The sequence below is a fragment of the Aureibaculum koreense genome, from assembly GCF_034296135.1.
Lineage (GTDB): Bacteria > Bacteroidota > Bacteroidia > Flavobacteriales > Flavobacteriaceae > Aureibaculum.
Map to the genome: position 1 here is coordinate 115,344 of NZ_JAXKVV010000001.1, position 57,671 is coordinate 173,014.

At 33.5% G+C, this 57,671-nt stretch carries 52 protein-coding genes and 1 pseudogene (2 of these 53 cut by a window edge); 35 read left to right on the top strand and 18 right to left on the bottom strand.

The window, feature by feature from the left end:
* From UMM65_RS00575 to UMM65_RS00595, 5 genes are all read left to right on the top strand, one after another.
* A protein-coding gene (locus UMM65_RS00575) for an NAD(P)H-dependent oxidoreductase (protein ID WP_321974502.1) crosses the window boundary here: on the top strand, window positions 1–200 show its 3' portion. The gene continues 433 nt to the left of window position 1, outside the view; the window shows 200 of its 633 coding nt (coding positions 434–633); the start codon falls outside the window, past its left edge; its stop codon occupies window positions 198–200.
* 154 nt (window positions 201–354) lie between these two features.
* The gene (locus tag UMM65_RS00580) at window positions 355–1,806 is read left to right on the top strand and encodes an aminoacyl-histidine dipeptidase (RefSeq protein WP_321974503.1); all 1,452 of its coding nucleotides are present in this window, start codon (window positions 355–357) and stop codon (window positions 1,804–1,806) included.
* 237 nt (window positions 1,807–2,043) lie between these two features.
* Entirely contained in the window at window positions 2,044–3,474 is a 1,431-nt protein-coding gene (locus tag UMM65_RS00585; protein ID WP_321974504.1) for a hypothetical protein, read from the top strand.
* Between the two features lie 325 nt (window positions 3,475–3,799).
* Window positions 3,800–4,333, top strand: a complete 534-nt coding sequence (locus UMM65_RS00590) for a toxin-antitoxin system YwqK family antitoxin (RefSeq protein WP_321974505.1) — start codon at window positions 3,800–3,802, stop codon at window positions 4,331–4,333.
* A gap of 126 nt (window positions 4,334–4,459) precedes the next feature.
* Window positions 4,460–5,719, top strand: coding sequence for an MFS transporter (locus tag UMM65_RS00595; protein WP_321974506.1), 1,260 nt, complete (start codon window positions 4,460–4,462; stop codon window positions 5,717–5,719).
* Between the two features lie 214 nt (window positions 5,720–5,933).
* Here UMM65_RS00595 and UMM65_RS00600 read toward each other — a convergent pair whose 3' ends face one another.
* The 3 genes from UMM65_RS00600 to UMM65_RS00610 all read right to left on the bottom strand — a co-directional run bounded on the left by UMM65_RS00600 (window position 5,934) and on the right by UMM65_RS00610 (window position 11,880).
* Window positions 5,934–8,792 carry an alpha/beta hydrolase family protein gene (locus tag UMM65_RS00600; RefSeq protein WP_321974507.1) on the bottom strand — a complete coding sequence of 953 codons (2,859 nt, stop codon included), beginning with the start codon at window positions 8,790–8,792 and terminating at the stop codon, window positions 5,934–5,936.
* A 92-nt stretch (window positions 8,793–8,884) separates the two neighbouring features.
* Window positions 8,885–10,330: a glyceraldehyde-3-phosphate dehydrogenase gene (locus UMM65_RS00605; RefSeq protein WP_321974508.1), complete on the bottom strand. Its 1,446-nt coding sequence runs from the start codon at window positions 10,328–10,330 to the stop codon at window positions 8,885–8,887.
* A gap of 110 nt (window positions 10,331–10,440) precedes the next feature.
* Entirely contained in the window at window positions 10,441–11,880 is a 1,440-nt protein-coding gene (locus tag UMM65_RS00610; RefSeq protein WP_321974509.1) for a S1C family serine protease, read from the bottom strand.
* Window positions 11,881–12,078: 198 nt separating this feature from the next.
* Here UMM65_RS00610 and dapF point away from each other — a divergent pair, with 198 nt between their 5' ends.
* From dapF to UMM65_RS00635, 5 genes are all read left to right on the top strand, one after another.
* On the top strand, window positions 12,079–12,861 hold the full coding sequence (gene dapF, locus UMM65_RS00615) for a diaminopimelate epimerase (protein ID WP_321974510.1): 783 nt from the start codon (window positions 12,079–12,081) through the stop codon (window positions 12,859–12,861).
* 7 nt (window positions 12,862–12,868) lie between these two features.
* Window positions 12,869–13,393 carry a GNAT family N-acetyltransferase gene (locus UMM65_RS00620; RefSeq protein WP_321974511.1) on the top strand — a complete coding sequence of 175 codons (525 nt, stop codon included), beginning with the start codon at window positions 12,869–12,871 and terminating at the stop codon, window positions 13,391–13,393.
* Window positions 13,390–14,424: an endolytic transglycosylase MltG gene (gene mltG / locus UMM65_RS00625; RefSeq protein ID WP_321974512.1), complete on the top strand. Its 1,035-nt coding sequence runs from the start codon at window positions 13,390–13,392 to the stop codon at window positions 14,422–14,424. Before UMM65_RS00620 ends, mltG begins: the two co-directional genes overlap by 4 nt.
* A gap of 39 nt (window positions 14,425–14,463) precedes the next feature.
* Window positions 14,464–15,468 (top strand): DUF2279 domain-containing protein, encoded by a 1,005-nt coding sequence (locus UMM65_RS00630; protein WP_321974513.1) that lies wholly within the window; start codon window positions 14,464–14,466, stop codon window positions 15,466–15,468.
* A gap of 103 nt (window positions 15,469–15,571) precedes the next feature.
* Window positions 15,572–16,201 carry a peptidoglycan-binding protein LysM gene (locus tag UMM65_RS00635; RefSeq protein WP_321974514.1) on the top strand — a complete coding sequence of 210 codons (630 nt, stop codon included), beginning with the start codon at window positions 15,572–15,574 and terminating at the stop codon, window positions 16,199–16,201.
* Window positions 16,202–16,255: 54 nt separating this feature from the next.
* Here UMM65_RS00635 and UMM65_RS00640 read toward each other — a convergent pair whose 3' ends face one another.
* Genes UMM65_RS00640 through dnaA form a run of 3 tightly spaced genes read right to left on the bottom strand, consistent with a single transcriptional unit; the run spans window position 16,256 to window position 18,861 of the window.
* Window positions 16,256–16,972, bottom strand: coding sequence for an SAM-dependent methyltransferase (locus UMM65_RS00640; RefSeq protein ID WP_321974515.1), 717 nt, complete (start codon window positions 16,970–16,972; stop codon window positions 16,256–16,258).
* The gene (locus UMM65_RS00645; RefSeq protein WP_321974516.1) at window positions 16,959–17,423 is read right to left on the bottom strand and encodes a low molecular weight protein-tyrosine-phosphatase; all 465 of its coding nucleotides are present in this window, start codon (window positions 17,421–17,423) and stop codon (window positions 16,959–16,961) included. Before UMM65_RS00645 ends, UMM65_RS00640 begins: the two co-directional genes overlap by 14 nt.
* Window positions 17,424–17,433: 10 nt before the next feature.
* On the bottom strand, window positions 17,434–18,861 hold the full coding sequence (dnaA, locus tag UMM65_RS00650) for a chromosomal replication initiator protein DnaA (protein WP_321974517.1): 1,428 nt from the start codon (window positions 18,859–18,861) through the stop codon (window positions 17,434–17,436).
* Window positions 18,862–19,027: 166 nt separating this feature from the next.
* On the opposite strand from dnaA, the gene UMM65_RS00655 reads away from it, so the two are divergent.
* Complete coding sequence (locus tag UMM65_RS00655) at window positions 19,028–19,432, top strand: acyl-CoA thioesterase (protein WP_321974518.1); 405 nt, start codon at window positions 19,028–19,030, stop codon at window positions 19,430–19,432.
* Between the two features lie 822 nt (window positions 19,433–20,254).
* On the opposite strand, the gene UMM65_RS00660 is transcribed toward UMM65_RS00655, so the two are convergent.
* Together UMM65_RS00660 and ribD are read right to left on the bottom strand one after the other, a co-directional pair.
* Window positions 20,255–20,863 carry an IMPACT family protein gene (locus UMM65_RS00660; RefSeq protein WP_321974519.1) on the bottom strand — a complete coding sequence of 203 codons (609 nt, stop codon included), beginning with the start codon at window positions 20,861–20,863 and terminating at the stop codon, window positions 20,255–20,257.
* A gap of 44 nt (window positions 20,864–20,907) precedes the next feature.
* Window positions 20,908–21,960, bottom strand: coding sequence for a bifunctional diaminohydroxyphosphoribosylaminopyrimidine deaminase/5-amino-6-(5-phosphoribosylamino)uracil reductase RibD (ribD, locus tag UMM65_RS00665; RefSeq protein WP_321974520.1), 1,053 nt, complete (start codon window positions 21,958–21,960; stop codon window positions 20,908–20,910).
* Between the two features lie 27 nt (window positions 21,961–21,987).
* Between ribD and UMM65_RS00670 the strand changes: the two genes are divergently transcribed.
* From UMM65_RS00670 to UMM65_RS00730, 13 genes are all read left to right on the top strand, one after another.
* Entirely contained in the window at window positions 21,988–22,464 is a 477-nt protein-coding gene (locus UMM65_RS00670) for a GNAT family N-acetyltransferase (RefSeq protein ID WP_321974521.1), read from the top strand.
* A 2-nt stretch (window positions 22,465–22,466) separates the two neighbouring features.
* Complete coding sequence (prmC, locus tag UMM65_RS00675; protein ID WP_321974522.1) at window positions 22,467–23,336, top strand: peptide chain release factor N(5)-glutamine methyltransferase; 870 nt, start codon at window positions 22,467–22,469, stop codon at window positions 23,334–23,336.
* Between the two features lie 31 nt (window positions 23,337–23,367).
* Window positions 23,368–24,426 (top strand): AI-2E family transporter, encoded by a 1,059-nt coding sequence (locus UMM65_RS00680; protein WP_321974523.1) that lies wholly within the window; start codon window positions 23,368–23,370, stop codon window positions 24,424–24,426.
* A 28-nt stretch (window positions 24,427–24,454) separates the two neighbouring features.
* Window positions 24,455–26,095 carry an alpha-glucan family phosphorylase gene (glgP, locus tag UMM65_RS00685; RefSeq protein ID WP_321974524.1) on the top strand — a complete coding sequence of 547 codons (1,641 nt, stop codon included), beginning with the start codon at window positions 24,455–24,457 and terminating at the stop codon, window positions 26,093–26,095.
* Between the two features lie 101 nt (window positions 26,096–26,196).
* On the top strand, window positions 26,197–26,883 hold the full coding sequence (trmD, locus tag UMM65_RS00690; protein ID WP_321974525.1) for a tRNA (guanosine(37)-N1)-methyltransferase TrmD: 687 nt from the start codon (window positions 26,197–26,199) through the stop codon (window positions 26,881–26,883).
* A gap of 113 nt (window positions 26,884–26,996) precedes the next feature.
* Entirely contained in the window at window positions 26,997–27,347 is a 351-nt protein-coding gene (gene rplS / locus UMM65_RS00695) for a 50S ribosomal protein L19 (protein ID WP_321974526.1), read from the top strand.
* Between the two features lie 729 nt (window positions 27,348–28,076).
* Window positions 28,077–28,640: a DUF4256 domain-containing protein gene (locus UMM65_RS00700; protein ID WP_321974527.1), complete on the top strand. Its 564-nt coding sequence runs from the start codon at window positions 28,077–28,079 to the stop codon at window positions 28,638–28,640.
* Window positions 28,641–29,290: 650 nt separating this feature from the next.
* Window positions 29,291–31,516 (top strand): NADP-dependent isocitrate dehydrogenase, encoded by a 2,226-nt coding sequence (locus UMM65_RS00705; protein WP_321974528.1) that lies wholly within the window; start codon window positions 29,291–29,293, stop codon window positions 31,514–31,516.
* An 82-nt stretch (window positions 31,517–31,598) separates the two neighbouring features.
* Window positions 31,599–33,974 carry a TonB-dependent receptor gene (locus tag UMM65_RS00710; protein ID WP_321974529.1) on the top strand — a complete coding sequence of 792 codons (2,376 nt, stop codon included), beginning with the start codon at window positions 31,599–31,601 and terminating at the stop codon, window positions 33,972–33,974.
* A 5-nt stretch (window positions 33,975–33,979) separates the two neighbouring features.
* Window positions 33,980–34,792: a DUF4249 domain-containing protein gene (locus tag UMM65_RS00715; RefSeq protein ID WP_321974530.1), complete on the top strand. Its 813-nt coding sequence runs from the start codon at window positions 33,980–33,982 to the stop codon at window positions 34,790–34,792.
* A gap of 58 nt (window positions 34,793–34,850) precedes the next feature.
* Window positions 34,851–35,669: an N-acetylmuramic acid 6-phosphate etherase gene (gene murQ, locus UMM65_RS00720; protein ID WP_321974531.1), complete on the top strand. Its 819-nt coding sequence runs from the start codon at window positions 34,851–34,853 to the stop codon at window positions 35,667–35,669.
* Window positions 35,659–35,901: a DUF6095 family protein gene (locus UMM65_RS00725; protein ID WP_321974532.1), complete on the top strand. Its 243-nt coding sequence runs from the start codon at window positions 35,659–35,661 to the stop codon at window positions 35,899–35,901. The genes murQ and UMM65_RS00725 overlap by 11 nt, the downstream gene beginning before the upstream one ends.
* Window positions 35,888–36,946, top strand: coding sequence for an ATP-grasp domain-containing protein (locus UMM65_RS00730; RefSeq protein ID WP_321974534.1), 1,059 nt, complete (start codon window positions 35,888–35,890; stop codon window positions 36,944–36,946). Before UMM65_RS00725 ends, UMM65_RS00730 begins: the two co-directional genes overlap by 14 nt.
* A gap of 12 nt (window positions 36,947–36,958) precedes the next feature.
* Here the strand turns inward: UMM65_RS00730 and UMM65_RS00735 are convergent, their stop codons facing one another.
* The 4 genes from UMM65_RS00735 to UMM65_RS00750 all read right to left on the bottom strand — a co-directional run bounded on the left by UMM65_RS00735 (window position 36,959) and on the right by UMM65_RS00750 (window position 40,996).
* Window positions 36,959–37,453: a DinB family protein gene (locus tag UMM65_RS00735; protein WP_321974535.1), complete on the bottom strand. Its 495-nt coding sequence runs from the start codon at window positions 37,451–37,453 to the stop codon at window positions 36,959–36,961.
* 96 nt (window positions 37,454–37,549) lie between these two features.
* Window positions 37,550–38,158 (bottom strand): LysE family translocator, encoded by a 609-nt coding sequence (locus UMM65_RS00740; RefSeq protein ID WP_321974536.1) that lies wholly within the window; start codon window positions 38,156–38,158, stop codon window positions 37,550–37,552.
* A gap of 1 nt (window position 38,159) precedes the next feature.
* On the bottom strand, window positions 38,160–39,617 hold the full coding sequence (locus UMM65_RS00745; RefSeq protein ID WP_321974537.1) for a lipopolysaccharide biosynthesis protein: 1,458 nt from the start codon (window positions 39,615–39,617) through the stop codon (window positions 38,160–38,162).
* 2 nt (window positions 39,618–39,619) lie between these two features.
* The gene (locus UMM65_RS00750) at window positions 39,620–40,996 is read right to left on the bottom strand and encodes an MATE family efflux transporter (RefSeq protein WP_321974538.1); all 1,377 of its coding nucleotides are present in this window, start codon (window positions 40,994–40,996) and stop codon (window positions 39,620–39,622) included.
* A 113-nt stretch (window positions 40,997–41,109) separates the two neighbouring features.
* Between UMM65_RS00750 and UMM65_RS00755 the strand changes: the two genes are divergently transcribed.
* On the top strand, window positions 41,110–41,904 hold the full coding sequence (locus UMM65_RS00755) for a tryptophan-rich sensory protein (protein WP_321974539.1): 795 nt from the start codon (window positions 41,110–41,112) through the stop codon (window positions 41,902–41,904).
* A gap of 23 nt (window positions 41,905–41,927) precedes the next feature.
* Here the strand turns inward: UMM65_RS00755 and UMM65_RS00760 are convergent, their stop codons facing one another.
* Together UMM65_RS00760 and UMM65_RS00765 are read right to left on the bottom strand one after the other, a co-directional pair.
* Window positions 41,928–42,257 carry a hypothetical protein gene (locus tag UMM65_RS00760; protein WP_321974540.1) on the bottom strand — a complete coding sequence of 110 codons (330 nt, stop codon included), beginning with the start codon at window positions 42,255–42,257 and terminating at the stop codon, window positions 41,928–41,930.
* 16 nt (window positions 42,258–42,273) lie between these two features.
* Window positions 42,274–42,975 (bottom strand): flavodoxin family protein, encoded by a 702-nt coding sequence (locus UMM65_RS00765; RefSeq protein WP_321974541.1) that lies wholly within the window; start codon window positions 42,973–42,975, stop codon window positions 42,274–42,276.
* A 204-nt stretch (window positions 42,976–43,179) separates the two neighbouring features.
* Between UMM65_RS00765 and UMM65_RS00770 the strand changes: the two genes are divergently transcribed.
* Window positions 43,180–43,641, top strand: coding sequence for a CAP domain-containing protein (locus UMM65_RS00770; protein WP_321974542.1), 462 nt, complete (start codon window positions 43,180–43,182; stop codon window positions 43,639–43,641).
* A gap of 161 nt (window positions 43,642–43,802) precedes the next feature.
* Here the strand turns inward: UMM65_RS00770 and dnaK are convergent, their stop codons facing one another.
* Window positions 43,803–45,716: a molecular chaperone DnaK gene (gene dnaK / locus UMM65_RS00775; protein WP_321974543.1), complete on the bottom strand. Its 1,914-nt coding sequence runs from the start codon at window positions 45,714–45,716 to the stop codon at window positions 43,803–43,805.
* A gap of 399 nt (window positions 45,717–46,115) precedes the next feature.
* Between dnaK and UMM65_RS00780 the strand changes: the two genes are divergently transcribed.
* Entirely contained in the window at window positions 46,116–47,540 is a 1,425-nt protein-coding gene (locus UMM65_RS00780) for an L-serine ammonia-lyase (RefSeq protein ID WP_321974544.1), read from the top strand.
* 85 nt (window positions 47,541–47,625) lie between these two features.
* Window positions 47,626–49,143: a glycoside hydrolase family 10 protein gene (locus UMM65_RS00785; RefSeq protein WP_321974545.1), complete on the top strand. Its 1,518-nt coding sequence runs from the start codon at window positions 47,626–47,628 to the stop codon at window positions 49,141–49,143.
* 226 nt (window positions 49,144–49,369) lie between these two features.
* Here the strand turns inward: UMM65_RS00785 and yaaA are convergent, their stop codons facing one another.
* Entirely contained in the window at window positions 49,370–50,128 is a 759-nt protein-coding gene (gene yaaA, locus UMM65_RS00790) for a peroxide stress protein YaaA (protein WP_321974546.1), read from the bottom strand.
* 257 nt (window positions 50,129–50,385) lie between these two features.
* On the opposite strand from yaaA, the gene UMM65_RS00795 reads away from it, so the two are divergent.
* The 5 genes and pseudogenes from UMM65_RS00795 to tnpA all read left to right on the top strand — a co-directional run bounded on the left by UMM65_RS00795 (window position 50,386) and on the right by tnpA (window position 54,066).
* Window positions 50,386–50,916 (top strand): SH3 domain-containing protein, encoded by a 531-nt coding sequence (locus UMM65_RS00795; RefSeq protein ID WP_321974547.1) that lies wholly within the window; start codon window positions 50,386–50,388, stop codon window positions 50,914–50,916.
* 298 nt (window positions 50,917–51,214) lie between these two features.
* Window positions 51,215–51,745, top strand: coding sequence for a hypothetical protein (locus tag UMM65_RS00800; protein ID WP_321974548.1), 531 nt, complete (start codon window positions 51,215–51,217; stop codon window positions 51,743–51,745).
* Between the two features lie 79 nt (window positions 51,746–51,824).
* Entirely contained in the window at window positions 51,825–52,271 is a 447-nt protein-coding gene (locus UMM65_RS00805; RefSeq protein WP_321974549.1) for a hypothetical protein, read from the top strand.
* 163 nt (window positions 52,272–52,434) lie between these two features.
* A complete protein-coding gene (locus UMM65_RS00810; RefSeq protein ID WP_321974550.1) occupies window positions 52,435–52,848 on the top strand; it encodes a hypothetical protein in 414 nt (137 codons plus the stop codon).
* 759 nt (window positions 52,849–53,607) lie between these two features.
* Window positions 53,608–54,066, top strand: a pseudogene (gene tnpA / locus UMM65_RS00815) (IS200/IS605 family transposase).
* Window positions 54,067–54,269: 203 nt separating this feature from the next.
* Here tnpA and UMM65_RS00820 read toward each other — a convergent pair.
* Window positions 54,270–55,295: an RluA family pseudouridine synthase gene (locus tag UMM65_RS00820; protein WP_321974551.1), complete on the bottom strand. Its 1,026-nt coding sequence runs from the start codon at window positions 55,293–55,295 to the stop codon at window positions 54,270–54,272.
* 10 nt (window positions 55,296–55,305) lie between these two features.
* Window positions 55,306–55,863 carry a PASTA domain-containing protein gene (locus UMM65_RS00825; protein WP_321974552.1) on the bottom strand — a complete coding sequence of 186 codons (558 nt, stop codon included), beginning with the start codon at window positions 55,861–55,863 and terminating at the stop codon, window positions 55,306–55,308.
* 97 nt (window positions 55,864–55,960) lie between these two features.
* Between UMM65_RS00825 and UMM65_RS00830 the strand changes: the two genes are divergently transcribed.
* Both UMM65_RS00830 and UMM65_RS00835 read left to right on the top strand, forming a co-directional pair.
* Window positions 55,961–56,926: a D-alanine--D-alanine ligase gene (locus UMM65_RS00830; protein ID WP_321974553.1), complete on the top strand. Its 966-nt coding sequence runs from the start codon at window positions 55,961–55,963 to the stop codon at window positions 56,924–56,926.
* Between the two features lie 335 nt (window positions 56,927–57,261).
* A protein-coding gene (locus UMM65_RS00835; RefSeq protein ID WP_321974554.1) for a TIGR00266 family protein crosses the window boundary here: on the top strand, window positions 57,262–57,671 show its 5' portion. The gene runs 391 nt beyond the window's last position; only the first 410 of its 801 coding nucleotides appear in the window; the start codon lies at window positions 57,262–57,264; its stop codon lies beyond the right edge, outside the window.

Genomic DNA, 57,671 nt, shown 5'->3' on the forward strand with positions numbered 1-57,671 from the left:
CTGTATGTGCTTTGGAAAAAATTGACTCCTGCCCTATGGAAGGTTTTAATGCACAAAAATTTGATGAAATTTTAGAACTGAAAAAACAAAATTTAAAATCGGTTTTGGTGTTACCTGTTGGTTACAGGGCCGAGGACGATTTTATGAGTACTTTAAAAAAAGTGAGAAAACCTATTGAGGAAACGGTGATTAAAAGGTAAAGAGGTACGAGGTTAAAGGTACGAGAATTTTGATTGATTATTTTTGAATTTTAAAAAATATTGACAAATTTTGATCGATAACAAGTGTCCCCTTGAGGGGACTTTAGGGGTGTGCGTATACCACTGGAGTGAAATGTAATTAAACAACAACACTATGAACAAAGAAATAAGAAACCTAGAACCCAAAGCCATTTGGAATAACTTTGCGGACTTAAACGCGGTGCCTAGGGCCTCCAAAAAAGAAGAACGGGTTATTGAATTTATGGTGGATTTCGGTAAGAAATTAGACCTGCCAACAAAAGTTGACAAAGTAGGTAACGTTATCATTACAAAACCTGCAACCAAGGGAATGGAGAATAGAAAAACGGTGGTATTGCAGTCGCATTTGGATATGGTGCATCAAAAAAATAACGACACAAATTTTGATTTTGATACTCAAGGCATTGAAATGCTAATTGATGGTGACTGGGTGAAAGCCAAAGGCACAACTTTGGGTGCTGATAACGGATTGGGCGTTGCTACTATTATGAGTATTTTAGAAACCAAAGACATAGAACATCCCGCTCTTGAAGCACTATTCACCATTGACGAAGAAACTGGTATGACAGGAGCAATGGGATTAGAAGCAGGTTGGCTTAAAGGAGAAATTCTATTGAATTTAGATACCGAAGATGATGACGAAATTGGTGTAGGCTGTGCCGGAGGTATTGACATTACCGCAACTAAACCGTACAACCCAATTAGAACAGCTGAAAACGTTGAGGCATTAAAAATTACGGTTAAAGGGCTGCAAGGTGGCCATTCTGGAATGGATATCCACAAAGGCTTAGGCAATGCCAATAAAATCATGAACCGCGTGTTGTTTGACTTAAAAAAACTAGTGTCTATTGCTGAAATTGATGGTGGTGGATTGCGAAATGCCATTCCAAGAGAAAGTAATGCCATTGTAGTTACACAAAACAAAGAAGAGTTTTCAACTCAGTTTAACACCATTGCAGAGGCTATCATTTCCGAGTACAAGTCTATTGAAAAAGACCTTGAAATTACGTTTAAGAGTTGTGATAGACCTGCCCATGTGCTATCAAAACAAGAACAAGCTACTTTACTTAAAACTATTTACGCCATACACAACGGTGTTTTTAGAATGAGTCCAGATATTGCTGATTTGGTTGAAACTTCCAATAATGTGGCTCGTGTATTGGTAAAAGATGGTGAAATTAAAATCTTATGTCTAACGCGTAGTTCCGTAGAATCTGGTAAAGCAAATCTAGTAAATACCATTTCTTCGGTTTTTCAATTGGCACATTATTCGGTAAAAACTTCTGGGACGTATCCCGGATGGAAACCAAACCCTGATTCTGAAATTTTAAAGGTATTGGACAAGACCTATCAAGACCTATTTAAAGAAAAGGCTAATATTATGGCTTGCCATGCAGGACTGGAATGTGGTATTTTAGGTCAGAACTACCCCAGTATGGATATGATTTCTTTTGGTCCTACCATTAAAGGAGCCCACTCCCCTGACGAAAGAGCGAGTATAAGTTCTACACAAAAGTTTTGGAAATATGTGCAGGAGATTTTAAAGGAGATACCGGAAAAGAAGTAAAAAGATCTAGAACAGCCAATACTTGTTAATAAAAACGGCGGTTTAGTTGAAAAATCACTAAGTAGATTATAAACTTAATTACTTAACTTTGTGATTGTTGTCGCTATAAGAAGACTACCCTAAAATCCAAAATTTTTAGAAATTTAGCTTTTGCTTAGCGGAAACTTAAAACCATAACGGATATAAACGCAATACATTTATACAATTGTTGTCCGTAATATAAAAACCAAACCAAGTATGATATTCTCAACAGAATTTAAAATTACTAAAACAAAAGAGGATGATTGGTTTGACCCAATTTTATCCAATGACACTAAATTATTCATTGACCCTTTTTTAGTTTTTGATTCAGAACGCTCTGAATTTAATAAAACTCATCAAAATACAATAGACTTCTTCAATTTAGCCTTTAGTATTGCAACTAAATCAAAGCCAAACAAATCAGATTTAAGATATAGACAACTCTTAAGTATGATGACATTTCCAGAAGTAGAAGAAATTTGTTTAGGATATGCTTCCAGAGGAACTGGTGGCTCTGATTCTGGCGGTGGATTTTCAAAAATGATTGTGGATTCAGTATTTGACTCAATCCGAATGGGAATTACAAACCTTGACCACTTCGAAGAAATTGGTTTATTCAATGAGGGATTTGGTTGTGATAGAATTAGTGATATGACAGCAACTCTTCTCAAAAAAGAATTAATAGAATACACTCAAACAATTTGCAAAAGCCACTCGGTTACAACAGAGAAAATAAGAATTAATCAGTTTTTTTTCGATAATAAATTTACAAGATGGAAAGATAAAGTAGTTGAATTACCAATCAATCCCTATACTAAAAAAGCAGTCTTATTAGTTCCAAGAGAATTCTTAAGGGAATTACCAACTATCAGTGCAGATGAATTTTGGGATTATTGCTGGTCAAACAAGAATGAAGAAATAAGAGACCAATACAGTATTGAAGTTAAAAGACAAATCAAGAAATCAGATATTATAGAAGTTGCAAGACAAAATAGAGATTGGGTTAAAGAATATGAAGAACACAGAAACAAAACTGGTTCAAATCCTTACGATGTTGTAAAAGATCCTAAAGGTTATTACAAATGGGCAACTGAAACTGCTAAATACGCTAAAGAAAATGCGTATAATTTTATTATCGCTAAAAACCAAAAGGAATTTGACCAATTTGTACAAGAAGTAATTGAGCAATACGAACAATTTATAGAAAATAATTCAGGCTATAAATTACTTTGGGATGATAAAGGAACTAAACCAAAAAGTGAAGAAGCTTCTCAATTGATATTCACAGGAATTGTAAAGCATTATTGTAAAGCCAACAATATCGATTTAAATAGAGAAGTAAATTTAGGTAGAGGGCCTGTTGATTTTAAATTTTCATCAGGTTATGAAAATAGAGCTTTAATAGAAGTCAAACTTGCCAAAAACACAAAATTTTGGAATGGTTTAGATAAACAATTAATAAAATATTTAAAAGTTGAGGATATTAAAAAAGGCTTCTTCTTGGTTATCTGTTATACAGAAAACGACTTAAAAAAAGTAACTGATATTAATAAAGTAGCTGATAGGGTTGGAAAAAAGAACAATGTTAAATTAACAGTTGTAGTAATAGATGCTACGAGCGACAAACCTTCAGCTTCTAAATTATAAATACTACGTACAACAAGGTAACCGTTGCACAAGCACCAAAAAACACCTATTGGACTAAATATTGACCGGTTTCAGATTGTTTTAACGGATGTTTTAATTTTTCCCACTACCCATTTCAACAGTTGCAAAGAGGTTGTACCCGCTTATTTTGCTCCATGTATGGTTAATATATCCAGTCAAATAGGTTGTAAACGATTTGGCATGAGTTACTCCAACCAAAGTTGCTAAGTGCTATTCAGCACTACGTTATCTCACTCTTTTTTGTATCTTCGTTCTTTAAGCAGAACTACCTTTAGGAGGTCAGAGTAAGTAATTTGACGGAAATATGAAAATACCATTATACATTCTAATTTTAGGTTGCCTTTTTAGTTGTAAATCGACTAAAATAGTTTCAGAATCAGAACAGAATTCTAAAAAAACGGAAATGGTATTTTATGAAAATGGATTATTAAAAAGTATTGGACAAATTGATTCTGACTTCTTATCAAAAGCTGCTCGAATTGGATTGTGGTCTGAATTTTATGAGAATGGGAAACTGAAGGAAACTGGAGAATACAAAACTGACTCTTATGTGAATTGCTGTATTGCTGGACCTTGTGACATAATTTATAGCTACAAAATTGGAGAGTGGAATTATTATCACGAAAACGGACAATTAAAAGCAAAAGGAATTTATATAATTGACAAAAAACAGATTGAAACTACCTGCGAAGGTGGAGATGAAATTAACATTGGATTTCTAAATGAGAATTGGAAATTCTATGACAAAAACGGAACTGAAATAAAGCCGACTGAAAAGCAAATACAAGAAATTGAAGAAAGCGGAAATGTAGACGAATTTGATGTAATGGGTGAATAAAAAACTATCCGGAACAATGAACTAATCTAAAAACCAAGGTTTTGTTTCAATTAATTTATCCTATTATTTGAGGCATAACTCAAGTCTTCTTCTTCCATTAACTAAATATACCTTACTTTTATAACCATGAACCCCAGAAAAGCACCTTGGTATTATTTATTACTACTTATTTTGGCTGGGGAGTCTGTATTTATACTGCCCTTTGTATTGGCACGGGTATTTAGACCTACGGTTTTAGATGCGTTTGCATTAACCAATGTAGAATTAGGGTTGTGTTACTCCGTCTATGGTATTGTTGCTCTAGTCTCCTACCCTTTTGGTGGGCCTTTAGCAGATAAGTTTGCTCCCCGAAAATTAATTGCTGTCGCCCTTTGGATGACCGCCTTAGGCGGTTTGGTGTATGCTAAATTTCCCAGTTATGGTGTACTTAAAATTTTATATGGTTATTGGGGTTTTACCACTATATTTTTATTTTGGGCACCCATGATAAAAGCAACACGCGTTTGGGGCGGAACCGCTTCACAAGGCAAAGCATTTGGTTTTTTAGACGGTGGTCGTGGTTTGGTTGGGGCTTTATTTGGAGCCATGGGAGTAGTTATTTTTTCACTATTTATTACTTCAACCATTGTCGAAGCTAGCGTAACCGAAAGTAGGGCTGCATTTAAATATGTAATTCTGACAACATCTGCAATAGTTGCTGTTGTAGGCATATTGGTATGGTTCTTTATGAAAATTGATAAAGATGCTGAAAAGGATATCCTATTGGATAAAATAAGTACATCTCAAATACGTGAAGTATTACGATTACCTTCGGTTTGGCTATTAATGATTATTATTTTATGTGCCTATGTAGGCTACAAACTAACCGATGTATTTTCGCTTTACGCCCAAGATGTACTATTGTACGACCAAGTAGATTCCGCCAAAGTAGGAACCTTTTTGTTGTTTATTCGTCCTGTTGTTGGTGTCGCCATTGGTATTTTAGCCGATCGTTCGCAAACTACCTATTGGTTATTGATCAGTTTTATAGTTTCATTTTTAGGGGCATTGTTATTTGCTACGGGTATTGTTTCAGGTTCGCAAACCGCTTTGTTTTTTATTTCCACATTAATTGTAGCTACTGGTGTTTACGCGGCACGTTCGCTTTATTTTGCGGTAATGCAAAGAGGACAAATTCCATTGGTACTTACGGGAACAGCAGTCGGTTTAATATCCTTAGTAGGATACACTCCAGATATTTTTGCGGGACCTGCAATGGGGTATTTATTGGATAATTCACCCGGAAAAACAGGACATCAACATGTATTTTGGATGTTGGCATTGTTTTCCTTTATTGGTGGTATTGCTGCTTGGTATTATTTTCGATTGTATAGAAAGAAAAATTAAGAGGCTTTTTTTAGTATTTCGACCCAAGAATATTAAACGAATATAATATCGGTTGGTGGCGTCTGTACGCAAGAAATAATGAATGAAGAAACGGAATTGCAAAGCGTCAGCTTTAAGCATGTAGTTTCGAGAATGAATGTTGCGAAGCAATTTCCTCGTACAGACTAGATTTTTTTGTTTCGTTTTTTCATCAATGGAAAAAATGAAAAAATAGTTAATTCTCCTCTAAATCATACCCAAAATCTTTTCCTTTTCTAACTGCAGGTAAACCCTCTGTCATCCATTTTGGTGCAGGAGCTCCTTTTAAATAATGGTCAAAAAATTGCATCATTCGTATGGAAAGATCTTGCCTGTTTTTATTTTTTCTCAAATTATGAGCTTCATTATTATATACCAATAACCAAACAGGTTTATTTAACCTACGCATGCCCATAAACATTTCTATTCCTTGGTAATAGGGTACCGCACCGTCGGCATCGTTGTGCATCATCAACAAAGGGGTTTCAATATTTGGAATACCAAATAAAGGTGAATTTTCTATATACAGATCAAACCCTTCCCAAAGGCTTTTACCAATTCTACTCTGCGTTTTTTCATATTGAAAGGCCCTGCTCAAACCACTTTGCCAACGAATTCCACCATAAGCCGAAGTCATATTACTTACCGGTGCACCCGCCATGGCCGCTTTAAATTTACTGGTTTTGGTAACGATATATGCTACTTGATAACCGCCCCAACTTTGACCTTGTATGGCAATATTATCTGAATCTATATAACCTAATTTTTCAACCGCTTCAATACCCGAAACAATACAATTATATGCACTTTGGCCCGGTTTCCCTTCTTGATAAACAATGTCCGGAACAAAAACCACGTAACCGTTGCTTACCAAATAACTCATATTTACCGTTGATGCACTTGGTCTCGGTGTATGGTAACTGTTTAAATTATCACTACGTTTTTCGTAGAAGTAACTTATCATTGGGTATTTTTTAGTGGCATCAAAGTTTTCGGGTTTGTAAATAATACCGTCTAATTTTGTACCGTCATACGCCGTCCAACTGAATTTTTCTGAAGTTCCCCATAAAAAATCTTTTTGTTGTGGATTGGCATCTGTAATCCGTTTTGATTTTTTACCATCAAAATAATGCAAATCTGGAAAAGTTTGAAAATTCTCTTTTTCGTAAAGTAATATATCAGTTTCTTTCGCTTTTCTAAATCCACTTAACAGCATATTATCTGGATTCAATATCTCCTGCTTTTTATAGTTTTTTGGATTTAGTCCTAAAAGTGTGCTTGTTTTATTTGTTTTATCAAAAGCTTCAATTAATAACTGCTTTTTAAAATAAGTAGCATTATTTCTATACTCAAAATCTAATCTTAAGGGTCGGTATTCAATATTTTTTGCACGTCCGTCTTTGGTAATATTTATTGGATTTTTATCGCTCGACAAATCAACTTTCCAAATATCAAATTGATCGTTTAACAAAGCTGCACCTTCTTTATCAAATCCGCCGAATCGATAAGAACCTGCAGCAGCAGGTATATCGTTTTCAACGTCATAAAAAGGAATACCTAAGTTCTGCGTTAAATTTCTTTTTTCGTTGCTGCTTAAGTTTAAAGACCACCAATGTTGACTTTCGCTATCAAAATAAACGGCAAAATTGCCGTCAGGTGATAAATTCGGACGGGCAGAAGTGCCTTCAAGAGCTAGTTCTTTTGAACCGGTCTCAGTGTTTACAATATAATAATCTGACAACCAAGGATATTCCCACGAACGCGAAACATCATAAGGACTAGATGTATGGCCCAACACATATTTTTGTTCCTTATCATCATCCAAAAGCACATAATCCAAAGTTTCATCATGCAAAGCAACAACGTTATCATTAGTAAGATTTACAAATGATAAATAAGCTTTGTCTTTTAAATCTTCCAATTTCGATTTTTGCTCGGGTTGAATCAATTTATCCTTATAATTCCACACATCAACTTCAGGAATTTCTTCTTTTAATAATGTGGTATCAATATTAAATGTTACCGTTGGCTTGGAGTAAAAATAAAGTCTTTTGGCATTTTCGGAAAAATAGGGTGTTTGGACTCCGCTTAATTCCCAATCCTTGCGTAAATTCTTGCCCAAGGTATCCGTAATCTGCTTTAAGTTATTGTTTGCCAGATAAAATAATTCATACTTTAAGGAGTCTTTACCTATAGAATCTTTAGCGGATAGATAGGCTAAATATTTCCCTTTTTTGTCAATAGCCAACCGATCATAAACATATCTGCCAGTGTCAATTACCTTTTCATTTCCATTCTGAAAATCATATTGAAATACACCAATATCACCTTTCTTTTTAGTTTTGGTCTTTGTAAAGTATAATGCTTGTGCTTCTTCTGCCAACTTAAAAGATTTGATATGGAAAATAGTATCGGAAATTTTATTTTTTAAATTATAAACCAACGCATAATCCGCTTCCAAAGCAGGATTTTTCTTTTTTACACTGTCTTTTTTCTTCTCATCAGTAGATGGTTTGAGACTATCTCTTTTGGTCTTAGCGGTATCTTTTTTGGTTCCTGCCTCCGCAGGAATGACATTTTTTAGATTCTTGAATTTTTCTATAACAATCCAGTCATCATATTTTTTAGGAACATCAAAACTTTTTACCCTTAATACACTATCAACAATCTTGTTTTGGTCAACATCATAAATAAAAAGCTTGTTTTTAGACATTTCGTCCTTTTTAACTTCTTTCTTTTTTTCTTTTCTAACCGTTTGATAATCGGGCTCTTGTAAAAAGAATATATAATTATTGTCATTAGATATCTTTGCTCCACGTCCATTATGAAATTTAGTGCTTTTACCAGTTTTTGCATTATAAATTTGCAAATAACCATCTCCCCTATTTGTAGCTGTGGCGACAGTAGTAACTACTAATTTACCATTGTCAGAAACTTGTGGATTTTCAATTCTTTTCCATAAATCGTAATCATCATGGGTAAGACTTCTTTTTTGTTGAGCAAAACTAAATGTAAAACTTAATAGAACAACCAGGAGGGTAATTTTTTGAAACATGATAGTGAGGGTTAATTAAAAGATAAAGATACAATTTTAATTAAAATTGTATCTTTTTTCAATTCGATCCTCTACCGCCTGACTTACAACTATTAATAATAGGTAAACCGTCTAACTTTAGAAATGTGTTTGGCCAATCTTATTACTTGATGACTGTACCCATATTCATTATCGTACCAAACATAAATTATTGCGGTTTTACCATCATCGGTTACAATGGTTGCATTGCTGTCAAAAATGGCAGGAGCTGAAGTACCCACAATATCCGAAGAGACTAATTCATTACTCAAAGAATATTGAATTTGCTCAACCAAATCACCTTCCAAGGCATATTTTTTCATTACGGAATTTAGGCTGGATTTACTGGTAGAATTATCCAACCGTAAATTTAAAATTGCCAACGAACCATTAGGAACCGGAACTCGAATAGCATTTGAAGATAATTTTCCTTCCAGTGATGGCAATGCTTTTGAAACTGCACTACCCGCTCCTGTTTCGGTAATAACCATATTTAATGCTGCAGCCCTTCCCCTACGGTATTTTTTGTGCATATTGTCAACTAAATTCTGGTCATTCGTGTAGGCATGAATGGTTTCTAAATGGCCACTAATAATGCCAAAACTGTCTTCCATAACTTTTAAAACAGGTGTTATGGCATTGGTAGTACAAGAAGCCGCTGAAAAAATAGAAACTTCATCCGGATCATAATCAAAATGATTAACACCGTGAACTATATTGGGTACACCTTTACCAGGAGCAGTTAGTAAAACCTTATCAGCCCCTTTACTGAGTAAATGACGGCTTAAGGATTCTTTATCTCTAAATGCCCCAGTATTATCTATAATTAGAGCATCGTTAATGCTATATTCAGTATAGTCTATATCTTCCGGATTATTGGCAGTAATCATATAAACCGTAGTGCCATTAATTATTAGAGCACTATTTTCAATATCGGCTTTTACTGTGCCGGGAAATTTTCCGTGTACGGAGTCATTTCTCAATAATGAAGCCCTTTTTTCTAAAATGGTTTCTGTAATTTCTCCACGGGTTACAATGGCACGCAAACGCATCTGTTTGCCCTTACCTGTTCTTACCATTAATTCCCTTGCCACAAGTCTTCCTATTCTACCAAATCCATACAGCACCACATCTTTTGGCTCAATACCATTGTCTTTTTCGGCTCCTTTTAATTTATTGCTCACAAAATCTACCACATCTTCCTCATCCTCGGCCAAATGAAATTCATAGGCCAATTTACCAATATCCAATTTTGCAGGTGGAAGATCAACTTCTTTAATTGCCCTTGAAATTTCAACAGCATCAAAAATAGAGATAGGCTTTTGCACAAACTCACTGGCATATTCTATTAAATTGAGAATTTCACTTACATTTCTGTTGATTAACTGATTTCTGAAAAGTACAAGCTCAATAGCGTCGTCATACCAAGAATCGCTGATTATTTTAATAAACTCAACGGCAGCTCTTCTTCTATCGGCTTGAAACGCTAATTCTGATTCGTAAGTTTGGTCTGATGACATGCTTTAAAATTTTATACAAAGTTAGTATTTCAAACGTTTTCGTAAAAGATTTAGTACAAAAAAACCGTCTCATTTTTGAGACGGTTTAAATAACTAAAACTTAAATAATATTAATTACTTACATATATTCTAGGATATTCCACATAACCTTCACTATTTAATATTTGCACAATTATCCATTCGCCTTTATTTTTTCTTAATATATCTTCAGCATCTTGCACATCATACACTTTCTCTTCAGCTAATTTTAAAATAATATTACCAGGCTTTACACCCTCTTCTAACAAGAATGGACTTTTAACACTTTTTAGCTGTAAACCATAATTTATGCGGTATTTAGCGGCCTCTTTTTTAGATATTTTTTCAAGATTACCTAGTAAATTTTTAGAAAAATCTAACTTATCTATGGTTTCTTTACCAAACTGATTACTGAGTTTTACTTCAAACTCCTTTTCTTTATCGTTTCTTAAAACGGTTACATTAACAACATCTCCAGGTCTTTTCGTACTTAAAAACCCTTTTAAATCAGAAAACTTATTAATCTTTATTTGGTCTATTTGTACGATAATATCATTCTTCTCTATTCCAGCCTTTATTGCCCCGCCATTTTTTGTAACATCAGCCACCAAAACACCCTGTGTTTGGTTCAAATCTAGTTCTTTTACAACTTTTGCATTTAATTCAGCTGGATTTATCCCCAAATATGCGGCACGAACATCTCCAAACTCCATTAAATCTTCAATAACCTTTTTAGCGATATTAGAAGGTACCGCAAAAGAATACCCAACATAAGATCCTGTTTGCGAGGTGATTGCGGTATTAATACCGACCAACTCACCTCTGACATTAACCAAAGCTCCACCGCTATTTCCCGGATTAACGGCAGCATCTGTCTGAATAAAAGACTCGATCATTCTACCACCTGAAATATTAATATTTCTCGCCTTTGCACTAACAATACCAGCGGTAACCGTTGAAGTTAAATTAAAAGGATTACCAACGGCCAACACCCATTCGCCTACTTTTACATTATCTGAATTAGCGAACGAAACAAAAGGAAGATCTTCTCCACTAATTTTTATTAAAGCAATATCCGTAGTTGGGTCAGCTCCAATCACTTCTGCGGGGTACGATCTCTGGTTGTTCAATGTAATTTCCAGTTCTTTTGCACCTCTAATTACGTGATTGTTTGTAATAATATATCCATCCGGGGAAATAATTACTCCCGAACCCGTTCCTATCGTAGTTTTTCCACCACCACCGGCATCAGCTCCATAGAAAAATTCGACTAGGGGGTTGGATCTTGAAACAGAAACATTTTTAACGTGTACTACCGCATGTACGGTTTCTTCGGCGGCCTTTGTAAAATCAGTGGCTTCAGCAGCGTAACTAGAACTCGGTATAGTATAATTGGCTTGAACTACTTTTGGCTGGTTAGCCGTTTCCGTATTGTTAATAATTTCGGTATTACCTATGACGTAAACATAAGTTCCTAAGGCTATTGCTCCGCCCAAAATTGAGGCAAAAACTAAACTTATTATTTTCTTCATTTTTATATTGTTTTATATTTAGATTCTTGTTTTATACAACATTCAAAATTAGTACCTTATTTTATATCAAATTTGACTTTAACTATACTTTAACGCCAATATTAACTGTACTTTAACAGCTTTATAATTGTCATTCCCGCAAAAGCAGGAAGTTGTCATTCCTGCGGAAGCAGGAAAAAAATTGATTACATTTGCCAAATGAATCAAATTTCATTTTATAAATATCAAGGTACGGGAAACGATTTCATTATGATTGATAATCGTCAACAAATATTTCCCAAAAACGATACCAAATTGATTGAACGACTTTGCGACCGAAAATTTGGCATAGGTGCAGATGGTTTAATACTCTTAGAACTGTCAAAATTGCAGGATTTCACCATGATATACTACAATGCCGATGGTAAGGAAGGTAGCATGTGCGGTAATGGCGGCAGATGTATTGTAGCATTTGCAAAGCATTTGACGATTGTTAACAAGAATACAACATTTGATGCTATTGACGGTTTGCACGAGGCTAAAATCAACGACGATGTTGTAAGTCTAAAAATGAAAGACGTAACTGATATTGAAGAATTTACGGATTATTTGTTTTTGGATACCGGTTCGCCGCACCATATTGCATTTGTAGAAGATATTGATAATTTTGATGTTTATAATAAAGGAAAAAAAATAAGATATGGTTCACCGTACCTAGAGAGTGGAACCAATGTAAATTTTGTTGAACAAAAAAACGAAAATACCTTTAAGGTTCGTACTTACGAGCGTGGTGTTGAAGATGAAACCTTAAGTTGTGGTACCGGGGTTACAGCGGTTGCCATTTCTGCCCATAAATCGAATAAAACTAACAGCACCAATATATTTTTGGAAACTTTAGGAGGTGTTTTGGAAGTTTCTTTTGATACCGATAATCATGTTTACAGAAATGTGTTTTTAAAAGGGAAAGCAACACAAGTATTTAAAGGGCAATTTGAAATATAAGGTATAAATGCAAGCATTATTCGGAAATAATACCCACTTAAGAGCTTTAGAACCTGAGGATCTTGATTTTTTATATGCCGTTGAAAATGATGCTTCTTTTTGGGAAGTGAGTAGTACTCAAACTCCATACTCTAAGAATATTTTAAAACGATACTTAGCAAATGCCCACCAAGATATTTATGAGGCTAAACAATTAAGGCTGGTTATTGCTGAAAATAAGTCGAATAAAACTGTTGGGTTAATTGACCTTTTCGATTTTAACCCACAGCACAAACGTGCCGGAATAGGAATTCTAATCTTAGAAAATGAACAGCAGAAAGGCTTTGCCTCTGAAGCATTGGAATTGTTGATAGATTATAGTTTTAACAAACTTAACTTACATCAATTATTTGCCAATATTACTACGGACAATAAAAAAAGCATAAAACTGTTTAAAAAACATAACTTCGTTAAAGTGGGCATTAAAAAAGAATGGATTTTTACCGAAGGTAATTTTAAAGATGAAGTTTTATTCCAATTACTAAATTCATGAATATTAAAAAGATAATACTGACCATAATTGCAATTGTCCTTATTGTTGGGGCTTTGATAGGGTACAAATTCTATGGAAAAATTTATGGCTCCAATGTAAAAGAAGATACCGCGGTTTATATTCCCACCGATGCTTCATTTGATGAAATTAAAGAAATAATAGAGCCTGTAGTTGATAATATTGACAGTTTTGTTTGGGTTGCCAACAAAAAGAATTATCCTAATGTAATTAAGGCCGGTAAATATGTTATTGAAAAAGGGATGAGCAATAATGCCCTTATCGATTTATTGCGAAGTGGAAAACAGACACCACTAACACTTACTTTTAACAATCAAGATACCTTAGAAAAACTTGCGGGTAGAATAGCAGCTCAAATAGAACCCGATTCGGTACAGGTTTTAAATGCCTTGACCGATAAGGAATTTCTAAGTAAAAATAATTTTAACAAAGCGAGTGCATTGGGCATATTTATTCCTAATTCCTATGAATTTTATTGGAATACCTCTGCCGAGAGTTTTAGAGACAGAATGTTAAAAGAATACAATCGATTTTGGAACGAGGATAGAATTGCCAAAGCCAAGAAACTAAATATGTCCAAAAACGATGTAACGACCTTAGCTTCTATCGTGCAAAAAGAAACCGCCAATGTAAATGAACGACCAACGGTGGCAGGGCTTTACCTAAACCGTTTAAAAGATGGTTGGGCATTACAAGCCGATCCAACGGTCATTTTTGCATTGAAACAAAAGCATGGTCAAGATTATGAGGTAAAACGTGTGTTAAATGCTGATCTTTTGATTGATTCGCCATATAATACCTACAAAAATACAGGCCTACCTCCTGCTCCAATTGCCATGCCGGATATTTCTTCAATTGACGCGGTATTGAATTCCGAAAAGCATGAGTATTATTATATGTGTGCCAATATTGAAGATATGCGTTCTCATAAATTTGCCAGAACGTTGGCTCAGCATAACGCCAATGCCAGAGAATATCAACAATGGTTGAATAAGCAAGGCGTAAATAGATAAATCTAATTACTTTTGTTGTCTATTTAAAGTATTTGGTTTTTGAAGTTATCTATAAATTTATTACTAAATGTCAGTTCAAGTGCTACGCCTATGGCGTGGTGTGCCGAGAACCGTCGTTTACAAGCAACTATCTTTAAACAATTATTAATTTTCGTTTTTCTTGTTTTTTTCAGTTTTTCAAACGTTGCACAACAAAAATCTTCTTTTTGGGAAAAATCCGATAGCTTAAATATTAAACGCAGAAATACGGTTTATATCACAGAAGCTGCTGCTGCAAGTCTAACTTTGGTGGGTATGCACCAATTGTGGTACGCCAATTACGATTCCTCCTCGTTCCATACAATTAATGACAGTAACGATTGGTTGCAAATGGATAAAGTAGGACATGCAATGGGAGCATATTATGTAGGAAAAGTGGGAATGGACTTATTAGATTGGGCAGGTGAGAGTAAAAAAAATCAATTAATCTATGGAGCAACTTTGGGCTTCGGGTTTTTAAGTGCCGTGGAAATTTTTGATGGATTTTCTAAAGAATGGGGATTTTCCCCGTCAGACATTTTAGCAAATGCTTCTGGTGCGGGACTCTTAATTGGGCAAGAATTATTATGGAACGAACAGCGAATTTTAATGAAATATTCGTTTCACACCACAAAATATGCTGAACAACGTCCTGAATTATTAGGGGAAAGCTTTTTAGAACAAACTTTAAAAGATTATAATGGTCAAACGTATTGGTTATCTGCCAATATATGGTCGTTTGCTAAAGAAAGTCGTTTTCCTAAATGGTTGAATGTAGCGGTAGGCTATGGTGCAGATGGTATGATTAGTGGAAGCGATGATTACCTTATACAGACCAGTCTCAATGTTAGACCAGAAAGAATCAGGCAATTTTATTTGAGTCTAGATGTAGATCTCACTAAAATAAAGACAGAATCAAAATTTATAAAAACACTCTTTTCAACTATTAATTTTATTAAAATTCCCGCCCCAACACTTGAAATTTCTTCCCAAGGAAAGGCTAAATTCCATCCTATGTATTTTTAATATGTTGATTTTCAATATTTTAAAAATTTATTCTATTTAAAATATTTGTTGTAAATTTGCCGACTGAATTGAAAATGCGTTTAACCCCTTTAATGCATCAACAATGAAAAAGAAAACTAGTAAACTATTCGTAGTATTAGTAACTGTTTTTACCATATATGGTTTTACCGATATGTATAAAATAGAAACTAAAACAGCAAAATACAACGTACCTAGTACAGATTATTTTGCAACAGTTCCACAAGAAAACAAACCTATTGACTTTTTTGACTCTCCAGTAACAGGTAAATCCTTTGTTGGTTTTAAAGAAGCATTGGCCTTTAAAGAATCGCAAGGTAAGTATGACAGAGTGAATACCTACGGTTATTTGGGAAAATACCAATTTGGTAAAGGCACTTTAAAGCGTTTTAAGATTTATGACACTGCCGAGTTTTTAAAAGATCCTGAATTACAAGAAGATGCTTTTTTAGCACTATGCTCCGTAAACAAATGGATTCTTAAAAGAGATATTAAAAGGTTTGTAGGTAAAAGGATTAACGGTGTTAAAATTACAGAGTCTGGTATTTTGGCAGCAGCCCACTTAGCAGGTGCCGGTAATGTAAAAATATACTTACGTAGTTACGGGCAAGAAAATTTTGAAGATGCCTATGGTAGCAGCATAAGCTATTATATAAAGAAATTTGCGGGCTATGACACTTCTTTTGTAGAAGCAAACAGACATCCTGTATTGTAATTAAAAAAACTACTGGTTATCAACTAAAATCCTCAATTTAATTATTGGGGATTTTTACATTTTATGAAGTATAAAAATTGCAGGTCGCTTATGTAAATTTAATTTTTGCTTTTTCCAATCAGCAATCGACAAAGTTTTAATGAATTCTGTGGGCAAAGTAATATCTACAGCTATACAGAGTTGTGTTTGGTCGGACAATGACTGCAATAAATCCTCAACTAACTTTTCGTTACGGTAAGGTGTCTCAATAAAGATTTGTGATTGGTCTTTGTCGAAAGACAATTTCTCCAACTGTTTGATGCTTTTCTTTCGTTCTGCTTTTTCTATCGGTAAATAGCCGTTAAACGCAAAATTTTGACCGTTTAAACCTGATGCCATCATTGCCATGACAATGGAAGATGGACCTACCAGAGGCACAACACTAATGTTTTTCTGATGAGCTAATTGAACAATTGAAGACCCAGGATCTGCAACGGCTGGTACACCAGCCTCCGACAGCAACCCCACATTAACACCATCCATACAAACATCTAAATAGTGTTGAATTTCCAAATCGTTAGTAAATTTATCAAGAAGATATATTGTTAAATTGGGTTGTGATTTTCTAGGTGAGATTTTTTTTATAAATCGTCTTGCTGACTTTTCGTTTTCAACGATATAATGATTGGTTCGCTCAATTATTTTTTTCACCGACATTGGTAAAACTTCTAACGGCTCGTTGTCGCCCAATGTGGTGGGGATTAAATATAACTTTCCTTTAGTATTGGCCATTGTTCAATTTATCTGCAATTATGGCACATGCCCTGTTTAGCATTTGATATACATTCTCAAAACCACGTTCGGTATCATGATAGGGGTCTGGAACATCAACATTTTCATTTGGAAAAACTTCGTTCAAAATCATTTTGACTTTAGCTCTGTCGTTTTCATTTCTTGCTAAACTCAAAACATCTTCCTTATTAAAAGCATCCATTACAAAAATCAAATCAAACTCGTCAAAATCTGACTGTTTAAATTTACGGCAACGTTGATCGGTAATATCTAGATTATATTTTTTTGCAACTGCAATTGAACGACTATCGGGCAATTTACCGATGTGGTAACCACCTGTTCCAGCAGAATCAATAAAAACTTTTTGAGAATCGACTTTCGATTTTAAAATACCTTCGGCTAATGGTGAACGACAGATATTGCCGAGGCAAACCATTAATATACGTGTCATTTTTGTGGGATTAAAATGATAGCTTTTTAGTTATGTCATCAACGTATTTTCTGAACTGCTTATCTGTTTCGGTAAGGTTATCAACAGTTTTACAGGCATGTAATACTGTGGCATGGTCTCTACTGCCAATTTGTGAACCAATACTGGCCAAAGACGCCTTGGTCATCCGTTTTGCAAAATACATAGCTAACTGACGTGCCTGTACTATATGACGTTTACGGGTTTTGGATTGTAATGTGGTTACATCCATTTCAAAGTATTTAGAAACTACTTTTTGAATATAATCTATAGAAACCTCACGTTTTGTATTTTTTACAAATTTGTCAACTATTTGTTTTGTTAGGGCCAACGTAAATTCTTTACGGTTAAAAGATGCTTGTGCTATCATAGAAATTAGCACACCTTCAAGCTCTCTAACGTTAGATTTTATATTTTTTGCTATATACTCAACTATATCGTCGGGCATCTCTACTCCGTCTCTAAATAGTTTTTTCTGTAATATCAATATTCTTGTTTCGTAATCGGGTGCCATCAATTCGGCAGATAAACCCCATTTAAAACGAGATAATAGACGCTGCTCAATATCCTGCATATCCACAGGTGCCTTATCTGATGTTAAAATTACCTGTTTTCCGTTTTGATGTAAATGGTTAAAAATATGGAAAAATACATCTTGTGTGCCTGATTTACCTGATAAAAATTGAACATCATCGACAATCAACACGTCGATCATCTGATAAAAATGGATAAAATCGTTGCGTGTATTTCCTTTTACGGAATCTATATACTGTTGTGTAAACTTTTCAGCGGAGATATACAGTACTGTTTTTTCCGGATATTTATCTTTAATATCAACTCCTATGGCGTGAGATAAATGCGTTTTGCCCAGACCTACCCCTCCATAAATCAGTAAAGGATTAAAAGATGTTCCGCCAGGCTTATTGGCAACCGCCATACTTGCAGAACGTGCCAATCGGTTAGAGTCACCTTCTATAAAACTATCAAAATTATAATTGGGATTTAGTTGGGATTCAATTTTAACTTTTTGTATTCCCGGAATAATAAAAGGATTTCTCAGTTCACGTTTATCAATTTCTAAAGGAACTGTAATGCCTTGACTGTTAAATGGTTTTCTATTGGAACTTGGAATTTTTACAGTATGAGGATTTTTACTGCTATATGCGTTTTCCATCCTTACATCATAGACCAGTTTGGCATCCTCACCTAATTCCCTTACCAAAGCAACTCTTAATAGTTTAATGTAATGCTCTTCTAACCATTCATAAAAAAACTTACTTGGAACTTGAATAGTTAACGCGTCTCCAGCAATCTTTACGGGTTTAATTGGTTCAAACCAAGTTTTGTAGGCTTGTGGTTTGATATTATCTTGAATAAAAGACAAACAATTATTCCAAACTGAAGTAGCAGTTTTACTCATTAGTATTATTTAGTTTTGTTGGTTAGACAAAGAGCCTAAAATTGGGATTACGCTCTCACTTATTTTGAGCTACAAAAATGTGAATAATTTTTATTATAAAAAATTCTTTTCCTATTGTTTTTCAATTTTTTTTTACGTAAACTCTCACGCCAAATATAAGAAATTTATGTTGAACCATGAAATAAACATTAGAGTACGTTACGGCGAGACCGATCAGATGAAATATGTCTATTATGGAAATTACGCTCAGTATTTTGAAATGGGAAGGGTTGAATGGCTTCGGAATTTGGGTATGTCTTATAAAAAAATGGAAGAATTAGGTATTATGCTACCCGTAATTAACATGAATATAAATTACCTAAAACCTGCCAAATATGACGATTTATTGACCTTAAAGACCATATTATTGAAAGAGCCTGGGTTCAAAATTGAATTTGCCTACGAACTTTACAACGAAGCCAATGAGTTATTGACAAAAGCAACCACAGCATTGGTATTTATTGATATTGAAAGAAACCGCCCTACCAAAGCCCCAGATTATATTTTGGAGAAGTTAAAAGGTTGTTTTTGAGGAATTAATGAATGGTACTATATTTAATAATAATTATAGAAATTTTACCTACATGCTTAAAATGAAACTATGGAAGATTTTTTAGTTCAATTTTTACGTGACTTGCTTGTTATAAAGTTAGGAGCATTTATAAGGTGGCTTTTCTTAAAAAATAAATATTCTTACAAGGAAGTTTTAGACCAAAACTGGAACGGAAGGGTTGGTCTGATATTCATAACTCTAGTAATAGCTATTATTTTATATATAATTTGATTCGAGACAAACATTACGCTAAATTGAAAAAACTAAAACCTGGCCTTACAATTGGCGAAATTGGAAAGTTTCGGTTTTACAGTGGTGTAATAATCGGAATCGGATATAGTATTGTTCTAAATTTCCTTTTTCGATTTACTCTAAGGGTTTGCAATTTTGGAATGTACATAGACGATTGGAGTTTAGATTATGAAATTACTACCTATAATTATATTTTAATTGCATTTACATCTGTTGGAGTCTCTTTTTGCTTTACTACATATTTGTGGATGAGCAACCCTTTTGTTACTTATAGGAGAAAAAAAATACATTTAAGAATGGCTCAGATAAATCCAATTTGGATTTTCTATGGAACACTTCTGTTTCTATTGAGAATGTTTTGGTTCTTAGCTAGTACCGAATTGACAATTGAAAAAGATTTTCCGATTACAGGTTTTATGATTCCCCTTTTTATATACTTATATTGCTGGAATTTAATATCGAATATTTATAAATCGAAAAAATGGTTCTTAATTTCTTCGTTTATTCTCATAATTATTGGATACATTTTAAGTGTAATATAAAATAAATCTAAACTTCCAAAACCCTCACACTTTTTAACCCTTCAAACGCATCTTTTACTTTTTCTGCTTCACTTTTTCTAATCGCGATTATAAACTCACATTTCAACTCCATTTTTTGCTCTAAAATAGTAGCACCATAAGTTGTAATGGTTCTCATTACGGTATTCATATGAGCATATCCAAATGAAATTTTAAACTGAACATCAATAGTTTTGACAATAACTTTTGAAGATTCCAATGTCATTTGTGCAGAAGTTTTATAAGCATTTACCAATCCGCCAACTCCCAATTTTGTGCCGCCAAAATAACGAACTACCACAACCAAAACATTTGTTAATTCTTTAGATAGAATTTGTCCATAAATAGGCTGTCCGGCAGAATTGTTCGGCTCTCCATCATCATTAACGCGATATTGCACATTTTCGACACCAATTTGCCACGCATAACACCAATGCCGTGCTTTATGATGTTGACTTTTTAGACTTTCTATAATCGGTTTTACTTCGTCTTCATTTTGAATTGGATAAGCATAGCCCAAAAATTTACTGCCTCTATCTTTAAATAGGGCTTCTTCTGAAGGTCTTTTTATGGTTTTATAGGTGTCGGTGTTTTCCAATTGGTTAGCTTTTAACCCCGAAAGGGTTTGGGACGCTTTCAGGGCTAGGTATTTTTTAAAATTTTTAACGAATCAGATTTCAACTTTGTATTTGAAATTTCTACGCCTTTGATGGTAGGGGCTTTTATACCTTCTAAAAATGTAGCGTTACCTTTAAAAATTCTTGCTTCATCCCATAAATTTAAATCTATGAAGGTTTGTAGGGTTCGGGTGCCGCCCTCAACAATTAAGGACTGAATTTCATTTTTATATAAAAAATCACAAATTTGTAGGGGAATATTTTTAGAAAAATCAATTTTAGCATAAATTAGATTACTACGTTCCCTCTGATTTTTCCCAGTAAAAATGATTGTTTTTATGCTTCCATCCAACAAATTGTAATTTTCCGGAATTCTCAGATTTTTATCCAGTATCAATCGTAAGGGGTTTTCACCTGCACAATCCCGCACATCCAATTTCGGGTTATCTTGAATTACTGTAGTTGTCCCAACTAAAATAGCCTGTTCTTCCGCTCTCCATTTATGAACTAATTGACGTGAATATTTGTTAGTTATCCAGATCGGTCGTGCCTCCTCCCCTTGAGGGAGAGGACTGAGGAGGGGGCTAATAAATCCGTCAATTGTCTCTGCCCACTTTAAAATAATATAGGGCCTTTTTTTATTATGGAAAGTAAAAAACCTTTTGTTTATCTTGATACATTCACTCTCTAAAACACCAACAATTACTTCAGCACCTGAACGTTGTAATTTTTCAATACCCTTTCCAGCCACATGCTCAAAAGGATCAACACAACCAACCACCACCTTAGGAATTTTATGTTTTATAATCAAATCTGAACAGGGTGGTGTTTTTCCAAAATGACTACATGGTTCTAAGCTAACATACAGCGTAGATTTTTGCAATAATTTTTTATCAATTACCGAATTAATTGCATTAACTTCAGCATGGTTCCCGCCATAAGGACTTGTAAACCCCTCTCCTATTATTTTTTTATTATACACAATTACACTACCTACCATCGGATTAGGCCTAGTTAAACCCAATCCACTTTTTGCCAATTGCAAACAGCGTTTTATGTATTTTTCGTGTATCTTCACATCGCAAAAATACAGTTTTAATAAGATATGATTATTAGAAAAATAAAACCTTCAGATAATGCTCAAATTGAACAAATTATAAAAGAAACTATTGTTGAATTTGGGCTGCCTACCACAGGAACGGCTTACGAAGACAAGGAAACCGCAAAAATGTACGAGTCATACCAAAGTGATAAAGAAGTTTATTTTGTTTTAGAAAACGAAAATAATATTGTAGGCGGAGCAGGATTAAAAGCTTTAAAAAATAATAAAAACAATGTTTGTGAGTTACAAAAAATGTATTTCAGCCCTGTTGCAAGAGGTAAAGGTTATGGCAATCTTTTAATTAAAAAATGCTTAGAAAAAGCTAAGGAACTTGGTTACACACAATGCTACATTGAAACTGATCCGAGAATGGAAGCCGCCATACATCTATACAAAAAAAATGGGTTCGTTTTTTTAGAACAACCCATGGGAAATACCGGACATTGTTCTTGTAGTGTTTGGATGATTAAAGATTTGTAATAATGACTTTATCAGAACTAAAAACTCTTTTTTTAAATGAATTAATGCACATTTACCCTAAAGAGGAAATTCTAAATTTTTATTATTTGCTTATTGAACATTTTTTGCAGTTACCAAAGACGGAAATTATCTTACAACAGAACCTCAAATTTTCTGAAAAGGATTTTAACTATTTTAAAAAATCACTAAACTCATTAAAACAAGAAAAACCAATACAATATATAATCGGTAAAACCGAATTTTATGGACTAGAATTTAACGTAGATGAAAACGTCTTAATTCCTAGACCGGAGACCGAAGAATTGGTAAAATGGATTTTGACCGAAAACACACATATAAACACGACATTAACTACTATTTTAGACATTGGCACTGGAAGCGGTTGTATTGCAATTAGTCTAGCTAAAAACTTACCGAATGTAAAAGTATCTGCAATTGATGTTTCCACAAAAGCACTTGAAATAGCAAAAATGAATGCACGAGAAAACGAGGTCGAAATAGAATTTATAGAACAGGATATTTTGAGTTTTAATTCATTTCAGAATTCCAAAAAATATGACATTATTGTCAGCAATCCACCCTATGTACGAGAATTGGAAAAGCTTGAAATAAAAAACAACGTGCTACAAAACGAACCGCATCTAGCTTTGTTCGTTAAAGATGAAAACCCTCTGCTGTTTTACGACAAGATTGGTGATTTCGCAAAAGTAAATTTAAAGGAAAATGGTTTTTTATATTTGGAAATCAATCAATATTTGGCTGACGAAACTGTTAATTTATTAGACCTAAAAGGATTTGGATCGATAGAATTACGAAAAGATTTATTTGGCAACAAAAGAATGATAAAAGCCTCTATAAAATCAAATCTTTAATTAACTTTGCCCACTAAATTATTCATCAGAAATGAACAATCTTAAAACTACGAATATATTATTATTGGTTATCGTTATCCCATTGGTTTTTTATTTGCTGAATATATTATCGTTTATATTGATTCCGCTTGTATTCTCAATGTTTATAGCGTTATTGTTTTTGCCGCTAATGCGATGGCTTCAGAAGAAAAAAATACCTAAATCCATTAGTATTTTTATTGTGATATTATTGATAATTGCTGGTTTAAAAATAATTGGGGAATTAATTCAATTATCCAGTAGGGAAATTATTGCTACCAATGATGCGTTTTTTCAAAAGGCACAAATAAAACTATCTGCATTAGTAAATTCGTTAGAAGAATTTTTTGGTGTTGATTATGTAAAAGACGGTAATGTTATAAAACAGTTCCTCAACAAGGATAATTTAATGAACAATTTTGGCACCACTATTAGTTTTATTAGCAATACCGTTACTATGACATTAATGACGGCCTTTTTTGTAGTATTATGGTTAGCAGAGTCCATCAATGTTCAAAAATTAATGAACAGCACAATAATCAAGCAAAAACATACTTCCGTAAAAACTTTTATGAAAATTGAAAAAGATTTAATTAAATTCATAAAAGTCAAGTTTTTAGTGAGTTTGGGAACTGGAATTTTTACAGGTTTGGCGTGTTACTTTTTTGATGTTAGCTTTCCTATTTTTTGGGGGCTGTTTGCTTTTGTAATCAACTTTGTACAAATGGTAGGTTCCTTTATTACCATTATTTTATTGTCCATTTTCGCATTTGTTGAGTTGGATCTAAATAGCATTTTGCTCTTTTTTATTATAACTATTACAGGAGTTCAGGTTTTGTTCGGAAGTATTTTAGAACCTATTTTTATGGGAAAATCTTTCTCCATAAATATAATTACCGTTTTGGTGATGCTCATGCTTTGGGGCTTTATTTGGGGTGTTCCAGGTATGATTATGTCTATACCAATAACCGTATTTATTAAAATTATATTAGAGCAATATCCGCAAACAAAAGTAATAGCCAATATTATTTCGGGTTCTGACAAACAAATTGAATTACCTTTTAAAAAATAAAATTTACACACTTACAACAAAAAATAATATGTCTTCGAAATATAATAAGTGGTATCATCCCTATAAACCTGCAAAAGAATTTAATAAAAAAGTTGCCTATTTTAGTATGGAGTTTGGTATTGACCAAGCTTTAAACATTTATTCTGGCGGACTCGGGTTTTTAGCAGGCTCCCACATGCGTTCAGCTTTTGAACTTAAACAAAATCAGATTGGCATTGGTATGCTTTGGAAATATGGTTATTATGACCAAAATAGAAATGACGACCAAACGTTGAAAGTCGATTTTATTGAAAAACATTTTGATTTCTTAGAAGATTCTGGCCTAGAAGTTGAAATTAAATTACACGACAATCCTTCTGTTAAAGTGCGTGCCATGGTATTAAAACCAGAAATTTTTGGTACCGTTCCTATTTATCTGTTAACGACAGATGTAGAAGGAAACGATCATCTATCAAGAACAATTACCAATCATTTATATGATTCTAACGAAGTAACTCGTGTTTCACAAAGTATTGTACTGGGTATCGGGGGTGCAAAAATCGTTGAAGCTTTGGGCGGTGCGGATGTTTACCACCTTAATGAAGGTCATGCCCTACCCGCTTTTTATTACTTAAGGGATAAAGGTGTAAAAAAGAATCAAATGGCTTTTACAACACATACACCAGAAAAAGCTGGTAACGAAGAACGTGAGGCCCGCCACTTAAACCGTTGTGGATTTTTTGGTAGAAATTTCTCAAATGAAGAACTTGAAAAAGAGGTTGTTAATGGAGGAATGATAAACTACACCGTATCTGCTTTGAGGATGGCAAAAAAATCGAATGCGGTTTCTAAATTACATGCCAAGGTTTCACAAAATATGTGGAAAGACTTTAAGGGTACAAGTAAAATCATTCCGATTACCAATGCTCAAAATCAAAAATTTTGGCAAGATGCCAAGATTAAAAAAGCTTCCGAAACTAAAAACGTAAAGACTTACGCTAAAAGAAAAACTGAATTAAAAAATGAGCTTTTTGCAGAAGTTTTCAATCAAACTGGAAAGCAGTTTGATCCCAATGTGCTGACTATAGTTTGGGCAAGAAGGTTTGCGGCTTACAAACGAGCTGATTTATTACTTTTTGATGCAGACTGTTTTGAGAGGTTAATTTCAAACAAAGATTTTCCCGTTCAAATTATTTGGGCTGGCAAACCTTATCCTTTTGATTATGGTGCTATTGATACTTTTAATTTTTTAGTAGATTATTCAAAACCAAGACCGAATATTACTGTATTGACTGGTTATGAAATTGAACTGTCCAAAAAACTCAAAGAAGGATCAGATATTTGGTTGAATACCCCAAGAATAACAAGAGAAGCTTCAGGAACTAGTGGAATGACCGCAGCTATGAATGGTTCTGTAAATGTTTCCACTAATGATGGTTGGATTCCTGAGTTTGCTAAAAATGGTGAAAACTGCTTTGTTTTTCCTGAAGTAGATTACAAACTTCCTGCTTGGGATCAGGATAAATTGGATAGTGAAAGCCTTTATAATATTTTAGAAAATGAAATATTGCCAACCTATTATAATACCCCTAAAAAATGGCAAGAAATCGTATTCAAAGGTATTGAAGATGTATTGCCCGAGTTTGGGAGTAAACGTATGGCAACACAATATTACAAAGAACTTTATTAGCTAATGGTAGCTTAGTCTTTAGTTGTTAATTAGTTAATGGTCTATTTAGAAGTTAATGCTATTAACTACAAAAAGAAATGCCATAAAAACAAGAGCAAACCATGCGTATTGACATTATATCCGTTTTACCAGAATTAATTCAAAGTCCTTTTGAACATTCTATTATCAAAAGAGCGATTGATAAAAAATTGGTGGAGGTACATTTTCACTATTTACGTGATTATGCTGTCAATAACTATGGTAAAATAGATGACGCTCCTTATGGTGGGGAATCAGGCATGGTTTTGATGATAGAACCTATCGATAAATGTATTTCAAAATTAAAATCCGAGCGGAATTATGATGAGGTTATTTACATGACACCCGACGCGGATATACTAAATCAACAAACCGCAAATACGCTATCCCTTAAAAAAAATTTAATTATTTTATGTGGTCATTATAAGGGAATTGACCATCGCGTACGCGAGCTGTTTATTTCAAAAGAAATCTCCATTGGCGATTATGTGCTAAGTGGGGGCGAATTGGCAGCCGCAGTTTTATGTGATAGTGTAATCAGATTAATACCAGGTGTTTTAGGCGATGAAACTTCAGCACTAAGCGATTCTTTTCAAGACGGATTACTTGCACCGCCTGTTTATACTAGACCTTCTGAATATAAAGGAAAGAAGGTTCCAGAAATATTGTTATCAGGAAATTTTCCGAAAATTGACGCTTGGAAAACTGAAAAAACAATGGAAAGGACTAAAAACATACGACCAGATCTTCTGAAAAAAGATAAAAAATAATTTTTGAAAGTCTTATATTTCTTACAAAATAATTTATTACATTTGCACACTCAAAATCAACCTCTGACGAAAATCGTGAACGTTGATTTTAATTTATTATAAAATCATTAAAAATGGAAGATTTAGTAAAATTTGTACAAAACGAATTTGTTGCAAAAAACGACATTCCTGAATTTGCCGCGGGCGATAGTATAACCGTATATTACGAAATTAAAGAAGGTGAAAAAAAACGTACACAGTTTTTTAAAGGTGTAGTAATCCAACGAAGAGGTTCTGGTGCTTCAGAAACTTTTACAATTAGAAAAATGTCAGGTACCGTAGGTGTTGAAAGAATTTTCCCTATAAATTTACCCGCTATTCAAAAAATTGAAGTAAACAAAAAAGGTTCTGTTAGAAGAGCAAGAATTTTCTACTTTAGAAATCTTACTGGTAAAAAAGCAAGAATTAAAGAAGTACAACGCTAATATATATTGCGTTCAAGATAAGAAACCCCATTTCTACTTAGAGATGGGGTTTTTATATTAACAAATGTTAATAACTGTTGCTCATATCTTCTTGATAACTAAATATATACATTTTAGTGAATCTACTAATTTCTTTGCTATATTTGAAACAAGAAATCTTAATAGTGCTTTCAGATTTTGATATTTTGGTTGGTATTCGTATCAAGCAAAACAATTCAAACTAGCATATTAAGAAATCCTAAAAGAACGTTCTTTTTGTTTTTAATAGTGTTGAACTGATTTAAAAACCAGTTCTAAATCTACACCAAGTGTTTAGCATGAATAATTGGAACTGATAACATTGTTAAGAACATTTTAAAATACAAATGCAAACACAATGTTGTAATTTCGGTTGTAACATCTTACTGATTGCACATGTATTTTAAAGAAATAGTTTAACTGAGTGTACTGTTTTTATAAATGGTCTAGGTGATACTCAAGTAATCACAGACTTGAGTTAACTATTTCAGCCAATAGCCATAATTGAGAGTATTCTCTGTTATGGCTTTGGTTTTTTTAGTGAAACTCTGTTTTTAATGTGATTGATATAACACTTCTTTCAATTACCCTGTCCCCCTTTAATTTATTGCAATTTTTGTAAAGTTTTTTATATTGCATTAATAATTGCATTTCTCAAAATTAAATAGCTAATTAGTTTGTTTTTAGCAGTTTCTCACAATGGTTAATTCTATGAAAAACACGAAAGAAATTTCCCCAACACAAATTACAACGCTTTTAAACATATTAAAAGATCGTTTTGAAAAAAACAAAAATCGCCATAATTATATCGACTGGACCGATGTAGAAGCAAAACTGAAATCCAATCCCGAAAAATTGTGGTCCCTTAATGAAATGGAAGAAACCGGCGGTGAACCAGATGTTGTAGCCTACGATAAAAACTCAAATGAATTTATTTTTTATGATTGCTCTGCGGAAAGTCCTGTTGGTCGTAGAAGTGTCTGTTACGATTATGAAGGTCAAGAGTCAAGAAAACAGCATAAACCAGACAACAATGCTATGGATATGGCAACAGCCATAGGTATTGAAATTTTATCTGAAAAAGAGTACAGAGCATTGCAAAAATTAGGAAAATTTGATACTAAAACTTCAAGTTGGATTAAAACACCTGCTGAAATAAGAAAACTCGGCGGAGCTTTATTTGCTGATTTTAGATATAACAATGTTTTTGTGTACCACAACGGTGCACAATCCTATTACGCTGCAAGAGGATTTCGTGGATTACTAAAGGTCTAAATTTTGTGGAAACCCTTAAATTCATGGAAATTCAACACATTACTTATTCACAATTGTTAATAACCTTTGTTAATAGCCAGTTAAAAAGTTAATATTTACAACAGAACGCCCATTTAGCTAATAATTGTACTTTTAACAACTTGAATCTAAATTCAAAATTAAAATTATCCCTTTTTGTTTTTATTTTGAATAATACTATGAGATTTTAGATTCAAAAAATTTGTTCTTACTTTTTATATTAACATAGTGTTTAGCACACCATAAAATATACTATAAGAACATAAACTTAAAAGCACCTTTTTTACAGAGGTGCTTTTTGCTTTTTACAAGAGTATTTATAAAATGTTTAGCGTTGCGTTTTTTATGCCACAAACCCGCCTGCCGGACGGGCAGATACACGAATAAAAACAAAAATGATTGAAAATATAATTATCACGAATAAAAAATCTTTGGATTTTTTAAAAATTAGAGTTGATTAGTTTTGTTTTAACCACAGTAAAGAAAAAATTAGTGAATTCGTGACATTTTTTATAAAATATGAACTGGCCTTGAACTATTTATAGTATCATATAGAAATTCACACATTTATTAGTAGATTTGCTCTCGCCTAAACAAAATATAATTTATATATTCTCAAAACAACCTTTTACATGTCAAAATCAGCATCTATAGTTTACACAAAAACGGACGAAGCACCAGCATTGGCAACCGCTTCTTTTTTACCCATTGTTAAAGCATTTACAAAATCAGCAGGTATTGAAATTGAAACTAAAGACATTTCTTTAGCAGCAAGAATTCTAGCTACTTTTTCTGATTTTTTAAAAGAAGAGCATAAAGTTCCAGATGCCTTGGCTGAATTAGGTGAATTGGTTACAAAGCCTGAAGCTAATATTATAAAACTACCTAATATCAGTGCCTCTGTACCTCAATTAAAAGATGCCATTGAGGAATTACAAGCTAAAGGTTATGCCCTTCCTAGTTATCCCGACGAACCTAAAAACGATACTGAAAAGAACATTAAATCTCGCTATGATAAAATTAAGGGAAGTGCCGTAAATCCCGTTTTACGTGAGGGAAATTCTGATCGTAGAGCTCCAAAGGCGGTAAAAAATTATGCCAAAAGAAATCCACATAGCATGGGTGCTTGGTCGTCTGATTCTAAAACACATGTGGCAACAATGTCGGAGGGTGATTTTGCCCACAATGAAAAATCGATCACTTTATCTGAAGCTACATCAGTTAAAATTCAACATATTGACAATAACGGAAATACAACCATATTAAAAGATAATTTAGCATTATTAAAAGGTGAAATTATTGATGCAACCGTAATGAGTAAGAATGCTCTTCTACAATTTTTATCAGAGCAAGTTAGGGATGCGAAAGAAAAAGGGGTATTGTTTTCCTTACATATGAAAGCAACGATGATGAAGGTTTCTGATCCAATTATTTTTGGACATGCCGTTCGTGTATTTTTTAAAGATGTTTTTGATAAACACGCTTCTGTTTTAGAAGAAATAGGAGTTGATGTAAATAACGGATTCGGAAACTTACTTTCTCAATTGGACGAATTATCTGAAACTAAACGGGCAGAAATTGAAGCCGATATTGAAAATGCCATTAAAAATGGCCCGGAGTTGGCAATGGTAAATTCCGACAAGGGTATTACCAATTTACATGTACCTAGTGATGTAATTATAGATGCCTCAATGCCAGCGATGATACGTACTTCTGGACAAATGTGGAATGCGGAAGGTAAACAACAAGATACAAAAGCGGTAATTCCTGACAGTTCTTATGCGGGTATTTATCAAGCTACCATAGATTTTTGCAAGAAACATGGTGCTTTTGACCCCACAACCATGGGTACGGTTCCCAATGTGGGTCTTATGGCTCAAAAAGCGGAAGAATATGGTTCGCACGATAAAACCTTTGAAATAGAAAGTACGGGAAAAGTGGAAGTTGTTGACGCCGATGGCAAAGTTTTAATAGAGCACAAAGTGGAACAAGGCGATATTTGGCGTATGTGCCAAACAAAGGATGCTCCAATCCAAAACTGGATTAAACTAGCCGTTGACAGGGCAAAAGCCACACAAACTCCAACTGTATTTTGGTTAGATAAAAATAGAGCTCATGATGCTGAACTCATTAAAAAAGTAAATAGTTATTTACCAAAATACGATACAACAGGGTTAGAAATTAAAATCCTTTCACCAATTGAGGCCACACACTTTACGTTGGCTCGATTAAAAGATGGTAAAGACACTATTTCTGTTAGCGGAAACGTATTAAGGGATTATTTGACAGACCTCTTCCCTATTTTAGAAGTGGGCACTAGTGCTAAAATGCTTTCTATAGTACCATTAATGAACGGTGGTGGATTGTTTGAAACAGGTGCAGGTGGTTCTGCCCCAAAACACGTACAACAATTTTTAGAAGAAAACCATTTAAGATGGGATTCTTTAGGTGAGTTTCTAGCTTTAGCAGTTTCATTAGAACATTATGGAAATGTAAATAATAATGAAAAAGCTAAAATTTTATCGGAAACCTTGGATGATGCTACTGATAAGCTATTGGAAACGAGCAAATCACCATCGCGTAAAGCTGGGGAATTGGACAATAGGGGCAGTCAATTTTATTTAACCTTATATTGGGCTGAGGCTTTGGCAGCTCAATCCAAAGACACAGAACTTCAAAACCATTTTAAAACAGTAGCTGAAACTTTAAAATCAAATGAATCCGATATTATTAAACATCTAAACGAAATTCAGGGGGAATCTGTTGACATAAATGGATATTACAAGCCTGATGATAAATTAGTTAGCAAAGAAATGCGACCAAATGAAAACTTTAACCAGATTTTAAACCAGCTTTGAGATTAAGTCGATAAGTGAAATAAAAGTTAAAAGCTGCTCATCGGCAGCTTTTTTTAATATTTTTACGCTTAAATAAAATACTTTGAACAAACTAAAGTCAATTCTCCTAATTTTATTCATCTTTAAAGGAGTTTTACTATTCTCACAAGAAAAATTTACATTAAGCGGTACTATTTCAGAAGCATCCAGCAATGAAACCCTTATTGGGGTCAATATTATATTTCCTGAGTTACAAACAGGTACAACTACCAATGAATATGGCTTCTTTTCCATTACGCTTACAAAAGGCACTTACGATGTCTTAATAAGCTATGTTGGTTTTAAAGATATTAGAACAAGCATAACACTAGATAAGAACATTTCTACCAATTTCAGTTTGGAGGAAACTTCGCAAACGTTGGAAGAAGTTATCATAAAAGAAAATGTAGAAAAACTGAATATTAGAAAACCCCAAATGAGTGTTAATGCGTTAACCTCTGCCACTATAAAACAGATTCCTGTAGTGTTGGGCGAAGTGGATGTAATCAAATCCATTACCTTGCTACCAGGCGTTACCAATGCCGGTGAAGGTTCTTCAGGGTTCAATGTTCGTGGCGGTGCGGTAGATCAAAATTTGATTTTATTGGACGAAGCCACTATTTACAATTCTTCGCATCTATTCGGCTTCTTTTCCGTTTTTAATCCTGATGCCATTAAAGATCTTAAGCTTTATAAAGGTGGAATTCCCGCTCGTTATGGTGGTAGGGTTTCTTCGGTACTGGATATTTATCAAAAAGAAGGCAATAGTAAAGAATTCCATGCCAATGGTGGTATCGGTATTGTTTCTAGTCGGTTGTTATTAGAGGGCCCTTTAAAAAAAGATAAAGGTTCATTTTTATTAGGCGGAAGGGCTTCTTATGCTCATCTATTTTTACCGTTGTTTGACCTTGATAATGTGGCTTATTTTTATGATTTGAATACTAAATTGAGTTATAAGCTCAATCCAAGAAATAATATTTACTTATCAGGATATTTTGGTAGGGATGTGTTTAGTATTTCAGATAGTTTTGAAAATACTTATGGAAATACCGTGGTTAATTTTAGATGGAACCACTTATTTTCTGATAAATTGTTTTCAAATATTTCTTTGATCTATTCCGATTATTATTACGGTTTAAAACTAAATTTGGTTGAATTCAACTGGAATTCGGGCATTCAAAACTTTAATGTAAAATACGACTTTAAACATTATCTGAACGATAAATTTAAACTGGAATATGGCTTAAACAGTATTTATTACCGATTTAATCCTGGTGAAATTGAACCTTCAACGCCAACTTCTGGTATCAACCCTTTTAAGCTTATTGATAAATATGCCTTTGAAAATGCTCTGTATCTTGATGCCGAACATCAGATTACAGATAAGTTGGCTTTATCTTACGGATTAAGGTACAGTTCCTTTTGGCGGTTAGGTCAAGATGAACTCAATGTTTATGAGAACGACGAAGCTGTTGTCTTTAACGAAGACCTTCAGATTTATGAAAAAGCAGAACCAATCGATACCGAATCCTTTAAAAGAAGTGAAACCATAAAATCTTTTGGCAATTTAGAACCGAGATTCTCTTTGGCATATCAACTGAACGAAGTTTCATCCGTTAAGGCTAGCTATAACAGAATGAGCCAGTATTTGCATTTATTGTCAAATACCAGTTCGCCAACACCTTTGGACGTTTGGGCTCCAAGTGGAAAATATATTAAACCTCAATTACTAAATCAGTATGCCATCGGCTATTTTAAAAGTTTTGACAATGACAGATTTTCTGTTGAAGTTGAAAGTTTTTATAAAGACATTAAAAATCGAATAGATTATGTTGATGGAGCAGATTTAATAGCTAACAATGCCATTGAGCAGGTTATCTTGAACGGGAAGGCCAGAGCTTACGGACTTGAATTTTTATTGCGTAAAAATGAGGGAAATTTTAAAGGATGGCTTGCTTATACCCTATCAAAATCAGAACAGCAAACACCTGGTAGAACTACTTCTGAAATTGGCATTAACAATGGAAAGTGGTATAAAACAGGATATGACAAAACCCATGATATTTCGTTGACAGGAAGTTACGAACTGAATAAAAAATGGACATTTAACTCTAATTTTTTATTTCAAACAGGGCAACCTACTACTTATCCAGATGCCCAATATCAGTATAATGGAATAACCATACCCAGTTATACTGGAAGAAATGAATATAGATTGCCAAATTATCACCGTTTAGACATTTCTGCTGTATATGTACCAAAACCAACTAAAAAGAAAGGTTGGCAAAGCGAGTGGGTTTTTGGTGTTTATAATATATATAATAGAAGAAATGCGGCCTCTGTTAGTTTTGGAACTAATAGTGAAACTGGGGTTAACGAAGCCACTAGGTTGTCTATTTTTGGTATTGTACCCTCTGTTTCTTATAATTTTAAATTCTGAGAAAAATGAAAAGATTATTGATTTTTATAATATTGATTGGTTTCATCTCTTGCGAAGATGTTATTGATATAGATTTGCCTCAATCAGAACCTAAACTTATAATTGATGCATCGATTAATTGGTTAAAAGGCACTTCGGGCAATAACCAACTTATCAAACTGAGTCTTTCCGCTCCTTTTTTTGATGATGAAGTTCCTCCAGCCAATGGGGCACAAGTTAAAATAACTAATTCTGAAAATGCCGAATTTATATTTGCCGAAGATGGAGACACGGGAATATACATAAACAGCAATTTTGATCCTGTTATTAATGAAACTTATCAACTGACCGTGATTTATAATAACGAAACTTATATAGGCGTTGAAACCTTAAAGTCGGTAAGTCCTATTATACGTGTTGAGCAAAGTAAATCAGGAGGGTTCTTAGGGGAGGACTATGAAATTAAGGCCTATACCCAAGATCCAATAGACGAAGATAATTATTACCTACTCGAATTTTCAAATGATATACCTACTTTACCTACATTAGAAGTTTTTAAAGATGAATTTGTGAATGGCAATGAAGTATTTGCGTATTTTTCTGATGAAGATTTAGATATTGGCAATGAAATTAAAATAAGAACTTATGGTACTTCCGAGCGTTTTTACGAATTCATGTTTATTCTATTGCAACAGACAAGCGAAGGCGGTGGTGGTCCTTTTGAAACGCAACCTGCAACTGTTAGGGGCAATTGTGTAAATACCACAAACAAAGAAAATTTTCCTTTAGGCTATTTTAGATTATCTGAAGTTGATGAATTTGTATATGTTATTCAATAATTCTTAAATTCACAATTTCAAAAAAATACGTACTTTTGAATAATTTGTCACTTAACTCATGAACTTTACCAAAACTACCGAGCAAGATTCTAATTATAACCATCTGGAAAAGATGAGTATTAACGAACTGCTTAAAAATATAAATACCGAAGATAAAACCGTACCTAACGCTGTAGAAAAGGCCCTACCGCAAATAGAAAAATTAGTACAACAAGTAGTCTTAAAATTAAAAAATGGTGGACGTTTATTTTATATGGGTGCTGGTACAAGCGGTCGTTTGGGTATTTTAGATGCCTCTGAATGCCCACCAACATTTGGCGTTCCATTTGATTTAGTAATTGGATTAATTGCTGGTGGCGATATTGCCATAAGAAAAGCTGTTGAATATGCCGAAGATTCTACCAGCCAGGGCTGGAAAGATTTGCAAGAACATCAAATTTCTGATAACGATGTGGTCGTTGGAATTGCGGCTTCCGGAACTACACCTTATGTTATTGCAGCACTTGAAAAATGTAATGAAAACGGAATTATTACAGGTTGTATAACATGCAACGAGGGTAGTCCTTTAGCATTGACGGCAAAATACCCTATTGTGGTCGTAGTTGGCCCAGAATTTGTAACAGGAAGCTCTCGAATGAAAGCCGGAACCGCTCAAAAATTGGTGTTGAATATGATTACTACAACTACCATGATTCAGTTAGGGAAAGTTAAAGGAAATAAGATGGTAGATATGCAACTCTCTAACAACAAGTTGGTCGATAGAGGCCATAAAATGTTAATGAAAGAATTGAATATTGACAGACCTTTGGCCGAAGAGCTAATTCAAAAATATGGTAACGTTAGAAACGCCATTAATAACTATACAGTTGAAAAATAGTAAACCTACATTATTTGGAGCGTTAAAATATTTAGGTATTGCCTTGCCCCTATTGTTTTTTGCTCCTATATTAATTACTATTGGTTTTAAAGCTTTAAAAAAAGACGGTAGTTATTTATTTCTTATTTTAGGAATAGCTTTAGGGATTACTGCTATTTTAACCACCGCTTTCGGCTTAATTAAAGTTTCAAGGTTTATTTTTGACAGGGATAAAAAAAATGGCAAAAGCTAAAATTTTCTTCACAAAACTTTTCCATTCCGAACATTGGCCTACTTTTTTATTTTATGTCCCGCTGATTCCATATTTTATTTATAAAGCAATAAGGGCTAGAAGTTTAACTTTCTTTTTGGTTGTTAATCCCGCCATTAAATATTCTGGGATGGGCACTGAATCTAAATTTAAAACGCTAGGTTTATTGCCAGAAGGTTTTATCCCTAAATCTGTTTTAATTTCAAATAAAACGGATTTCAATTCCATTTTGAAATCCATATCAAAAGCGAATATTCAATTCCCGTTAATTGCAAAACCCGATATTGGTTTTAGAGGTTATTTAGTCAAAAAAATTGATTGCGAATCAGATTTGGAAACTTATATCAAAAAGAACGACGTTGATATTATTCTACAAGAATATATAGATTACAAACAAGAATGCGGGTTGTTTTACTATAAAATTCCAGGTGAAAATAAGGGTAAAATCACTTCTATTACCCTTAAAAAATTTATAACGGTAACAGGTAATGGAATTGATAGCTTATCAACTTTAATTTTAAAGGATGAACGTGCTTTTCTATACCATAAAATATTCGAGAAATTACATCAAGAAAAATTTAACAACGTTTTAAATAAAGGGGAAGTTTTAAAACTGACGGCTATTGGAAATCATTCCAAAGGCACTCAATTTATAGATGGCAATCATTTAATAGATAAACATTTAGAACATTTTTTAGATAAATTAACCGCAAAAGTACCTGACTTTTTCTACGGCCGTTTTGATATTAAATATGAAAATATCGAAAAATTAAAACAATCACTAAATTTTAAAATACTTGAGCTTAACGGAAGTATAGCCGAACCTACACATATTTACGATTCTGAAAAAGGAAACTATTTTGCTTCCTTAAAATGTATCTTTAAACATTGGCGGATAATGAATACCATTGCGAGAAAAAACCATGATGAGTTTAAAGTGCCTTATCCAAAACTGAAACCTTATATAAAAGATGTTATGTTTTTGAGAAAATATGCCAAAAAAATTATTAGGCTTAATAATTACTAGAAAGTAAAGCTATCAAAAATTTTCTACTTTTTTTGGTGTTGTTGGGTTATAACCAAAATCGGCATCAGGCAATTCAATACCCAGTTGAGAAATAATATAGCCAATACTAGCAAAATGATGTATGGCGTGGCTATGGGCTTGGGTTAAAATTGAAGCCAATGTATATTTAGTAGTTACCATTCCCAATCCCAAATCGTCAGAAACATCAACGATTTGATCCAAATCGACATTATTTAAACTTCTTAATTTATTGATGATCTCGTCAAAATATGCTAAACCAATTGTAGTTTTTTGTTCAGCCAACTCGTTGCGTTTTCTTTCTGTCAAATTTATTTTTTTTGAATCCAACCCACAAAAAATACAGTCAAACATATCTAAAATATGCCGCATGTGGATACCGATACTAGAATGATATGGCTTTACCGAAGTGTTACTATATTGAGCATCGCTTATGGCGTTAAGCAATCTAACACCTCGTTTTAAATTATTCTCAATAGCATCAATCATAGAAATATTTTGACCTTTAGTCGCAAATATAATAATTAATTTACGGATTGTTTTAGTATAGATTTTTAAAATTATTGAAAGTTATCATTTATCAGTTTAACTTTTTAGAAAAGCGATTATACCCAAAGCTATAAACAATCCGCTTAAAATATAATTAATATTTGTAGCAATAAATTTAGCCTTCTGATTGATTATACCCGCAAAATAAATGTATAATAAAAATACCGAAAATGAACCTAAAACCGAACCAATAACAAATAAGAAAATATAAGGTAACTCCATATTTAACTGACCGTTAACTTTAAAATAAGTGGATACCCCAAAATAAAACGGAATAGCCAACATATTTAATGAAGACATTACAACTCCAATAACAAATAAATTCCCTTTTTTAATTTTACCTTTTACTACAGATTTTTTCCTTGCTTGTATAAAAAAGAAAACAGCCAACATAAAAAATACAATAATGGCAGCAACTCTTAAATTATCTAATATTTTAGGGTTTTTTATAATAAAATTGGCAAAAAACAAGGCCATCGAAGCTTGAACTAACACAACTGAAATCGCTCCGAGAGAAAATACCACTCCTGCTTTTTTACCTTGTTCAATTGTGGTTCTAACGGCGGTCATGTTTAACATTCCAGGTCCTAACAATCCTATAAATGCTGATATAAACCCTAAAAAAAGATGAGAAATAAGGTTCATATTATCGTTTAATATATTTATTTATCAGCGTACTAATGTCTTCGGAAATATGCAATCTATGTATTAAAAAAATATAAATAACACTTATCAAAACAGATTTCATTAGCATATTTATTATGGGATGAAAAGGGAAGTCAACAAAATAAAACACAAAAAATAATATTAAAATTACAACTAAAATTAACCATGTTTTTTTTGTAAAAGGTTGCATATTCATTTTCATTTGAACATATATAATTTTAATGGTACTGAATACCAGTACTACGATTAAGGTGGCTAACGCTGCCCCATCAATACCAATTAATTGGATCAACCATCTGTTTAAAAAGATTACACTTAATGCCATAGCAATTGAAAAATAAAAAAACACTCTGTAGTAATTAGAATTGGTTAAAATTGCTCCATTGGTGCCTAAAGCCAACTTATAGAGTTCGGAAATTGAAATCATCAGAACAATCAGCCCTCCTACTGCATATTCAGGTTTATTAATAAGTGCATATAAATCATTTATATTCAAATTTATCAATAAAAAAAGTAAACCTCCTGCCACCAAAAGCGTTATGGAGCTTTTTTTATACAAATTTGAGACTTCTTTTAAATTATTGTTATTAAGTTCTTTAGCTGTAAGCGGATTAATAATCTGTTGCATTGCCCTTGAGGGAATAGCAATAACCGAAGCAATATATATACCTACTGCGTAATAAGCAACCTCAGCAATTTGTTCCAATTGTGGAATCATAAACTTGTCTATGTCCAATAAAATTCCACTTGCCGAACCTGCCAAAATAATATAAAAAGAATAGGACAGAATTTCCTTGCTGTTTTTAGGAAATTTAAAAATAAGCTTTGGTGTATATAATCTAAACGCTGAAAACAGCATAATCAGCATTCTTAAACCATAAACAACAACTATGGCATAAATAAATTGTACATCGGTTATCAATTGAAAATAAACAGCGATTAACAAAAAAGAAGTGCAAATTCTTGAAAATATTTCTCTTAAAAAATTACCAAAAACGGATTGGTATTGTATCTTGCTAAAAGCATAAAATACCTCAAAATAGCCCATAAAAATGGCTGTCAAAAAAATAAGGTACGTGTAAGGTTTTATTATGGCATTTTCTTTAGAGAGCCAATTGGCAATAGATTCATAAAACAAACTCCCCAAAACTGCCAATGGAATAATAATAAATAACGGCAATAGTAAAGAGGTTGTCAAAAATTGATCTTGCTCATATTTGGTTTTGTATGAGGTAAAAAATTTAATGATGGTATGCTGCATACCTAACACTAACAAGGGCATTAAAATATTAGCGGTAGATAATAAAAAAGTATTTAATCCATAATAATCTTCGTGTAAAAAATGGGTATATAAAAACAGGACATTAATGCCGCCAATGGCAAAACCTAAAAAAAGGATAATAGTATTTACAAATGATTGTTTTAAAACTACACCCACATTTAACTTGTTTGATGGATTAATTTTTTGGTTAAATAATTAAATCGAATATACAATAATATTCCCGAGGCGGTTAAGCCAGCCAATAACCCTAACCAAATGCCAACACTTCCATACATATTTTCTTTTCCTAAAAAGTAAGAAATCGGAAAACCAATCATCCAATAAGAAATAAATGTTATTAACGTTGGTATCTTTACATCTTGCAATCCTCTTAACGCTCCCAAAACGACCACTTGCAATCCATCTGAAATTTGGAAAACCGCTGACACTAATAATAATTTAGCAGCTATACTGATTACCTCAAAATTATCTATTTGATTGAGAACATCAGTTTCATCAACATATATTCTTGGCAGTTCTTGATTGAATATTAAAAATATGAATGCAAAAATAATATCTAAAAAGAAGGTCAGCAAAAAAATAGAAAATGCAATTCGCCGAAGTTCTTTAAAATTTTTTAATCCTTTTTGATTGCCTACGCGAATCATAGCGGTTACGCTTAGCCCCATAGCTACCATAAATGTCATTGACGATAGGTTCAAGGCAATTTGATTAGCTGCTTGCGGATTCTTGCCCAAAACCCCACTCAACCAAATTGCAGCTGTAAATATCGCGACTTCAAAAAACATTTGTAAGGCCGAAGGAAAACCTAAGTTGATAATTTTTGTTAAGATGATTTTTTTGATATTTCTAAAACTAAATCTTTCAAAATAAGGTTTAAATTTTTCTTTGGATTTTAACAGCAACCAAATATAAGCCAACATAACCACCCTAGACGCCAATGTACCAATAGCAGCACCGATAATACCCATTTCAGGAAAACCGAATTTACCAAAAATCAACACATAATTCAGCACTACGTTTATCACATTTGCCAAAATAGTAGCGTACATGGAATATTTGGTTTGTGACAAGCCGTCCGCAAACTGTTTAAATCCCTGAAACATAATTAAAGGAATAAGGGAAAAAGCTACTAAATTCAAATAGGGCATGGCCAAATCAACCACTTCTGCGGGCTGATCCATGTGGTACATTAACGGCTTTATAGCCAATATCATAAAAAACAAAACAACACCTAAAATAGTGCATAAAAAAAGACCATGATTAAAGGCTTGTTTCCCTTTTTCAATACTATTTTCACCATCCGCTTCGGCAACCAATGGTGTAATGGCTGTAGAAAAACCGATACCCAAGCTCATAGCAATAAAAATAAAACTATTGCCCAAAGATACCGCCGCCAACTCGGCAGTACCGATTTGACCCACCATTATATTGTCTATAAAACTGACCAGAGTATGACCTATCATGCCCAACATTACGGGGTATGCCAATTTTAGGTTATAACGAAATTCTGATGTGTAGGTTTTAAGGTTCAAGAAAGTTTTATTTTTAATGTGGGCAAAGATACTGGATTTTGAACCAAGAGAAATAGAAAGAAGAAAAATTGCTTTTATTTTGATGAACGATTGAAAATCATTATTTTGGTGTCATGGATTCATTAAAAAAACAACAAACTTTTTCAATAATAAATTCCTTGTCAGTTTTAATTGCCATAGGGGTCAATTATTATTCACAGGTTTATAAAATTAATGGAAATACAGTTGGTAGGTTGAGTGATGAATATGCTAACTTATTTACACCCGCCGGTTATGCTTTTTCCATTTGGGGACTTATTTATTTAGGTCTGATTGTCTTTAGTACTTTTCAGATTTACCAAACATTTAAGCTCAAAAAAAAGGTTGATTTTATAGTTCAAACTAACTATTGGTTCGCATTGACCAATTTAGCCAACGCAGCATGGATAATAGCTTGGCTTAATGAATATACCTTGCTTTCTGTATTAATAATGTTTGTGATGCTTTTTTCGCTCGTAAAAATTATTTTAAATACAAACATGGAACGTTGGGACGCTCCAAAAAAGATAATTGCATTTTATTGGTGGCCTATTTGCTTATACTCTGGTTGGATAGCTGTGGCTACTATCGCCAACGTTTCAGCCTATTTGGCTAAAATTGAATGGACTAGGTTAGGCCTTTCAGAAATACAATGGACAATCATAATGATTTTAATAGCAACGTTCTTAAATATAATTATGATTTACAAACGCAATATGCGAGAGTTTGCCGCCATTGGCGTTTGGGCGTTATTGGCTATTTTTGTAAGGCATCAGAGTGAATATCAAAATATTGCCTATACTGCCCTGTCTGGGGCGATTATTCTTTTGGTATTTATTATGTACCATGGATTTAAGAATCGGAAAATGAACCCATTCTTTCCAAAATAAGAGTGCCAAAATATTTAAGAAAATTATCTTTTTTTACCCGACATAAAGTATAGAACACCCAGAACAATATCTCCAATTACCCAAATTATTGCCATCATTGATCCTCCTAAAAAAGTTGATTCTTCAGCTATATTTTCACTAACTGCCGTGTTGGCTCCTTCTACCAATTCTGCCGAACCCCCTATCCCTGATAATGCCCATGCAAGCATTAAGACATTAAAAAGAATTAATACAAACAGTATTACTTTTTTATAAGATCGATTAGAATCTTGCAACGATGTTCCACACTCTGGACAATTTTCTAAAGCGTCTTTTACCTGAGCACCGCATTTGTTACATGTTTTAATAGTCATAATTTATTATTTATAGTTATTTTTTTGGTTTTTCAAATTTCCAACGTTCGCCATCGTCCCATTTTTTCACCGAATTTCCGTAATTTGGGTATCCTTTATTTTCTTTAAGTATTTTAGCCAAATGCAATAGATTATAAGTCATAAATGTTGTATTTCTATTGGTAAAATCATTATCCGCAGCATTTGAACCTTCATCAAGATAACTTGGACCAGGACCAACCTCACCTATCCAGCCACAATCTGCTTGTGGTGGAACGCTGTACCCAATATGCTGCAGGGCATATAAAATACCCATGGCACAATGTTTTATACCATCTTCATTACCCGTAATTACACAACCACCAACTTTTCCGTAAAATAAGTACTGACCTTTGTCATTGGTTTTAGCACTCATGGCATATAATCTTTCTATCAATTTTTGAGCAATTGACGATTTTTCTCCCAACCAAATCGGTGTTCCAATAATTAAGATATCCAAATCTATAATCTGCTTGAACAACTTTGGCCATTCATCTTTATCCCAACCATGTTCAGTCATATCAGGATAAACACCATTTGCAATTTCATAATCTATAAATCTGATATTATCAACATTAACACCCTCTTTTTCCATAATGTCTTTGGAAACATCCATCAAAGATTGTGTATGACTCTTATCTGGAGACTTCTTTAATGTACAGTTAATAAATACGGATTTTAGTCCTGAAAAATCGTTCATGATGACTTAAACTTTTAAGATTAATGATAAAACTAACAAGATTTATACTATTAAAATACAAGTATCACTACTTTTTTTAACTCAAATGACATTTGGTTTTTATTCAAAAAATTAAGTTAGTAGGTATAATTCTCCAAAGTGCATTACATACTAAATTTGATGTTTTTTAGTTATATAGTTAACTAACTATAAGAACTTATACCCATGAAAGCACTGCTGAAATATAGTTTTGTACTATTGTTATTTGTATCTATTTCATCATGTTCTGAAGATGATAGTGATAATATGATTGTTGAAATGAGCATGACCGATCAAATTTTCACACTGGTAAACGCCCACAGAGAGAGTAACGGTTTAGAAAAACTAACAAGAAACACTACAGCCGATAATTTAGCTATTGAGCACAGTAGATATATGATTGAACAAGATAAAATCAGTCATGATAATTTTAAGTCAAGAACTGAAAACTTAAAAAGAAACGAGAATGCAAAAGGAACGGGCGAAAATGTAGCTTATGGCTATAATACGGCCGAAAAGGTTGTAAACGCTTGGCTAAATAGTTCTGGACATAAAGAAAATATTGAAGGTAACTTTACGCATACGGGGATTGCTGCCGTGCAAAATGCTGAAGGTACTTATTTTTTTACGCAGTTATTTTATCGTTAATATACTAAAATCAAAGTTTTGCAGTTATTATAGTGCAACAAAAGAAATTGACCCAGCTAAATACTTATTTATAATTTTCTGATACTAATCAGAACCAAAACCAAAAAAATCCCGTTTGAACTTCAAACGGGATTTTTTGTTATTACGCTCTCTAAGAGAAATTAATCTTCCTTTACTTCTTCAAAATCAACATCTTGTACATCGTCACCTTCAGTGGCCGAACCTTCAGCTCCAGCGGCATCTCCCGCATCAGCAGTAGCTCCACCAGTTTCTTGTTGTGCTTTGTACATTTCTTCAGAGGCTACTTTCCAAGCTTCATTAATCTTTTCCATGGCAGCATCTATTTGTGCCAAGTCTTTTGATTCATGTGCTTTCTTCAATTCCTCTAAAGCAGATTCGATAGGTTCTTTTTTATCTGCAGATAATTTATCTCCAAACTCTTTTAATTGTTTTTCTGTTTGGAAAATCATCGCGTCAGCACCATTGATTTTTTCTGCTGTTTCTTTAGCTTGCTTATCAGCTTCGGCGTTGGCCTCAGCATCAGCTTTCATCTTTTTGATTTCTTCTTCTGATAATCCAGAAGAAGCCTCAATACGAATGTTGTGCTCTTTACCAGTACCTTTATCTTTTGCCGAAACGTTGATAATACCGTTGGCATCAATATCAAAAGTAACTTCAATTTGAGGTACGCCTCTTGGTGCAGGTGGAATTCCATCTAAATGGAAACGTCCAATTGTTTTATTATCGCCTGCCATAGCACGCTCACCTTGCAGCACATGTATTTCTACCGATGGCTGATTGTCAGCAGCAGTTGAAAACACTTGCGATTTTTTAGTAGGTATTGTGGTATTGGATTCAATTAATTTAGTCATCACATTACCCATAGTTTCAATACCTAAAGATAAAGGTGTAACATCTAATAAAAGAACATCTTTTACATCACCAGTTAAAACACCACCTTGTATAGCAGCACCTACAGCAACTACTTCGTCTGGATTTACACCTTTATGCGGTTCCTTACCAAAGAATTTTTTAACTTCTTCTTGAATTCTTGGAATACGTGTAGACCCACCAACTAAAATTACTTCGTCAATATCTTTGGTAGTTAAATCAGCATCTTTTAATGCTTTTGCTACAGGATCCATTGATCTTTTTACCAAATTATCCGCAAGTTTTTCAAAAGCGGCTCTGGTCAATGTTTTTACCAAGTGCTTAGGGCCACTAGCAGTAGCCGTTACATACGGTAAATTGATTTCGGTTTGCGTAGCAGAAGACAATTCAATTTTGGCCTTTTCCGCTGCTTCTTTTAAACGTTGCAATGCCATCGGATCTTTTCTAAGATCAATATCTTCTTCCTTTTTAAACTCGTCCGCTAACCAATCGATTATAACTTGGTCAAAATCATCTCCTCCTAAGTGGGTATCACCGTTTGTAGATAATACTTCAAAAACACCATCACCAATTTCTAAAATAGAGATATCAAAAGTACCACCACCTAAATCATAAACCGCAATTTTTTTATCTGCTCCTGTTTTATCAAGACCATAAGCCAATGCCGCAGCAGTAGGCTCATTAATTATACGGCTAACTTTTAAACCTGCAATTTCCCCTGCTTCTTTAGTTGCTTGACGCTGTGCATCGTTAAAATAAGCAGGTACGGTAACTACAGCTTCCTTAACCTCATGACCTAAATAGTCTTCAGCCGTTTTTTTCATTTTTTGCAATATCATTGCAGAGATTTCTTGAGGCGTGTACATTCTGCCATCAATGTCAACTCTTGGCGTATCGTTATCTCCCTTAACGACTTTATAAGGTACACGTTCTGCCTCTTTTTTAGATTCAGAATACTTGTTACCCATAAAACGTTTTATAGAAGATACTGTTTTTGTAGGATTAGTTACTGCTTGTCTTTTAGCAGGGTCACCAACTTTACGTTCGCCACCTTCAACAAATGCTACAATAGAAGGTGTTGTTCTTTTACCTTCTGCATTAGGTATTACCACTGGCTCATTTCCTTCCATAACAGAAACACATGAGTTGGTTGTTCCTAAATCTATTCCTATAATTTTACTCATAATATATGTATTAAATTTTTAGATTATAATTTTTGATTATTGATTCTAAATAGTCAATCATTATGCCAACGCCAATTTTATTTGATTTTGACAGTATTTTTTGACAATTATGACAGAGTGGCAGATTTTGAGGGAGCTAGAAGTCAGGAGATCGAAGACCGGAGCTTGAAAGGATTAACGATTTTTGAACTTTGTCATTGCGAAAGCATTCGCGTATTTTCATTATCAAATAACACTTTTTTATATGCCTGTGGCAATCTCATTAATGTTACAACAAGTTGTATATTGAAAATTTTGGTTTATTTGGAATTTGGTTTTTATGATTTGTTTTTAAAATTCGGTCTCCCGACTTCGGTCTTTTTTAACTATTTTTGATTACTCTAATAGTTAAGCTACCGTATGGAATGTATTTCAGTTTTTGATATGTTAAAGATCGGTGTGGGGCCTTCAAGTTCGCACACGTTAGGCCCATGTCGTGCAGCGGAACGTTGGATAAAAGAACTAAAAACCGCTAATAAATTCGATAAAGTAGAAAAAATAAAAGTAGATTTATATGGATCTTTATCCTTGACGGGAAAAGGTCATGCCACGGACTACGCCGTGCTTTTAGGGCTAAGCGGTGCTGATCCGGAAACGATACCTACCGAGAGTATTGAAACCATTATTGCTACCATTAAAAAGAATAAAACCTTAACTTTTAACAATGAAAAAAATCTGGAGTTTGATCCCGCAACAGATATAGTCTTCAACAGAAAATTTCTTCCTTTTCATGCCAATGGAATGACTTTTACAGCTACCATTGATGGCAAGAAAAGTCGTTCTACCATGTATTCAATAGGTGGCGGATTTGTGGTTAAAGAAGAACGAAAAAATTCAAAACGAAATAAACAGATATTTCTGAACACTTTTCCCTATCCCATCAGATTAGGAACGGAATTACTGGCATATTGCAAAAATTTGAATTTATCCATTTCCGAAGTGGTTATAGAAAACGAAAAATCCATAAGAACTCCAGAACAAATAGACCATGAGTTCAATCGTATTTGGAAAACAATGTTAGAGTGTATGTACACTGGATGTCACACAGAGGGAAATTTGCCTGGTGGGCTTAATGTACGCCGTCGTGCTTTTGATATGCACAAAAATTTAATTGGTGTTTCTTCGTACAATAATCCTCAAGAATGGTTGGAAGCCATTAGAAAAACAGAGGTTAAATTTAGGCAAATACTAAAATGGGTAAGTTGTTTTGCTTTGAGTGTGAACGAAGTGAATGCCTCTTTGGGGCGTGTGGTTACTGCTCCTACCAACGGAAGTGCTGGTGTAATTCCCGCGGTTTTAATGTATTATTTGGTAATTGAAAACCACGATGCAGGTTTTGAAGAAATAAAAAAATTCTTGTTGGTGGCAGGCGAAATTGGCAGTATCTTTAAAAAAGGAGCTACCATTTCTGCAGCTATGGGTGGTTGCCAAGCAGAAATCGGAGTATCCGCAGCCATGGCGGCAGGAGCATTAACGGAATTACTAGGCGGTTCGCCCGATCAGGTACTTATCGCTGCTGAAATTGCAATGGAGCATCATTTAGGATTAACTTGCGACCCCATTGGCGGATTGGTTCAAATACCGTGCATAGAACGAAACTCTATGGGAGCCATAAAAGCGATCCACGCGGCCGAATTGGCAATGGATACCGATCCTAAAAATGTAAAAGTTCCTTTAGATAAAGTGGTCAGCACCATGTGGGAAACTGCTAAAGATATGAACACCAACTATAAAGAAACGTCAACAGGTGGGTTGGCGGTTAATGTTGCCTTATCTGATTGTTAAAGAGACCTCACCCATAATTGCTGATATATCAGTTATGACCTCTCCGAAGGAGAGGTATAAGAACAATTGAATTTAGTTTCAGAAAATGAATAAAAAGATATTTTACCTAACAGTTGTTATTTCATTTATAACAAATTTACTTTTTGCCCAAAACATCAATCACGAATTTAGAGGGGTGTGGATTGCAACCGTTAATAATATTGATTGGCCTAGTGAAAAAAATTTAACGCCTGTTACCCAAAAAGCAGAATTGATTCGAATGTTGGACAAATTCAAGGATTTAAATTTTAACGCAGTTATTTTCCAAATCCGACCTACTGCAGATGCTTTTTACAATTCTAAATACGAACCTTGGTCGGCCTATTTAACGGACAGTATTAACAGTCCGCCAAACCCATATTTTGACCCTTTGGCATTTGCCATTGCAGAAACCCATAAACGCGGTATGGAATTTCATGCGTGGTTAAATCCTTATCGTGTATTGATTAATTACGACAAAACGACAACAACTCCATTAGCTCTGATTAAAGAAAAACCTGAATGGTTTTTAAACTATGGCAATACCACATATTTTAATCCCGGTGTGCCAGAGGTTAGAGCTTATACCAATAAAGTGGTTGCGGATATCGTCCAAAATTATGATGTTGATGCCATCCATTTTGATGATTATTTTTATCCCTATAAAATTGAGGGAGAAGCTTTTCCCGATGAAGAATCATTCAAAAATTATGGTGGTAAATTTTATCCGGATCAACTTGAGAATTGGCGAAGAGATAATGTAAGTACTGTCATTAAAGAATTGCATACTACCATAAAATCCATTAAGCCTTGGGTGCAATTTGGCATTAGCCCTTTTGGCGTTTGGCGAAATAAAGCCGATGATCCAACAGGCTCAGATACGGATGCAGGACAAACCAATTATGATGACCTCTATGCCGATGTTTTACTTTGGTTAAAAAACGGATGGCTGGATTATATTTTGCCCCAGATTTATTGGCATATTGGGCATGACAGAGCCGATTACAAAACTATAGCCGAATGGTGGATAAAAAACAATTACAATACCAATTTATATATCGGACAAGCCATGTACAGATTGGGTGATGATGAGCAAGACGAAGCATGGACGAAACAGGATAAAACAGAAATTGAAAAACAATTAGACCTCAACAAAACTTATAAAAACATAAAGGGGACTACTTATTTTAGTGCTAAAAGTTTTAATAAAAACGCTTATGGAATCAACGAGATTTTAAAAGAGAAGTATTACCAATACCCTACGTTACCGCCATCAAGCAACCATAAAAAAGAGTTTATTCCTGAACCTGTATCAAATATTAGGCTGGATAAAATCAAACGAAAAAACTATCAATTGTCATGGAATACAATGCCCGAGAACACAGAAAAGGAAGCTGTAAAATTCTTAATTTATAAATTTGACCGAGGTGAATCCATGGATATTAATAATCCCTCAAAAATTATTGCTTTAACTGGAGAAACCCATTTTAACATTCATAAAAAAGTGAAGAAAAGAACCGCTTTTGTAATTTTCCCTGTGAGCAGAAATAATAATATAGGAAAGGGTGAAGTATTTGTGAGGTAGAAGCCCACCCCGACCCTCCCGAAGGGAGGGGGATTTTACCGCAACACAAACTGTAATCACATACGAATCATGATTTTATAGTTTAGTAATTTTTCAATAATGATTAGATTTTAGTAATAAAATAATTGAAATTTTAAAAGTATTTGAATTTTTAATTTAGATAAAGAAACATTCAATTTTAAACTAATCTTAACCCCCTCCCTTCGGGAGGGCTTGGGTGGGTCTATTATCTCGTAAAAACCAACTCATTTTCCGAAGACATATTGGCATCAAAAGCATAGCCCTCGGTATCAAAACCCTTTAAACCTTCAACTGTATCTATATCATTATCAATAATATAACGTACCATATATCCTCTTGCCAATTTAGCATAAGTCATAATGGTTTTATATTTTCCGTTTTTTAAATCTTTAAACACGGGCGTAATAATGGGCGATTTTAATACCTTAGGTTTTATGGCTTTAAAATATTCTGTACTTGCTAAATTGATTACCGGTTCGTTATCCTCTAGTTCTTCATTTAAAGCTTCGGTTATGGAAGTATCCCAAAATTTATAAAGGTTATCTTTTCTGCCAATTTTTAGTTTTGTACCCATTTCCAATCGGTATGGCTGCATCAAATCTAAAGGTTTTAGCAAACCATATTGACCAGATATTATACGTAATTTATCCTGTAACTGGTCTAATTTTTTGGTAGGCAAAGTAGCCATGTCCAACCCTCTAAAAACATCGCCAGTAAAAGCATAAATAGCTTGCTTTGAATTTTTAGTAGTAAATGGCAAACTCCATTGTTGATTGCGATCATAATTTAGTTGCCCTAAATTATCAGAAATATTCATCAATTTTGACAGTTGTTTTGCACTTTTCTTTTTTAGAACTGTACTCAGCTTTTCCGCTTGTTCCAAAAAAATAGGTTCTGTATATTTTTTAGTGGGTACTTCAGATTCAAAATCTAAAGACTTTGCAGGAGATATGATTATTTTCATTTTATTCAGATTTCTTGAGGTGTAAAAATACAAAGCAAATCTGACTATTCAAATGGTTTATAAGTTAAATATTTATGCCGATATAGATACAACTTATAAATCTGACAACTGTTTTTTATTTAAACAGTTGTGCACTTTGACTTTTTGATTCTAAATTCGTCAACATAAAAAAGTTGGAGGTATTACCTACCGGAAAAGTGGTGTAAAGATTAGTTAAGAATAATATATGGATTATTAAACGTTATAATTATTAATATATGAAAAACAATATTTTACTATTAATCTTAATACTTTCCATTTCTTGTACTTGTTTCTCACAAGAAAATAAGGTAGAAAAGCATAATTCCAAAAGTGCAAAGAACTGTAAGGATTTTCTATTGAACGTTTATATAAGTGACCCTGATGATGAGACTAATCTTAGAAAAAAGCCCAATGGAAAAATAGTACTTAAATTAAAAAACGATAATTACGGTTATACAATACAAGTAACGGAATCAAAAAAGGAATGGTTTAAAGTTAAAACTATTACATCTGTAGAAGGTGATACCATTGAAATTCCTGGCGGAACGGCATGGATTCACAACTCTTTAACTAAAGCGGGTACAAGAAAAGATATAAAACTGTTAGATACACCAAAAAATGGATCTGTAGTAGGAACTGTTAAACAAGAAAATGAGGTGCATATTTTAGAAATATGTTCAGATTGGGTTAAAGTTAAATACGATGGAATCAGTGGGTGGGCATCATCGGAATGGTTATGTGGCAGCCCAGTTACAACGTGTCCTTAAAAATTATTACAGTTTTTCTAATAAATAATTAACATAGTTACACTTAACCACCAGAAAACACAAAACAACTCCTATAATAATTTTAATTGTCAACCTTAATTCCGTTTTATTTAGTTTTATTTTAAACATTTTTTTTTCTATATTTGGTGAGTAGTCGCTAAATAAGACCCCTACTCTAACCTCTCGACGCTTTGGGACAGTATTCTTTTCTTTTTAGCTTCTTAATTAAGAAAAAAATAGTTATAGATATAACCACAATGTGGTTATACGGATGTTGCCCAAAATTTGAAAAAACATTATGAATATAAAGAAATTTACAGATGAATTAATTGACGAATGGAGAAAATTACCACAAAATCAACGTGGTTTGGCAGGAGTAATTGACAACAAAGAAAGTGGTTTAAAAGGAGAAAAATCTGCTATAAATAAATTGAGAAATGAACTATCTGATTATAAATTTACTCTAACGCCAAATAGCTGGAGTCCAGCAGACATTATTGGATTCAAAAAAAGTCCAGATTACTGGCATTTTGCATTATATCAAGTAAAAACATCTCTCAATGAACAAACGTTGACAAGTGAAATTATTGAAAAAAATACTCTGCCAGTACTAGCTAAGTTATTGAAAAGTATTTATCCAAATTCTGACCAAACTAAATATTATAAAAGCAAACCAATCTATATAACTTTAGGATATTTAGGTTTACTTAATAAGAATGGCAGGAATACAATTGTTAAAAGAGTTCCATATCAAAAAGATTTTACGATGAATAATTTAAATCTAACATCTAGCCAGAAAACCGATATTAGAAATTTAGCTCATAAATAATTATGGAAAACTTTGATTTTTCTTCTCTAATCACAGTATTTATTTCTGGAATTTTTGGAGTTATTGTTGCAATTGTTACGTGGAGACTTGCCAACAAAAGAGAAAAACAAAAATTCAATTTGGAATTCGCAAAAACCGAATTGAAAGCCAAAGAGAACTTTATATTTCAATTTTAGCATCTATTGATAAAACAGTCAGATATACAACAAGAGAAAAAGATTATTCAGATTTAATTGATGAAAACACAATTATACTTGCGAAATCAAAACTTTTAGCGACTAAAAAAATAAATATCAAATTAGAAGAAATACACGATATAATCCAAGTTTGGTCATCTAATTACAGACAGAGTTTACCAAAAAGAATTGATGGAATAGAAATGGGTATAATCACTTCTGAAGATTCGAAATACCGTAAAAAAGCTGAAGAATTGATTCCTCATCTACAGAAAACAATGGGAGAATTGGTTGAGGAAATAAAGTCTGAATTAAATAAATTGAGTGAGGAAATAAAGAAAAATATATAAAAACGGTAGCTAAAAAAGAACTAAAAACAAACTTAAGACGTATATAATTAATTGCCTTGGCAAGAGAGTACTTGGAAAATTCCGTTGGAATTTTCTCGCGTTCGTTTTTGTTTAGGTGCAATGTAGCAAAACGGTTATAGGTAAGCTGAAAAACTCACTCAAATTGATAAAAAAAATACTAATTGGAATTATTTTACTTGGAATTATAGCCATAATCGGGTTTTTCATTTTCATGGCAAACTTTGATATATTTGGAGAATCAATTGAAACGGAATTAAAAGCAGAATGTGATAACAAAGGTTTAAGGAAAATAATATTGACTAAAGTCGCTGGAAACGCTACAATGAATCCTGGAATGACAATTTATGCGACTGATTGTAAAAATGATAAAGAGAAAGAACCTGAACCAATATTTGTAACGGACTTATCTTACCTTAAAAATTCTGATGTAAACTTTGAGTGGAAAAACTCTGATACAATAATTATAAAATACAATAAAAAATTGAGGATATTCAAACAGGAAACGGAATCTAAAACTGTAGATCCGAAAATTATATTTGAATATATAGCTGAATAAAAAAGCCAATGTACAACAAAGAACTGAACTAAAAACAAACTTAAGACGTATATAATTAATTGTCTTTGCAAGAGAGTACTTGGAAAATTTCGTTGGAATTTTCTCGCGTTCGTTTTTGTTTACTAAATTAGTTGCTTAAACATGCTTTTGAACATAAACAAAAGATAGTAAACTATCTCCCCTTTCTTTATAAATATTTAGCCAACGTACCATCTGGCTCCTCACTAATATTGGTCTGCTAGACCAATATTTCACGTTCGGTCCTCCCTTTGTACAAGAGAGGAAACCAGATAACATTTATATTTTAGAGAATAAAATTATAATTTTTACTAGTAACTTTATTTAGAACCGCCTCCTCCTCCCGAAGCATCGGGACAAAGGGAGATCCTGTGCTGAACTTATTTAAGTATGTCCACGCTCTTTGGCGTGGACGGAGGGATAAAAAAAAGTCATCTCTACTCCTTCTGATGCACGGTATAATTCCGCCATTTTTCAATGGCCTGTTGCATATCTGAGGGAAATTAAAATTATGCCTTATAAATATATTTCGTACCTACGGCACGAGGATGTGATCTGGGAATTTTTTTCTACCAATGTGTAATCCCGCTGGGATTGTTTCTATTTAAAAACTGTTGTAACCCTGTCCCGTTAGGGACAAAATATTGGTAGAAAACATTAATTTCACGGATTTCTTGTGCCGTAGGTACAACATATAAATTCTTTCTCTTAAAAATCCTATCTTTATACAAATCATAAATTATGGCTAACACCTACACGCAAATACATATTCAAGCAGTTTTTGCTGTACAAAATAGAATTTGTTTGATTCAACCCTCTTGGAAAGATGACCTATATAAATATATGACCGGAATTATCCAAAATAACGGTCACAAAATGCTTCAAATTAACGGTATGCCAGACCATATTCATATTTTAATTGGAATGAGACCGACACAATCTTTATCCGATTTAATGAAATTTGTCAAACAAGATTCTTCAAAATGGATAAATAAAAATAATCTTCTAAACAGCAAATTTTCATGGCAAGAAGGTTTTGGGGCATTTTCTTATTCTAAATCTCAAGTACCTCAAGTAATCAATTATATAAAAAATTAAGAAGAACATCATAAGACGAAAACATTTATGGAAGAATATTTAGAATTCCTTCAAAAATTTGAAATTGATTATGATGAAAATTATATTTTTAAAAGCGTATAATATATTTCGTACTTACGGTTCGAGGGTTTTGTGTTGGAATTTTTTTTCTACCAATGTTTAATCCCACTGGGATTGTTTCTATTTAAAAATTGTTATAACCCTGTCCCGTTAGGGACAAAATATTGGTAGAAAAAATAAATTGAAAGATTTTTTGTGCCGTAGGTACAACACCTTAGAGAAAGAACCTTTTGAAAATCAAAATATCATTCCTTCTGATGCACCGTATAATTCCGCCATTTTTCAATGGCCAATTTCATATCTTCTGGCAATTCAGAGTCAAATTGTAGTTTCTTTTTGGTTATGGGATGTGTAAACCCTAAGGTTTTGGCATGTAAAGCTTGTCTGGGTAACAGCTTAAAACAATTATCTACAAACTGCTTGTATTTGGTAAAGGTGGTTCCTTTTAAAACGGCATTACCACCATAACGTTCGTCATTAAACAAAGTATGGCCTATATGTTTAAAATGGGCTCTAATTTGGTGGGTTCTACCCGTTTCCAATTTACACTGTACCAAAGTTACATAACTAAAACGTTCCAACACTTTAAAATGTGTAATTGCAGGTTTACCATGGTCACCATCAGGGAAAACATCCATTTGCAATCGGTTTTTAAAGCTTCTGCCAATATGGCCTTCAATAGTGCCTTCATCTTCTTTTAAATTGCCCCAAACCAATGCAACATATAACCTTTCCGTTGTACGGTCAAAAAACTGATTTGCCAAATACGACATGGCGAATTCTGTTTTAGCAACTACTAATAATCCGCTTGTGTCTTTGTCAATTCTATGCACAAGACCGGGACGTTCATTAGAATTTGAGGGTAAATTTTCAATGTGGTGAATCAGTCCATTTACCAAAGTGCCACTATAATTTCCATGTCCGGGATGAACGACCATTCCCGCAGGTTTATTAACTACTAACACTTCATTGTCCTCATAAATAATATCCAATGGAATATCTTCGGCTACCAATAAATTTTCATGTGGTGGATGTGCCAACACTATTCTGACAACATCCAAAGGCTTTACCTTATGATTAGCTTTTACGATGGAATCATTCACCAATACATTCCCAGCTTTTATGGCTTGTTGAATTTTATTTCGGGTTGCATTTTCAATAAAATTCATTAAGAATTTGTCAACCCGCAACGGTTCTTGACCTTCTGCAGCTTTTATATTATGATGCTCATAAAGATCGTCTTGTTCTGAATCAATTTCTTCGGCTGACATATAGTTTTGGCTATTCTGATTTAGATCCGTCGCCCAACACCAAATCTATCGATGAGTTTTTTGGTACTAGGTCGCCCATTTCCAACTCTTTGCCTTTATATTTCATTTTACGGACAACATCCCGGCCCAAGTCAGGAATATATTGAATTTTCCCAATTTTAAATCCAATAGAGGTAAGATGGGTTTCCACCTGTCTTCTGGTTTTGTTCAACACATCGGGAATGGCAATTTTTTTATAGCTAGAAGGATTTAACGTTAAGTAAATTTTTCTATTTTCCTTGACAAAATCACCCGCTTCAGGATCTTGGTCAATCACCGATTTTGGTGGGTATTCAGGATTAAAACTTGCAGAGTCTTGTATTACAAAATTCAAATTCAAATTATCCAATGTCTTTTCTGTATCTGCCAAAGACATTTTTTTCAGATCGGGTACCAATATTTTTTGGTCATGATTTGTAGTATATGCCAACAGGGCTTTTAAAATAAAAACAAGGGCAATTACAATAACCGCCATTGCAATAATCGATCGGATAAAATATTTACTTTTTAAATACTGAATAATTTTCATATCTATAAATTAACCCTACAAACTTACGCAAAAAAGAAAAAAAGCTATCTGTTTTTTTGATACTTTTGTTTTTGGATGATCTGAACTCATTTTCTCAATGAAAAATATAGCAATAATCATGGGAGGCTATTCCTCCGAAGTTGAAATTTCTTTAAAAAGTGGCAATGTTGTTTTTAACAATTTAAATAGAAAACAGTATAAACCATATCGCGTTCATATTTTAAAAGAAAAATGGGTTGTCTTAGATGATAATGCTTCTGAATACCCAATTAATAAACACGATTTTTCTACTGAGATTGATGGCAAAAAAATCACTTTTGATTGTGTTTTCAATGCTATTCATGGAAATCCTGGGGAAAATGGAGTTATTCTAGCTTATTTTAAATTATTGGGCATCAAACATACCTCTGCCCCTTTCTATCAAATGGCATTGACGTTTAACAAACGTGATACCTTAAGCGTTGTAAAAGCGTATGGTGTTAAAACGGCAACTTCGGTGTATTTGAATCAAGGTGACGCCATTGACCAAGATGCCGTAATTGAAAAAGTAGGGTTACCATGTTTTGTAAAGCCGAATAATGCCGGTTCTAGTTTCGGAATTTCAAAAGTTTCTGAAATAGAACAATTAGCCGCTGCTTTAGAGACTGCTTTTAAAGAAGATACAGAGATTTTAATAGAATCTTTTTTGGACGGTACAGAAGTTTCCATCGGTGTTATTCAATATGAAGGAAAAGTAAAAGTATTACCACCAACTGAAATTATTTCAGAAAATGACTTTTTTGATTACGAGGCTAAATATTTAGGGAAAAGTCAAGAAATTACTCCAGCAAGAATATCAGAAAAAAAATTACAAAACTTAAACGCCGTAGCTGCCCAAGTTTATAAAATCTTAGGTATAAAAGGTTTTTCTAGGGCCGAATATATTTTTATTAGTGATGAACCTCATTTTATTGAAATAAATACCGTACCAGGTTTAACAAATGAAAGTTTGTTGCCTAAACAAGCGAAAGAAGCGGGTATTACATTAGAAGATTTGTTTGGTAATGCTATAGAGGGGGCGTGACCCCTCCGCCCTTTATATTTAATTTAAAATTTACAATTCTATCTGGGCACCTCCACCTGCCCGACCAGTAGGCAGGCTTGAAAAAAGGGGAGGGACTATTCGTATTTCATTTTTAAACTTTAATTTAATAATTATCGCATTTAAATTCTCCTCCTTTTTTCAAGGAGGAGTGGATTTATGCGTGCGACAGCAAAGTAAAAAGACGAGGTGGTCTTTTAACTTACATAAATATTTCTCCCCAACTGTAACGAACTCACCAAAAAATCAACCAATAGTTACTATTCGCTAAGAATTTAGTAATTTTAATAACTTTAAACTTAAAAACTTCAACTAACATGACATCACATGAAATAGATTACACCATTTACGGAGAAGAAATGCAATTTGTAGAAATTGAACTAGACCCACAAGAAGCCGTAGTTGCTGAAGCTGGAAGTTTTATGATGATGGATAACGGCATTAAAATGGATACCATTTTTGGTGACGGATCTGGCCAAACAAAAGGTGTTATGGGTAAGCTATTCTCGGCCGGAAAACGTTTATTAACGGGTGAAAGCTTATTTATGACCGTTTTTCTGAATGTTGAACAAGGCAAAAAGAAAGTCTCTTTTGCTTCGCCTTATCCTGGTAAAATTATTCCGCTTGACCTTACCCATTTTAACGGAAAATTTGTGTGTCAAAAAGATGCTTTTTTATGTGCCGCAAAAGGGGTTTCCGTAGGTATTGAATTTTCAAAAAAATTGGG

Coding starts and splice junctions, on each gene's coding strand:
- UMM65_RS00580 (WP_321974503.1), top strand. CDS start 355: ATGAACAAAGAAATAAGAAACCTAGAACCCAAAGCCATTTGGAATAAC.
- UMM65_RS00585 (WP_321974504.1), top strand. CDS start 2,044: ATGATATTCTCAACAGAATTTAAAATTACTAAAACAAAAGAGGATGAT.
- UMM65_RS00590 (WP_321974505.1), top strand. CDS start 3,800: ATGAAAATACCATTATACATTCTAATTTTAGGTTGCCTTTTTAGTTGT.
- UMM65_RS00595 (WP_321974506.1), top strand. CDS start 4,460: ATGAACCCCAGAAAAGCACCTTGGTATTATTTATTACTACTTATTTTG.
- UMM65_RS00600 (WP_321974507.1), bottom strand. CDS start 8,792: ATGTTTCAAAAAATTACCCTCCTGGTTGTTCTATTAAGTTTTACATTT.
- UMM65_RS00605 (WP_321974508.1), bottom strand. CDS start 10,330: ATGTCATCAGACCAAACTTACGAATCAGAATTAGCGTTTCAAGCCGAT.
- UMM65_RS00610 (WP_321974509.1), bottom strand. CDS start 11,880: ATGAAGAAAATAATAAGTTTAGTTTTTGCCTCAATTTTGGGCGGAGCA.
- dapF (WP_321974510.1), top strand. CDS start 12,079: ATGAATCAAATTTCATTTTATAAATATCAAGGTACGGGAAACGATTTC.
- UMM65_RS00620 (WP_321974511.1), top strand. CDS start 12,869: ATGCAAGCATTATTCGGAAATAATACCCACTTAAGAGCTTTAGAACCT.
- mltG (WP_321974512.1), top strand. CDS start 13,390: ATGAATATTAAAAAGATAATACTGACCATAATTGCAATTGTCCTTATT.
- UMM65_RS00635 (WP_321974514.1), top strand. CDS start 15,572: ATGAAAAAGAAAACTAGTAAACTATTCGTAGTATTAGTAACTGTTTTT.
- UMM65_RS00640 (WP_321974515.1), bottom strand. CDS start 16,972: ATGGCCAATACTAAAGGAAAGTTATATTTAATCCCCACCACATTGGGC.
- UMM65_RS00645 (WP_321974516.1), bottom strand. CDS start 17,423: ATGACACGTATATTAATGGTTTGCCTCGGCAATATCTGTCGTTCACCA.
- dnaA (WP_321974517.1), bottom strand. CDS start 18,861: ATGAGTAAAACTGCTACTTCAGTTTGGAATAATTGTTTGTCTTTTATT.
- UMM65_RS00655 (WP_321974518.1), top strand. CDS start 19,028: ATGTTGAACCATGAAATAAACATTAGAGTACGTTACGGCGAGACCGAT.
- UMM65_RS00670 (WP_321974521.1), top strand. CDS start 21,988: ATGATTATTAGAAAAATAAAACCTTCAGATAATGCTCAAATTGAACAA.
- prmC (WP_321974522.1), top strand. CDS start 22,467: ATGACTTTATCAGAACTAAAAACTCTTTTTTTAAATGAATTAATGCAC.
- UMM65_RS00680 (WP_321974523.1), top strand. CDS start 23,368: ATGAACAATCTTAAAACTACGAATATATTATTATTGGTTATCGTTATC.
- glgP (WP_321974524.1), top strand. CDS start 24,455: ATGTCTTCGAAATATAATAAGTGGTATCATCCCTATAAACCTGCAAAA.
- trmD (WP_321974525.1), top strand. CDS start 26,197: ATGCGTATTGACATTATATCCGTTTTACCAGAATTAATTCAAAGTCCT.
- rplS (WP_321974526.1), top strand. CDS start 26,997: ATGGAAGATTTAGTAAAATTTGTACAAAACGAATTTGTTGCAAAAAAC.
- UMM65_RS00700 (WP_321974527.1), top strand. CDS start 28,077: ATGAAAAACACGAAAGAAATTTCCCCAACACAAATTACAACGCTTTTA.
- UMM65_RS00705 (WP_321974528.1), top strand. CDS start 29,291: ATGTCAAAATCAGCATCTATAGTTTACACAAAAACGGACGAAGCACCA.
- UMM65_RS00715 (WP_321974530.1), top strand. CDS start 33,980: ATGAAAAGATTATTGATTTTTATAATATTGATTGGTTTCATCTCTTGC.
- murQ (WP_321974531.1), top strand. CDS start 34,851: ATGAACTTTACCAAAACTACCGAGCAAGATTCTAATTATAACCATCTG.
- UMM65_RS00730 (WP_321974534.1), top strand. CDS start 35,888: ATGGCAAAAGCTAAAATTTTCTTCACAAAACTTTTCCATTCCGAACAT.
- UMM65_RS00735 (WP_321974535.1), bottom strand. CDS start 37,453: ATGATTGATGCTATTGAGAATAATTTAAAACGAGGTGTTAGATTGCTT.
- UMM65_RS00740 (WP_321974536.1), bottom strand. CDS start 38,158: ATGAACCTTATTTCTCATCTTTTTTTAGGGTTTATATCAGCATTTATA.
- UMM65_RS00755 (WP_321974539.1), top strand. CDS start 41,110: ATGGATTCATTAAAAAAACAACAAACTTTTTCAATAATAAATTCCTTG.
- UMM65_RS00760 (WP_321974540.1), bottom strand. CDS start 42,257: ATGACTATTAAAACATGTAACAAATGCGGTGCTCAGGTAAAAGACGCT.
- UMM65_RS00765 (WP_321974541.1), bottom strand. CDS start 42,975: ATGAACGATTTTTCAGGACTAAAATCCGTATTTATTAACTGTACATTA.
- UMM65_RS00770 (WP_321974542.1), top strand. CDS start 43,180: ATGAAAGCACTGCTGAAATATAGTTTTGTACTATTGTTATTTGTATCT.
- dnaK (WP_321974543.1), bottom strand. CDS start 45,716: ATGAGTAAAATTATAGGAATAGATTTAGGAACAACCAACTCATGTGTT.
- UMM65_RS00780 (WP_321974544.1), top strand. CDS start 46,116: ATGGAATGTATTTCAGTTTTTGATATGTTAAAGATCGGTGTGGGGCCT.
- UMM65_RS00785 (WP_321974545.1), top strand. CDS start 47,626: ATGAATAAAAAGATATTTTACCTAACAGTTGTTATTTCATTTATAACA.
- yaaA (WP_321974546.1), bottom strand. CDS start 50,128: ATGAAAATAATCATATCTCCTGCAAAGTCTTTAGATTTTGAATCTGAA.
- UMM65_RS00795 (WP_321974547.1), top strand. CDS start 50,386: ATGAAAAACAATATTTTACTATTAATCTTAATACTTTCCATTTCTTGT.
- UMM65_RS00800 (WP_321974548.1), top strand. CDS start 51,215: ATGAATATAAAGAAATTTACAGATGAATTAATTGACGAATGGAGAAAA.
- UMM65_RS00820 (WP_321974551.1), bottom strand. CDS start 55,295: ATGTCAGCCGAAGAAATTGATTCAGAACAAGACGATCTTTATGAGCAT.
- UMM65_RS00825 (WP_321974552.1), bottom strand. CDS start 55,863: ATGAAAATTATTCAGTATTTAAAAAGTAAATATTTTATCCGATCGATT.
- UMM65_RS00830 (WP_321974553.1), top strand. CDS start 55,961: ATGAAAAATATAGCAATAATCATGGGAGGCTATTCCTCCGAAGTTGAA.